We start from the raw sequence: 56638 nt of genomic DNA, 5'->3' as shown, positions 1-56638 counted from the left end.
TTGTCCGCATTCAGCAGCAACTGGTCGTCGCTCATGAAGGAGTTGTTGGCGAAATAATGCGCCTCCATGAACGGCGTCGCCGGCAGCGTGCGCCAGACGTTCAATGACGCAAGGTCGATGCGCGTCTTGGCCGCCTTGTGCTCGGACAACGCGCGCTCTGTGTCGTGCCAGGCGCGCGAGGCGGGACCATGCACGGCGGGATCGGCATCGAGGATGCGGCGATAATAGGCCTGCACCGGTTGCGCGCGCTCCTCCGCCGGCAGCACGCTCAAGAAATCCTCGTGCAGCGCTGGATAGAATTGCGCCAGGCGCGAGGTGAAGGCGGTCTCGACTTCGCCCTGCGTGCCCAGGAACGTCGCCCGCAGCGCAATGCCGCAGACGCGCTCGGGATGGCTTTCTGCATAGGCCAGCGCGAGGGTCGCGCCCCAGGAGCCGCCGACCACTATCCAGCGCGTGATGCCGAATTTCTCGCGGATCTTCTCCATGTCAGCAATCAGGTGCGCCGTGGTGTTATGCTCGCGCGATGCCTTCGGCCGGCTGCGGCCGCAGCCGCGCTGGTCGAACAGCACGGCATGCATGCGCTCGGGATCAAACAGCCGGCGATGATCGGGCTGGCAGCCGGAGCCCGGGCCGCCATGCAGATAGATCGCGGGAATGCCATCGGTGCGGCCGATGCTCTCGACATAGAGCTCATGGCCGTCGCCGACATCGAGCATCTCCGATGTCAGCGGCGCAAAGGGATCGGCGCGCCTGGCGGATGCGGCAGCGTCGGCGTCAGGCGCCATTCTCGGATTCCAGGGTGCCGCCGGCGAAATTGCGGTAGAGGAAGCGGTTGGTCTCGCCCTCGGCCTCGGCTTCCGCCTGCTTGAAGATGGTCTCGTGCAGCGGCGACAGCGCGCAGGCCGGATCGGTGTTGGCGGCATCGCCCGTCAGCGCGAAGGCCTGGCAGCGGCAGCCGCCGAAATCGATTTCGCGGAATTCGCAAGACTTGCACGGCTCCTTCATCCAGCCGGTGCCGCGATAGCGGTTGAAGGCGTCGGAGTTCTGCCAGATCCAGGCGATCGAATGGTTGGAGCGCACGGACAGGAAATCGAGCCCGGTGATGCTCTCGGCGGCATGGCAGGGCAGCACCTTGCCGGCCGGCGAGATGTTGAAGAACTGCCGGCCCCACCCGCCCATGCATTTCTTCGGCCGCAGCGCGTAATAATCAGGGACGACGTAGTCGATCGTCAGCCGGCCCTTCAGCCGTTCGCGCGCGTCCTCGACGGTGCGGGTGCACTCGTCGAGTTGCGCCACCGTCGGCATCAAGGCGGCGCGGTTCTTCAGTGCCCAGCCGTAATATTGCACATTGGCGACCTCGAGCCGGTCGGCGTCGAGATCGAGGGACATCTGGATGATCTCGGGGAGCTGGTGCAGGTTCTGCCGATGCATCACCGCGTTCACGGTGAGCGGCAAATCCAGCTCGCGCGTCCATTTCGCGACCTCGAGCTTCTTGCGATGGCCGCCCTTGTAGCCGGCGACGCGGTCGGCGAGACCTTCCTCGATGCCCTGGAACGAGATCTGCACATGGCAGAGCCCGGCATCGGCCAGCTCGCCGAGCTTCTCGCGCGTCAGCAGCACGGCTGAGGTGATGAGGTTGGTGTAGAGCCCGACATCGCTGGCATGCTGGACCAGCTCGACCAGGTCCTTCCGCGCGGTCGGCTCGCCGCCGGAGAAATGCACTTGCAGCACGCCGATCTCGGCGAGCTCGCTCAGCACCTTCTTCCACTCGTCGGTGGTCAGCTCCTTGGCCGAGCGATCCAGCTCGATCGGATTGGAACAGTACGGGCATTGCAGCGGGCAGCGATGGGTGATCTCCAGCAGCACGGCGAGCGGAATACCGAAGGTCTCCGCCGTCGAGCGGCTCTTCTCCAGCACCGCGAGGCTGTCGCTGGCGTCGGGCGGGATGACCAGGGGTACATCGCTCATGGCGTCTTCTCCCGGGCTTCGGCCAAAAAGCCCTTGTCGGCGAGATCCTGCAGCATGGCGATGACATCGGTCAGGATCGCCTCGCGGGGCGCGGCGTATTTCGCCGCCAACTGATCGGCGACGTCCCCGACATTGCGCTCGCCATTGCAGAGCTGCAAGACCTCGACGGCAATTTCGTCCGGCGCCAGCACGCGTTCCGGCGCCAGGATCACCCAGACCTTTCGCGTCTCGTCATATCTCAGCTTGGCATGCCGCGGCAGGACGGGGCGGCTTGCCTCGCTGACGTTGATATTCCGCAGCCCGGCCATCTGTTGTCCTTAGCTCGCTTTGGGCACGAACGCGCCCGGCGGAATGTTGCCCTCGACATAGGCATGATAGAGCGCGTCGAGTTGCACCCACAGCACGTTGGTCTTGAAGATCAGCGCATTGCAGACCGAAGCCCGCTCTTCCGGGGTCCGCGCATGCGTCCTGACATAATCGAGCGCGAAATTGGCATCGCGCGGCGCCTGCGTCAGCCGGCGCTTGAAGTAGCTCATGATGTCAGGATTGACGAAATCATAATGCTGCAACATGCCGGCGATGCGTTCTTCGTGGATGCTCGGCGCGAACAGCTCGGTGAGCGAGGAGGCGATCGCCTCCAGCGGGCTCTTCTCGCGACAGAAATGCACGTAAGCCTCGACCGCGAAGCGCGTCGCCGGCAGGATACCTTCGGTTGATTCCACATAGGCCGTGTCGAGGCCGAGGCCTTCGGTCAGCTTCAGCCAGCGCTCGATGCCGCCCTCGGAGCCGACATCGCCGTCATGGTCCTCGATGCGGTGACGCCATTCCAGCCGCGTGGCGCGGTCGCGGAAGCGCGAGATCACCACCGCGTCCTTGATCGGGATCGTGCTCTGGTAATAGTACCGGTTCAGCGCCCAGGCCTGCACCTGGCCCTTGTTCAGCTTGCCGCCATGCAGCAGCTTATGGAACGGATGCAGGCTGTGATAGCGCGTCGCGCCGATATGGCGCAGCGTCGCCTCCAGCTCCTCGGCGCTAGTGAGCCTGATGTCCTTGCCGATCGAGAGCGCGGTCATTCCCGTCATGGATGCAGCATTCACAGCACGATCTCCGTTCCGTCGGCGGGTATCTGCCAGCCCGCGCCCTCGGCCGTCTTGCGTTCAGGCGTGGCAGGCAGCAGTGCCGGGTTCGAGTTGTTGATGTGTAGAAATATCTTTCTGCCGATCGAGAGATCGGCCAGCCGCGCAATGGCGCCGTCGGCGCCGGACATCGCGACATGGCCCATGCTCTTGCCGGTCTTGTGGCCGAGACCGGCCTTGATCATCTCGTCGTCCTGCCAGACCGTGCCGTCGAAGAACACCAGCGCGGCGCCATCGATCTCGGCCTTCAGCGCATCGGTCACCTCGGCGCAGGCGGCGATGAAATAGAAGCACTTGCCTGATGATTTGTCTGATATCTTCAGGCCCAGCGTATCGCCATCGCCGCTCTCGCCGCCGGGATGTACTTTGCCCTCGAGATACCAGGCCGATTTGCCTGGCACCGCGAAGGGCAGCACCTCCAGGCCCGAGCGCGCACCATCAGGCAATCGCGGCTCGAAGGGCTCACCGATTCCGATCGGCTGGCGCTTGACGTTCTTCTCGTTCAGCACGTTGAAGATGCTGTTGCTGGCGAGGATCGCCAGCACCTTCTCATGCGCATAGACCGTGAAGGGCGAACCCTCGCGCATCGAGAGCAGGCCGGCGACGGCATCGACTTCGCTGTTGGTCAGGATCACGCCGGCGACAGGCGTATGGCGCAGCGCGCCCGCCTTGGGATGCAGCCGCGGCGTGGCATTCAATTGCTGGCGCAGATCAGGGGAGGCATTGATCAGGAACCAATGCTCGTCGTCGCCGCTGAAGGCGACCGAGGCCTGGGTTCGACAAAGCTCTTGACCGTTTTCACGGGCCGCCCGGCAGCCCTCACACCCGCAATTCCATTGCGGGACTCCGCCGCCAGCCCCGGCGCCCAGGACGACGACGCGAAGCATGATCCGTCTCCTGGAGGCAACGCCGCCAGGTGGATCCTCAGGATCATGGACGACACAGTTTCCACCAGTCGGAAACCGATCGTGACCGGGAGACCCACCTGCGCAGAACGCTGGACTGCCGACCGCTTATTTGCGGGTGGCGCTCACATACATGTTGATTTCCATGCCGCAGGGCACTTCGACGATCTTGGGGGCTTTCCAGGCCATTTCGGCTCTCCATTTTTGCGATTTCGGACGTGTCCGCCCGGGGTTAAATTACTGCGGGCACAAAAGTTCGCCAGTGAAATTTTCCCGAGCCCAGCCATATTGCGCCGCGAGACATACGCAGGGAACAGTACTTTCTGGTGATACGGCCTTGCGTTTGGCGCATTCGGTCGTGAACCCTGTCCTGATAAAGCAGTTGTGAGTGCAGTGCAGCTTTCAATCCGGTACAGGCCGCTTTAGCTGGATCTCGTGATGCCAAAATATTTCTTCAACACCCGTATCGGGGATGAACTGATCGTGGACCCCGACGGTGAGGATCTGCGCAATCCCGATCGCGCCTGGGAGGTCGCCCGCCAGATGATCCTGGAGGTGGTGAAATCCGAAGGCGCCCAGCCGGCCTTGCTCGAGGCGGTCATCGAGGTGACCGACGACGACGGCGAGATCGTGCTCGAATTCCCCTTCACCGAGGCGCTGCTGGACATCCCGGACGAATCCGCGACGAGGCATTAGGGGAGATCCGCCGCTCCCTCCACGTCATTGCGAGGAGCTCGCGACAAAATTGCGTAGCAATTTTGCGCAGATGCGACGAAGCAATCCAGACTGCCTCCGCGGAGGGATTCTGGATTGCTTCGCTTCGCTCGCAATGACGGAGGATGAGGCACGACCCGGGACCAAACCCGCCTTTCCTCCCTGCGAATTCCGCATGGCTTTGCCGCGATCCCGGCGCTAAAAGACGCCGGTCATACGGAGCATGTCATGCAAGATCTATGGCGCCTGTCGGCCGCCGACCTCGCTGCCCTCGTCAAATCCAGGAAAGTGTCTGCGCGGGAGGCGGCCAAGGCCGGCCTCGACCGCCTGGATGCCGTCAATCCCAAGCTCAACGCCGTGATCGACCACCGGCCCGAGGCCGTGCTCGAGCAGGCCGACGCCGTCGATGCCGCCATCGCCAGGGGCGAGGATCCCGGCTTGCTGGCGGGGGTGCCCGTCACCATCAAGGCCAATGTCGACCAGGAAGGCTTTGCCACCACCAACGGTTTGAAACTCCAGCGCGACCTGATCGCGCGCGAGGACAATCCTGTCGTCGCCAATTTCCGCAAAGCCGGGGCGGTTCTCCTCGGGCGCACCAATTGCCCGGCCTTCTCCTATCGCTGGTTCACCACCAATCTCGTCCATGGCGACACCAAGAACCCGCGCGATGCCGCGCTGACCCCGGGTGGGTCGTCCGGCGGTGCCGGCTCGGCGGTGGCGGCCGGCATCGGCGCCATCGCCCACGGCACCGACATCGCCGGCTCGATCCGCTATCCCGCCTATGCCTGCGGCGTGCACGGCCTGCGCCCGACCTTGGGCCGCATCCCCGCCTTCAACCCGGCGCTGCCGGAGCGACCGATCGGTCCGCAGATCATGGCCGTCTCGGGCCCCTTGGCGCGCACTGTGAATGACCTCAGGATTTCCCTCGCCGCCATGTCGGCGCGCGACGCGCGAGACCCCTGGTACGTGCCCGTGCCATTGGAAGGCCCCGCGCGCGAGAAGCGCGCGGCGCTCTGCCTCAATCCGGATGGCCTTGCCACCACGCCTGAGGTCAAGGCCGCCGTGACCGACGCCGGCAAGCGCCTCGAGCGCGCCGGCTGGACCGTCGATGTGATCGAGAACACGCCGCCGATGCGCGAAGCGGTCGAGTGGCAAATCAAGCTCTGGCTCGGCGATGCTTTCGAGGCACAGCTCGAGATGGCCGAACGTGAGGGCGATCCCGGCGCGCTGGCCTGCCTGCGCGGCGTCCGCGCCAGGGTCACGCCGATGGACCAGGCGACTTACGGCAAGGCGCTGACCCGAAGAGCCACGCTGACGCGCGAATGGATGCAGTTCTTCGAAAAATATGCGGTGCTGCTGACGCCGGTCTCGGGCGAATTGCCGTTCCCGGATCATCTCGACCGCAAGGACGACGAATCCTTCAAGCGGGTCTGGGAAGCGCAGCTGCCGCAGATCGCCATTCCCTTCATGGGCCTGCCGGGCCTCGTGGTCTCCACCGGCCTCGTCGGCAAGACGCCCGTCGGCGTGCACATCGTCTCCGGCCGCTACCGCGAGGATCTCTGCCTGCTCGCCGGCGAAGCGATCGAGGCGGGCGGCGTGCCGGCCTCGCCGATCGATCCCGTGGGTTAGCGATGCCTGGGATTTACGACTTCAAGGCCAATTCGCTTGATGGCGAGGAGGTGTCGATGCGCGCCTTCGAGGGACAGGTGCTGCTGATCGTCAACACCGCGAGCAAATGCGGCTTCACGCCGCAATATCGTGGTCTGGAAGATCTGCATCGAGACCTGTCGCCGCGCGGCTTCTCGGTGCTCGGCTTTCCCTGCAACCAGTTCGGCGCGCAGGAGCCGGGGCAGGCGAGCGAGATCCAGGAATTCTGTTCGACTCATTACGACGTCACCTTTCCGTTGTTCGCGAAGATCGACGTCAACGGCGCCAATGCGCATCCCCTGTATGAGTACCTGAAACGCCAGCAATCCGGTCTGCTCGGTTCCTCCATCAAATGGAATTTCACCAAATTCCTGGTGGACCGTGCCGGCAAGGTGATCGCGCGCCATGCGCCGACCGCGCGGCCAGAAGGGCTGCGCAAGCAAATCGAAACCCTGTTATGATGGATACATCCATGAGCGACGAATTTCCTGATCGATTGTCGGTCGACCCCAACAGCCCCTATTACAACGCCGACATCCTCTCGCGCGACGTCGGCATCCGCTTCAAGGGCATCGAGAAGACCAATGTGGAGGAATACTGCATCAGCGAGGGCTGGGTCCGCGTCACCGCCGGCAACGCCAAGGACCGCTACGGCAACCCGCTGACCATCAAGGTGCATGGGCCCGTGGAGCCGTATTTCCGGGATAAGAAGTAAGCGCGGCGTGCCTAAATGTTTCCCCGTCACCCTGAGGTGCTCGCCTCTTCGGCGAGCCTCGAAGGGCGACGGCCCGGCTGCATCTCGGCCGTTCATCCTTCGAGGCTCCCGGCGCGATGCTTTGCATCGCGCCACTCGCACCTCAGGATGACGGGAAGACAGTCGGCGAAGTCCCTCTCGATCACGAAGGCCGCCCCATGTCCGTCCGCATCGTCGACGTCCGCGAAATTACAAAGCCGATCTCCTCCCCGATCCGCAACGCCTATATCGACTTCACGAAGATGACGACGAGCCTCGTCGCCGTCGTCACCGATGCGGTGCGCGAGGGAAAACGCGTCGTCGGCTACGGCTTCAATTCCAACGGCCGTTACGGGCAGGGCGGGCTGATCCGCGAGCGCTTTGCCTCGCGCATTCTCGAAGCCGATCCGAAGTCGCTGCTCGATGCGGCCGGCGACAATCTCGACCCCGACAAGGTCTGGGGCGCGATGATGACCAATGAGAAGCCGGGCGGCCATGGCGAGCGCTCGGTCGCGGTCGGCACCATCGACATGGCGGTATGGGACGCGGTGGCCAAGATCGCGGGCAAGCCGCTGTTCCGCCTGCTCGCCGAACGTCACGGCGTCACCGCCGATCCGCGCGTGTTTGTCTACGCCGCGGGCGGCTATTACTATCCCGGCAAGGATCTCTCGATGCTGCGCGGTGAGATGCGCGGCTATCTCGACCGCGGCTACAACGTCGTGAAGATGAAGATCGGAGGTGCGCCGATTGAGGAAGACCGCATCCGCATCGAGGCGGTGCTGAAGGAGATCGGCACGGACGCCCAGCTCGCCGTCGACGCCAACGGCCGCTTCAATCTCGAGACCGGCATCGCCTATGCCAAGATGCTGCGCGACTATCCGCTGTTCTGGTACGAGGAAGCCGGCGATCCGCTCGACTACGCGCTGCAAGCCGCGCTCGCCGAATTCTACCCGGGTGCGATGGCGACTGGCGAGAATCTCTTCAGCCACCAGGACGCACGCAATCTGATCCGCTATGGCGGCATGCGCCCCGACCGCGACTGGCTGCAATTCGACTGCGCGCTGTCCTATGGCCTGTGCGAATACCAGCGCACACTGGACGTGCTGAAGACCCACGGCTGGTCACCCAGCCGCTGCATCCCGCATGGCGGCCACCAGATGTCGCTCAACATCGCCGCCGGCCTTGGCCTCGGGGGCAACGAAAGCTACCCTGATCTGTTCCAGCCCTATGGCGGCTTCCCGGATGGTACCAGCGTCGAGAACGGCCACATCACCATGCCCGACCTTCCGGGCATCGGTTTCGAAGGCAAGTCCGATCTCTACAAGGAGATGAAGGCGCTGGCGGAGTAAGCCCGTCTGCGTCCACACCCCTCCGTCATTGCGAGCGCAGCTCTCTCCACACGTCATTGCGAGGAGCACTTGCGACGAAGCAATCCAGAGTCTCTCCACAGGAAGATTCTGGATTGCTTCGCTGCGCTCGCAATGACGGGGAGAGAGCTAAGTCACACCTCCGCCACCACCATCGGCTGCCGCACCCCATACATCAACGACCGCCACAGCCATTCCAGCGGTCCGTAGCGGTAGCGGCGCAGCCACCAGGCGCTGAACAGCACCTGTGCGAGGTAGACGGCGATGCCGATGGCGAGGGCCTCGGTGATGCCGAGCCGGCCGAACAGGCCGAGGCCGTAGCCGTAGAAGATCCAGCCGAAGATGATGGATTGCGCGATGTAGTTGGTGAACGCCATCCGTCCCAGCGGCGCGGCCCAGCCAAGCAACTGCTTGCCGCGCTCAAAGCTGGCAAAACCAAGGATGGCGGCACCATAGCCCAGCGCCAGCAGGATGGTGCCGAGCGGCTCCATGCCGCCATAGAGCAACGCCGCACCGAGAGCGATCGCGGGAATCGCGATGACGAACAGGGCGCGCGTATTCCGCACGAGGCCGCTGCGCCAGGCCAGCGCCCCCAGCAGAAACAGCCCGATCGTGCGCAGGAAGACGAACGCGTGGAGCGAGGCGATCAGGGGAAGTTCGCGCAGGCGAAACGCCAGCACGTCGAGGAAGCCGCCGGTCGCATAGATGCGGTTGGCATCCATGACATCGCGCCAGATCAGGGTCCGGCTCGGAAACAACCCCTCCGGCGGAAAGTCCTGTATCGCCAGATACAGCGCCAGAAACACCAGTGCAGCGAGAGCGATCAGCCAGCGCGGACCAAACAGCAGCGGCAGCACAATGAACCCGGCCAGAGCATATTCGGTGAGGATGTCGCCGTTCCAGATCAGGCACAAATGGATGACGCCGAACACCAGCAGCACGGCGAGCCGGCGCGCCAGCAGCCTGGTGCGGTGCTCGCTCTTGGCGAGCCGGTCGAATTGAATGGCAAGGCCGGCGCCGAACAGCAGCGAAAACAGCGCAAATGCCTTGAGCTCGACGGCCTGCGTCAAGATCGTCTCGACGGCGCGATCGATTGGCGAGGCGAGCGTCTTCGGCCCCAGAAACTGCTCGAAGATCGAAACGCGAAATTCCATCACGACGTTGATGGCCATGACGCCGAACAGGGCGATGCCCCTGAGCACGTCGATGGCGTCGATGCGGTCCGCAGGGTTCGTCGGTCGGGCTGATGCTGTGCTATCGGACGTCATGCATGCATTCCAAATGAGTCTCGGCGAATTTTACCGCAAGTCCTGGGACACCAGGGCGAGCTGCCGCCACACCCTCCGTCATTGCGAGCGCAGCGAAGCAATCCAGAATCTTTGCCGCGGAGGGACGCTGGATTGCTTCGCGGAGCCTGTCATCGGGCCGCGCTTCGCGCGAACCCGGTGGCTCGCAATGACGGTGTGGCGACAGTCTCGCGATTCACCGCATTCAGTGGGGGTGCTTGCTCGCAATCACCTCTTGGTTGTGGTATGCTCTAGACTCGCTTGAAGTGAGGGTAATCATGAAGCAACCCTGCGTCTACATGTTCGCCAATTGTCGCAACGGGACGATCTACACCGGCGTCACCTCAAACCCGCCGCGCCGCGCGTTCGAGCACCGGGAAGGCCTCGTGAAAGGCTTCTCCGCGAAATACGGCTGCAAGGTCCTCGTCTGGTACGAACTGCATGCGACCATGACCGACGCGATCACGCGCGAGAAGCAGATCAAAGGCGGTAGTCGGGCCAAGAAGCTCGCGCTGATCGAAAGCGTCAATCCGGACTGGCGAGATTTGTACGAGACGCTGATCTGACCTTGCAATGCGCGAAGGCGCCGCCACGCTTTTTGTCATTGCGAGCGTGGCGAAGCAATCCAGTCTGCCTCTGCGGGAATAGTCTGGATTGCGTCGTCGCAAGGGCTCCTCGCAATGACGGGGATAGAGCGGCGATATCTATCGGAGATCTTGCTTGCTGGGAGCGAATTGCTGAATTGCGCGAGGTGCCGCCACACACTCCTTCATTGCGAGCGTAGCGAAGCAATCCAGAGTCTTTCCGCGGTTCTGGATTGCTTCGCTGCGCTCGCAATGACGGCGGAGAGAACGCGCTCCCTACGACAGTCGCATATCCAGCAGCCGTCGCCCTTCGCCCTTCAAGAGCTTCTTCACCGCGCTCGACGCCACCACCTCGCCGTCATTGGCATAGGCCTCGTGGTTCTTCTCGATGTCGTCGAGACGGTAGAGATAGTTGACCATCACGCCGGCGGATTCGCGCAGGCCCTTGGGCGAGAGGTCGCCGAGCCAGTTGATGCGCTCGAGCCGCGCGCCGTTGCCAAGGTGGAAGCGGGCCACGGAATCGATCAGGCGGCCTTTCGGCGTGCGTGCCTTCAGGAAGTAATAGGCGGCGAGCGGCTCGATCACGGCGCGCAGCTGCGTGGTCGTCTCTGGATTCTCATACCATTTGGGATCGTCGAGGCGCTTGAGGATCTCGCGGTCCTCGTCCGGCAGCGGCAGATACTTGTCCTGCTTGATCCATGACATGAAGCCCGGCACCGGCGACAGCGTCACGAAAGTGTCGAGCTTTGGCAGCTCGCGGCGCAGCTCCTCGACCACCTGCTTGATCAGGAAGCTGCCGAAGGAGATGCCGCCAAGCCCGCGCTGGGTATTGGAGATCGAATAGAACACGGCGGTGCGCGCCTTCTCGATTCCCAGATGCTGGCGATCGACCGCCAGCAGCGGCGCGATCGCGCCGGGAATCGTCTCGGTCAGGGCCACCTCGACGAAGATCAGGGGCTCGTCGACCATCGCCGGATGAAAGAAGGCGTAGCAGCGGCGGTCGACCGGATCGATGCGGCGGCGCAGATCGTCCCAGTCAGAGATCTCGTGCACGGCTTCATAGCGGATGATCTTTTCGAGGATGTTGGCCGGGGTCGACCAGTCAATCCGGCGCAGCACGAGAAACCCCCTGTTGAACCACGAAGAGAGAAGATGCGAGACGTCGCGGTCGAGCGCGGCGAGGTCGGTGTGTCCGTTCATCATGCCGAGCAGGTCGGCCCGCATGGCGACGAGATCGCCGGTGCCGCCGGGCGCGCGGTTGAGCCGGCGGATCAGCTCCTGTCGCCGCGGCTCCGAGGCGAAATGCAGCGCGCTGGCGTCCTCGTCATCAGGTTGACTGCGCCACTTTTCGATCGCCTTGCTCAGGCGCTCCCGGTCCGGTCCGAAATCGCGCACCAACCCTTCGAAGAAGGCGCGTCGTCCCGCCGCATCCAACTCCTGGTAGATGTCGAGCACCTCACGCGCCATCGCGGTGCCGGAGGCTTCGCCCCGGCCCGACAGCAGCGCGTTGCAAAGCGCGATCAGCCCGTCGGCATCCTGCTTGGTGTCAGCGGAATCCCCCCGGCGCAGCAGCGTACGGCCGCGCTCGGAAATTGTGGCGAGCAGGTCGGAGAAGAAGGCATTGGCCATCAGGACTTTCGAATCCGGGTTTGTGCGATGCGCAAGCTTACACGGGATTTAGACGGAAGCCGATCACAATCAAGCAGGGGAATGCGACAACTTTGGTGGTGCCATGTATCCCCGATGACACTGTCATGCCCCGGCTTGACCGGGGCATCCAGTACGCCGTGGCTTCTCCATTCTAGTTGCGCTGTCTCGGAGTACTGGATCGCCCGGTCAAGCCGGGCGATGACGCCGAGTGTGTGGCAAACTCCGTCGGCGTGCGTCCCGTCACCTGGCGGAACGCGGCCGAGAACGCCGGCACGCTGGCGTAACCGAGCTGGGTCGCGAGCTGCTTTACCGACACGTTCGTATCCGTCGATAGTCTGCGGATCGCCGCCGCGATCCTCGCACGCTGGCACCAGCTCTTGAAGCTGAGCTGCGTCTCCGCCGAGAACAGCCGTGACAGCGTGCGCGCGGAGGTGCCGACCTCGCGCGCCAGCGTGTCGATATCGTGCAGGGCGGTGGGATCGTCGAGCACGATCATCGCCGCGCGGCGGCAGCGCACCTCGTGCGGCAGCGGCACGAAGGTCGCGGAATCCTCGGCCTGGTGCAATTCCAGCATCACGAGGCGCACCAGAAGTTCCGTGCGCTCTTCGGTGTTGCGCCGGTCGAACAAAGCCAGGATCGCCTGGTTGAGCAGCGGCGACACCCGCACCACGAATTCCCGCGTCAATCCTTCATGGCGCTGTTCGCGCTTGAGCCAGGCGAGGTCGAAATACAGCGTGCGCATCTCGGTGTCGGCGAGCAGGTCGATGGCGTGCTCGAGCCCGGCCGGCACCCAGACCGCGCGGTCCGGCGGCACCAGCCAGCGTCCGCCGGGCGTATTCACCTGCATCGTACCCTTCACCGCGTAGATCAGCTGCGCTTCGCGATGCATGTGCAGATCGATCCGCATCCCCCTCGGATAGTCGCGCGCAACCAGGTGCACGCCCGCGGGCGAGCGATGGTTGCTCCGGACCTCCCGCAGGATTGGCGTTTCCAAGATTGGCGTTTCCAAGACAGTCATTGGCAGCACCCCGTCATGTAACGGACATATAACTCATTTCGGAGCAGGAGAGGATTCGGGAATGAACCGCCCCGTCAGGGTCATCAGTTTCGTCAACGCCGGCCATTTCATCGATCACTATTCGATGCTCATTTTCGCCGCCGCCGTGATCATCATGGGGCCGGCGCTCGGCATGGCCTATTCGGATCTGCTGCCTTACGCGACGCCGGGTTTCATCGCCTTCGGCGCCGGCTCGCTGCTGACCGGCTGGCTCGGGGACCGCTGGAGCCGTCGCCACATGATGCTGATCTTCTTCGTCGGCATCGGCGCTTCCATGATCTCGGTCGGCTTGGTGCAGACGCCCGTGCAGCTCGGCGCCGCGCTGCTCGCGATCGGCGTGTTCGCCTCGATCTATCACCCTGTCGGGACCGCGATGATCGTGTCCTATGCCGACAGGCTCGGCCGCGAGATGGGCATCAACGGCGTCTGGGGCAATCTCGGCGTCGCCTCCTCCGCGCTGGTAACAGGCGTGATCGGCCAATATCTCGGCTGGCGTGCTGCCTTCATCATCCCTGGAATCGTCACCATCCTGATCGGCCTCGCCTTTGCGATGCTGGTGGTGCACGAGGACCGCAAGGGTGTGAGGCAGGCCGCAGCCCAGGCGCGCGTGGCCAAGCAGGACATGTGGCGCGTGGTGCTGTCGCTGCTGATCGTGGTGATCGCGATCTCCACCACGTTCAACGCCGTCACGGTTGCGCTGCCGAAGCTGTTCGCCGAGCGGCTTGCCGATCTCACCAAAAGTCCGGCGCTGCTCGGGGTTATCGCCGCCTGCGTCTACGTGTTCGGCGCGATGACGCAGTACACGATCGGCCGGCTGCTCGATCGCTACTCGCTGAAGACGGTGGCGTTGCCGCTGTCTTTCATGCTGGCCCCGTTCCTGTATCTGGCCGCGAGCCTGAGCAATTTGCCGCTGATTGTGGTCTCGATCGGCATTGTCATGGGCGCGTTCGGCCAGGTCACGGTGAACGATGCCATGGTCGGCAAATACACCAGCGAGGAATGGCGCTCGCGGGCCTATGCCGTGCGCTACTTCATCGGCTTCACCGCGGCTGGCGCGTCAGTGGGGCTCGTCGCCTGGCTCTACGAGCACGGCGGCTTCGTCACCATGCTGCACGCGTTTGCGGGCCTCTGCCTGCTCGCGATCGCCGCGGCGATCATCCTGCCGCGCGAGATCCGCATGCCGCCGGCGGCGTGAGGCTAAGCGACTTCCCGCACCGTCTCCCGCGGCGCGGCCAGGCATGATCTGACGCAGGCCTGCGCCAGCAGGTCGGTGGGATCGAGCAGCGCCGCGCCGACATCGCCGTCGAGCGCGGCCAGGGCCAGGGGGATCTCGGTACAGGCCATCGCGATGTGCGAACAGCCTCTGGCGGCGAGCGCTTCTGCTTCCCGGCCGAGGATGCCGGCCGCTTCGTCCCTAAGTCCTGCCTTGACGAGACGGATCGCGCGCATCACCTCGGCTTGCGCCGTCGCGGCGGGCACCACGCAGACATAGCCGCGTTCGGCAAGACGCTGCTGGTAGATCCCGGCGTGCACCGTGCCGTCGGTCGCAAGCACGCCGAGGGCCGGGCTTGTCCGCTGCTGCGCAAGCGCCTCAGCGACGGCATCGACGATGTGGATGATCGGCACCGACGTCTCGGCCTGCAGCGCGCCGTACCAATGATGCGCCGTGTTGCAGGGGATGGCCATGCGGGTCACGCCTGACAGCTCGAGCCGGCGCAAGGCATTCAGCATGGCGGGAAAGGGATCGGCGCCGTGCCCGAGAATGGCAGCGGTGCGGTCGGGCACGTCGGTTGCCGAACACACCACCATCTGGATGTGGTCCTGATCGCAGGACGCGGGTGTATTCCTGACGATCTTGCCCATGAAATCCACGGTCGCCATCGGCCCCATGCCGCCCAGAACGCCAAGCATCGAACTCTCCTTGTTGGAGCCACGATGCATGGCCACTTCAAGCAAATCCAATGCCTGTTCAGAACGGCATATGCGGCTTCTACATAGTTTTGGGGGCACCTGCCTGCGCCGCGTTCCAGACCTTTTCCACGATGGGGCGGGTCCGGCGTGCGCTGCGATAGAGCCGAACCTCCAGCGGGATCTCCGGCCCCACGATGGTGAGGGTGCCCTCGTCGAGCTCCCGGGCCACCAGGCTGCGCGGCAGCCACGCCAGGCCGTAGCCCTCCAGCGCCATGAATTTCAGCCCCTCGGCCATGGCATTCTCGTTGGTGTGGCTCACATGCGCCGGCGGCGAGCCGGCCTGGGCCTGGGCGAAGGTGGCGACCCGTCCCAGGAACGAGTTCGCGGCGTAGCTGAGCAGGGGCAGCGAAGCGGTATCGTCTCCCGCTGACTCCGTGCTGCGGACGGCGACGAAGCTGTCCATGCCGACGACGATATGCGGGTAGAGCTCCGGCTCCAGCAGGATCGGCACATTGGCGTGATGGAAGGTGAGCAGGAAGTCGTAGCTGCCTTCGACGAGCGCCTGCAGGCAGCTGTGAAAATCATCGGGCAGCAGGCGGCTGCCGATCGGCCCGACCTCTTTCTCGATGGTCCGGAACCAGCGCGGAAAGAAATGCAGCGACAGGGTGTGCAGAGCGGCGATGGAGATCACTTGCGTGCTCGGCCGCTTGCTCGCCTGAAGCGCGAGACGGCTTGCATGGAGCATGCGAACGGTTTCTTCCGCGGTCTCCAGGAACTCACGGCCCTCGGCGGTCAGCGTCGTCGGGTAGCTGCTGCGGTCGACGAGGGACACGCCGAGCCAAAGCTCCAGCGCCTGGATCCTGCGGCTGAACGCAGATTGCGTCACGTGCCGCTCGTCGGCCGCGCGTGAGAAGCTGCGCGTTCGCGCCAGGCTGAGAAAATCCTCCAGCCATTTCAATTCCATCGTGTCTGCTCCGGGCGAGGCTCGCCTTGCGAAGATGCCCTGATCCTAGCGGGAAATCTATGCAAAATCGGAATAGAGCTTGCCGGCATAACATTGGACGGCCCGCCGTCCTCAGGCGCATGCATCGCCCCGCGGCGGGAAGCTCAGCGCGAGGTTCACTGTCGCGAAGAACATGCGGACCAGGCGCTCAAGGGAGGTCACAGGCAAATGACAGTGAATGCCGACAATTCACCCGCGCGATCCAACCGCCTGACCAATGCTCTCGTGGTCAGCCTGCTGCTCGGCATCCTCGCCGGCTACGCCTGTCATGAGCTGGCGCCGACGCCGGAGATGGCGAAGACCATCGCCGGCTATTTCTCGATCGTGACTGACGTGTTCCTGCGCATGATCAAGATGATCATCGCGCCGCTCGTCTTCGCCACCATCGTGTCAGGGATTACCAGCCTCGGCTCCGAAGGCGGGGCGGTCGGCCGCATTGCCGCCAGATCCATGGGCTGGTTCGTCTCGGCCTCGCTCGTCTCCCTCGGCCTCGGCATGATCTTCGCGAACCTGTTCGCGCCGGGGCGGGGCTTGCAGCTGCCGCTTCCCAATGCCGATGCCGCCAACACCTTGCAGACCGCCAGCTTCAACCTGAAGGACTTCATCACCCACGTCTTTCCGACCAGCATCGCCCAGGCGATGTCGACGAACGAGATCTTGCAGATCCTGGTCTTCGCCGTGTTCTTCGGGCTCGCCCTCAGCAGGCTGAAGACGAGCCATGCCAGGACTATCGCCGCCTCGATCGACGAGCTGGTCCACATCATGCTGCAGATCACGAACTTCGTGATGAAGTTCGCCCCGCTCGGGGTGTTCGCGGCCATTGCGGCCGTCGTCACCACGCAGGGCCTTGGCGTGCTCGTGACCTACGGCAAATTCATCGCGACCTTCTATTTCAGTCTCGCCGTGCTCTGGAGCGTCCTCGTTCTCGTTGGCCTCGTGGCCCTCGGTCGGCCGGTGCTTCATCTCATCGGCCTGTTGCGTCAGCCGATGCTGCTGGCCTTCTCGACCGCGAGCAGCGAGGCCGCGTACCCCAAGATGATCGAGCAATTGACCAAGTTCGGCGTCAGCGAGCGCATCTCGGGCTTCGTGCTGCCGCTGGGCTATTCGTTCAACCTCGACGGCTCGATGATGTACCAGGCCTTTGCGGCCCTGTTCATCGCCCAGGCCTACGGCATCGAGCTCAGCTTCACGCAACAGCTCGTCATGCTCTTGGTGATGATGGTTACCAGCAAGGGCATCGCAGGCGTGCCGCGCGCGGGGCTCGTGGTCGTCGCCGCGACGCTGCCGATGTTCAACCTGCCGGTGGGCGGCATGCTTCTCGTCATGGGCATCGACCAGTTCCTGGACATGGGCCGGACCATGACCAACGTCATCGGCAACGGCATTGCGACGGCCGCCGTGGCGAAGTGGGAAGACGAGCGTGGTCTGATCGAAGAGCCATCCGTCGAGACCGCCACGCCGGCCGTTGCCGTAGCTGGCGCGGCGGGCGGATAGAAGGCCGGTCCGGCCCATTCGAAAACATGCTGCGCTTGATTCAAAGGCCCCGGCGGTAGCCAGGGCTTTTGTCTTTGCCGGACACGTTTGCCGCGCTTCGATGCGAGACACGACTGGCCGATGCAAATTTCGCATAAGATTTTTGCGGAAGGCGCCGCGTTCGGCGCCGTCAGTGAAAGTCCTCGTCAAGCTTTCGATCGCAAGGTTCGGCCATGATTGCAACGACAAGGGATTTCGCATGAAGAAGATCAAGATCGCGTGGCGATTGGGCATGCTCACGCTCGGCAGCGTGCTCGCGATGATGGTGCTCGTTGGCGTGTCCCTGGTCCAGCTGCGCGATCAGATGGAGGCCGAGAGGACGCGGGCGCTGCGCGGTGCCGTGGACGTGGTCGCATCGCAGATCGCGGCCTGTCAGCAGGATGTGCTTTCAGGCCGCTTGAGCCGCGACGAGATGATTGCGAGGGTCAGGGAGATCGTCGCGAAGTCGCGATATGACGGCAACAACTACTTCTTTGTCTATGATTGGGACGGGCTCAATCTCGCCGATGGCGGCACGCCCGAGAACGTCGGGAAGAATTTGATCGACAAGGGCGATGTCAATGGACGCCTGTTCCGGCGCGAGATCGTCGATCTCGCCCATGGCGCAGGCAGCGGGACCGTCACCTATTATTTCCCCCGCAATGGCCAGCCGCAGCCGCTGCGCAAGCAAGCCTTCGTCAGGGCGATTCCGGACCTGAAGCTGATGGTCATCAGCGGCATGTATGTCGACGATCTCGACGCATCGTTCAATGCTGCTGCGCTGCGGCTCGGCGGTCTTGCCCTGCTGGTGGTGCTCATGAGCGTGGCGTTTGCGGTGGTGATCGCAGCAACGATCTCCCGGCCGCTGCGGCGCCTCGAGGAGCGGCTGCGCAAGATCGTGTCGGGCGAGATCGAAGGCGACATTCCGGGGCTGGACCGGCGCGACGAGATTGGCACCATGGCTGCAGCCGTCGCCGTCTTGCGTGACCATTCCGCCGATCGATTGGCGCTCCAGGCTTCGCAGGCAAAGCTCAAGCTGCAGGCGGAGAGCGAGCTGAAAGACGTGCTGGCGCGTGCGACTTCGTCCTTTGAGGAATCGGTTGTCGGTTCGGTGGATGAGGTCGTGGAGGCGGCCGGACACATCGCCGATGCGATCCAGGAATTGGAGCGGTTCAACGCCGACAACATGCTGTGCAGCCGCACGGCATCGGCGTCCGCAGGAGAGATCGCCGGCAGCGTGCAGACCATGGCCGCCGGGGTCGAGCAGCTCGATGCCTCCACCCGGAACATCAATGGCCGCGCCCAGGAAGCGAGCCAGGTGGCGGATGTCGCCAGCGGTCGCGCAACCCAGGCCGGACTGATGGTGGAAAGCATGGTGCAGGCCGCGACAAAGATCGGCAGCGTCGTGGAATTGATCAGCGATATCGCCGGCCAGACCAATCTGCTGGCGCTCAACGCGACCATCGAGGCGGCGCGGGCGGGCGAAGCGGGCCGCGGCTTTGCGGTGGTTGCGGCGGAGGTCAAGACGCTGGCGACGCAAACGGCGCGCGCGACGGAGGACATCTCGTCCCAGGTGCTCGGCATCCAGTCGGCGACACAGGCGGCGGCAAGCGAGATCGCGGCGATCGTCGATGTGATCCGTGAAATTCGTGAACAGAGCGCGACGATTGCCAGGGAGGTTCAGGAGCAGAGCGGCGCCACCAGCGACATCAACCGCGCGGCGAGGTGCGCCGCGCAAGGTGCCGAGCATCTGCAGAAATCGGTCGAGGATGTCTGTTCGAAGGCCGTCATGGGCCAGTCGATTGCGCAAGGCGCGGGCTCGCGCGCAGAGGCGCTGCGAAGCAGATTTGGCGATTTGAACGAAGCGGCGCTGGGCTTTGTCCGCAAGCTCCAGGCGCTGCAGTCGGCGGCGTAGGACTCTCGCCAGCCGCGCCTGCGCCCCTTTGATCATCACCGGGGCACAGGCCGCAGCTATGCGCTGACTGCCGCCATCCGCTCAGCCATATAGTCCACGAACACCCTGACCTTGGGCGGAATTGCGCGGTTGTCCGGCAGCACGACCCATGTGGCCATTTCATCGCGGCCTTCAATCTTCCAGTCCGGCAATATCTGCACCACCGCCCCGGATGCGAGTTCGGGACCGACGGCCAGGCGGTTCAGCATCCCGATGCCGTAGCCGCCCAGGACAAGTGCGCGGTACACCGGGCCGTTGTCGGTGCTGACAAAGGCGCGTGGCTCGTGAACGACCCGCTCACCCTGCCGGAACACCCATGGCACCTGGTTGCGGAAGGGCAGGCAGACGTGCCCGGCAAGATCACCGGGACTGCGCGGCGCACCGTGTGTCGCGACATAGGAGGCTGAAGCCACGAGAATGTAGTCGATCCCGCCGATCCGGCGGGCGACCCAGTCCGGACGGTCGACCGTGCCGAACCGGATCGAGACGTCGGCGCCAACATGGGCGGGATGGACGACGGCATCGTCGGCGATGATGTGAAGGTCGATGTGGCGATAGCGTGCACGAAACTCGGCGAGCGCGGGGACCACGAACAAGGTGGCCCCGTTGATCGTGGTCGCCACGGTCAGGCGGCCGCGCGGTTCCTGACGCAGATCCTGGAGCGCGCCTTCGGCGCTGCGGAGTTCGTCGCGAATGCGGTTGACGTGCTCGAGGTAGACGGCGCCGGCCTCTGTGAGCCGGACGCGTCGCGTGCTGCGGTCGAACAGCCGGCAGCCTAGGCGCGTCTCCAGCGCCCGGACGCGTTCGGAAACCACGGATTTCGTCAGCTTCAGCCGGGCCGCCGCAGCGGTGAAGGAGCCGGCCTGCGCAACCGTGGCAAATTCCTCCATGCCCGTGAGATCGCCATGACGACCCATGTGACCACCCCCTCGCACGGGGCCTGACGTCGTTCCGGCCCTGATTGTCGTCCTATGTCGAACAGATGTTCCGCCGATGGCTTCTTATCACGGGAGCAGCGCCGGACTATACCCCCGACGGATTGAACCGGAGGCTCCGCAATGACCATTCCCAAGTCCGATGAGACCGTCGCGCCGGATCTCCCGGTACCCGTGGCGCGGCTTGCCGACAGTCTTGTCGCTGCCTGGAATGCGGCAGATGCCGCCGCCTGGGCGGCGCATTTTGCCGATGATGCGGACTTTATCCACGTGCTTGGCGGTCATGGCGCGGGTCGGACCGGAATCGGGGCGGCGCACCGTCGGCTCTTTGACACGATCTACCGCGGCAGCCGGCTCAGCCTCGGCGTGGAGGGTATCCGCCATCTCGAGGCGGATCTTGCAATTGTTCGTCTTTACCAAACGCTCGACTATCGGACGCCGGAGGGTCCAGCGCGTTTGACCGGGCGCCCGAGCCTGGTTGCCCAGCGCCGCGGCGGTGCCTGGCAGATCCTGTTCTTCCAGAACACACTGGAAAGCGCGGCGATTGCCGGCCATCCCTTCGCGCCGCAAGCTCTCGGAGGCCGTGCATGACCGACTTCAGCAATGCGCGCGAGATGACGGCTCTCGGCGTGCGGATCCGTGTGCTCTCCTCATGCGGTGCGCACACCGTGCTCGACTACACTGCGCCGCCGGGATTCGATGGCGTGCGGCCGCACTACCATGCCGTGTCGACCGAGTGGTTCCGCGTCCTCGACGGGCGAATGGCATTCGAATTTCCCGACGGAGTCCGTCTCGCTGGCGCAGGTGATTTTGTCGAGGTCGCGCCGCGGCGCGTGCACAAATGGCGCAACGCCGATCCGGATCGGGCGCTCGCATTTCTGTTCGGCTTCGATCGTGCCGGCATGGAAGGCTATTTCCAGAATCTTCTCACCCTGGCAACCGAATCCCCCGTATGGCCTCCGTCCGATCCGAGTGTTCTGGCGAGGCTTGGCGCGGCCTACGACACGTTCAGCGCTTGACGAGCAGGAGCGCCATCCTTGAACGCTTGATCCGAAGATGACGGCTTTCGAAATTCTGGCGCGATCTCGTTCTCACCTGGAATCTGATGGGCGAGCGGCAATTGAGACGTTCGTCGCCGGTTGCTTCACAATGGCGCGCCTGTCTTTCACATAGGCAATGGGAACACCCAGCCTTTCCACGCGGCCGATGATGGCGCCATCAAGGTCGCGATCGCAGTTCATGTGCGTCGGCGCGATGAAGAACTCCGATTCGTCCCATTCGGACCGGAAGTCCCAACGCAATTGCGGAAGCGTGACCGTGTGATCGAACGCCGGACGTTCCCCGCATACCGCGACCGAATAGACAGCCGGCGATTTGACATTGTCGAGCGGTGTCGTTTCGCGGACGAATGCCTCGAGCATGCGGATCGCTTCCGGCATGCTGTTGAACCAGTAGTCCAGGTCATAGCGGCGGAAGGCTCCTGGAAGACCTCCGACCACGGCGTTGTAGGATAGATTCTCGTAAGGATGAAGCCTTGCCAGCATGATCCCCTCCGACAGGAAAGCCGCGCACATCATCGCAAGTGCCGTTGAGGACAGTCGCCGGCTGCGCACGGCCATCGTATTGAGAACGTCGTTCAACCCCACGCCGGCCAGCATGGCCAGAGGAGGAAGCACAAAGAGAAAATGGCGCATGCCGCTGAACGCAGGGCCATGAATGAGGGCTTGGCTTGCCAGGGGAAGCAGAACCATGGTCGAGAGCAATGCGAGTTCGCGGCACCGGACCGAGCCTCGCCTGAGGGGACGCCAAAGAAGCGAAACCATCGCCAGCGCGGCGCCCGCCTGTGTCATCAGTGGCAAGCGGATCAAGAGGTAGAAGGGAACATAGAGGCGCGGTACGCTGGCCATCTCGTACACGCGTCCGTCAAAAAGGGTGCGGATTGCATACTGAAATTCCGAGAAGGCAAACAGGCCACGAATGGGATTGAGGGGCGACAGGGCCGCCCACGGCCAGGCCAGGATCATCAGCAGATAGGCGACTGCCACCGCGGGACATATCGCCAACAGGGAGTTGGCCGCAAAGGCCAGGCGTGCCCCGCGGCTTTCCGGCCAGGGCAGATAGATCAGGATTGCAACGCCGAGATAGACGAACAGCAGTAAACCATAGCTGCGCTGCCCGAGCGCTGCCCCGGCAAGACAGCCGAAGACGACAACATCGAGGGCGCGTGGCGCCGGAAGTTGGCGCGCCAGGCGGAGAAGGAACAGCGTCGCTTCGGCCATGGCCGCCGCAAATGGAATGTCCTTGGTATGGTTGAACATGGCGCCGTACCAGGCGCCGCAGAGTGCAAGCGCGACCATCGCAATCAGGCCCGCGCGCGGTCCGGCGATCAATCGCGCGGCAGCGCCACTGGCAGCGATGCCGGCAAGGCCCGTAACAGCACAGAGGATGTGCCGCAATTCGTAGATGTCGATAGGGATAACCCGGCCGAGCGCGATGGCTATGACGTCGAACAGACCTCCGTAGAGATACAAATTATCGAAGGTGAAGAGATCGCGGACCCGCAGTCCGCTCTGATAATAAGCAATGATCAATTCGCCGTAGCGATGCTGGACGCCCTCGTCATTTGAGATCGCGTAATCCTTCGCTGTGGAGAACACGAGGAATGCCAGGACTGCAAGAAAGGCCAAGGCCAGGAAATCGAAAGCCTTCGAAGGGATGATGCTGCGCGGAGTGCCCTCGACATCATGCTTTGCTGCGTGATGAACGGAAACCCGGTTCGCCGCCCTTTCTTCAACTCTCCAAAGTGCATTGTCGGATATCACGTTCGGCCCGCTCACTTGCAAAGCGAGCCGAGGCCGCTTCTCGGAGCCGGCAACTGGTGCGCTGTCTCCCGCTTCGTCCCTCATGACCGGTGGTCCTAGAGCTTATGGTCCTCATGCATGCCTGTCTCCTCCCCGAATCAGGTCACGCGGCGCTCGGCTGAGTGCGAGCCGCGGGCGTGGCCTCCGCTTGGAGCGTGGTGTCCAGGCGCTCGTCGCCGCCGGCGTCCACGAAGAGATTTGGCACCCGCTGTGCACGATCCAGAAGCCAGGCGACAGCGGTCATGATGACCATTCCACCGATGCTGAGCAGAATTTGCTCGATCACCTGGTGCTTCCACTGAACCAGCATCCAATGCACTCCGAACGACAGGAAGACGCCGAGGCAGAACAGCGGCAGCGAATGCCGGCCGCACAACACCAGTGGTCGCAGCCATTTCGACTTCAGTCCTTCCCAATCTTTGTTGAGATAACGCGAGACGATGACAGCCAGCGCGAGAAAGTGCGTGAACCGGAGCATGTCGAGGTCGGTCTTGTCGATCGGATAGATCAGCTTGATCATCCATTTCGGGATCAACGACTCCAGAAAAGCGCTGTGCCAGCTCATCACGATCACCAGCGCAAAGGCGATCCAGCCGATCGCGACCGCGAAGACGATGCGCGACTGAAGGATTTTGCTGATTTGAGCGACCGCGCCGCATCCGCACCAGGCACCGAAAAAGAACATCAATTGCCAGGCGAACGGATTGAAGTACCATGTCGCCCCTTTTGGATAGGACGGCAGGTTCCAGTCGAAATAGCGAGCGAGCAGGTACAGCACGATCGAACCTGCCAAGGTCAGATTAGGGCGTCGCACCAGGCACCACACCACGAACGGCGAAACCAGCACCAGGGAGATGTAAAGCGGCAGGACGTCCAGATCGACGGGTTTGTATTGCAGCGTGAGCGCCTTGCCGATCAACTCGTCGGGATGCGCGAGGAAGTTGGCGACGTTGAACTCGTCCTTGTACATGGGGTTGTCCCACTTCCTCGCTGCGCGGGCGATCTGTGCCGTGAAGGCAAGGAACAGCAGGAGGTGGGCAACGTACATCTGCCAGGCGCGCAGCCACAATCGCTTCAACGCTGGAAGAAACTGGCCCGCAGCCACGATGGGCACGTAAATGAATCCGAGGAGATAACCGGAGATGAAAACGAAGAACTCGGCTGCGTCGCTGAAGCCGTAATTGCGCAGCGTGAGCCAGGCCACGACGTCGTCCGGAATGTGGTCGAGAAAGATCATCCAGAGGCCGAGGCCGCGCAGCAGATCGAGCCTCAAGTCCCGTTCTACGACAAAAAGATCCGTGCTCTCCTTTGCCATGTCAGCCTGCCCCGTCGGTTGAGTGTGTCATCATCAAGAACCTTGCGCGATCAGTTTGGACGGATCCGCTTTGGCGCGCTCGCGCCCGGACATCGCCCATTTGTACCAGGTGAATACCCTTGCTGTGCCGTACAGGATCACGATGCCGCCGGCGCCCACCACCATGTGCAGCGGGACGCCCGCATCAAGCTCGGTGAGCAGCGCGTAGCCTGCGAATGACAGGGCGACGCCGAGCGCAAAAATCTGAAGAGAATATTGTCCGCAAAGAATGAGTGGGCGCGCCCAGGCCGATCGTAACCCCGCCCAGTCGCCCGGCACGAAGCGTAGCGCGACGACGGCCAGCGCCAGGAAATGCGCAAACCTCAGGATGTCGAAATCGGTCTTGTTGATCGGATAGATCAGCCGCGCCACCCAGCCGGGGATCGCCCGCTCCAGTGACGGAAAATACCACGTCATGGTCACGAAGAAAGCCGCGCAGAGATAGGCAACGGCCAGCCACAACACGGATCGGGAATTGAGGATCGGCGACAGTCGCTTGCCTCCTCCAAGCGCGCACCAGGAACCGAACACGAACAGCAGCTGCCATGCATAAGGATTGAACGACCAGAAGCCGTCTGGATAGGTCGACAGATGCAGGTCGTATCGAAGCATGAGCACATAGAGTCCGGCGGACAGGGCAAGCGGCAGATCCCTGTGCAATCTGGCGAGCAGCAGCACCAACGGCAGAAAAGCCATCAGAACGACATAGAGCGGCAGGACATCCATGTTCAGGGGACGGAATCGCAACAGCAGCGCCTGGATCATTTCGGAACCGGGTTGCTTGAAGAATTCTCCGACCTCCATCTCCTGGATGTAGAACGCCGGCTTCTCCGAAACCGTGGTGACGAAAGCGATTTCGGCCATCAGGACCAGGAAGAGCAGAAGATGCGCGGTATAGATTTGCCAGACCCGCCGCAGCACGCGCGCTGTCCCGACCACGAAGCCAGCCTCGAAGGTGGCGCGACCGTAGACCAGAGCTGCGGTGAAGCCGGAGATGAAGATGAACACTTCGGCTGCGTCGCTGAACCCGTAGTTGCGTATCGTGACCCAGGTCAGGACGTCGGGTGAAACGTGATCGATATAAATGAGCCAGAGGGCCAGGCCGCGGAAGAAGTCGAGCCGCAGTTCTCGCTCGCCTTTGGCGACGGCGAAGCTGGGCGTTGCGAGGGGCGGCGACGACGCCGGTGCAACACGATGCCGTTTTGATTTGGGGTAGGCTCTGGCGAACCAGGCGGCGAGCCGGATCAATCGGCGGTCCTGAGGGCGACCAGTCACCCCACTCCCGGCCCGCGCGCCATGGATACCAAGAATCGGCGAACGCCCCATTGGTCCCCCTCCCTGTTCCGACAGCAGTTTAACCTCCGCTCTGGAACAAGAACATCGAAAATGCGATGCCTCCATGTGCAAGTCGACCCTGCCAAATACCTCACGCAACGAATGCCGTGCGTGGAGGCTGCATAGTCGGTACGGGGGGACCGATCCAATGCCTTGGCCCTATGGCTTCGTTAGCCGGTCGGCATTGGAAGTGACCGAGAAGGGCTGCCAGAGCCAACGATCGAGGGGTGCACCGGTTGGCCGTTCATGGCACCTGGCTTCGCTGCGCGCCAATGTCGGGAATCCAGAATCGTTCCGGTGGGGGATTCTGGATTGCTGCGCTCCGCTCGCAATGACGGAGGATGCGGCAATGATGCAGGATGCGGCGGCGACGGAGCCTGTGCGGCCCCTGCGTAACTTCCTCCCCGTCATTGCGAGGAGCCCTTGCGACGAAGCAATCCAGACTGTCTCCGCAGCGAAACTCTGGATTGCTTCGCTACGCTCGCAATGGCGGGAGAGGCGACGCGCCACCTCGCGCACATCCCGATGATGCCATTATGCCGGTGTTTTGCCCGACGGCGCAAGTGATTTTCGGTATAAGCGAAAATCCTCGGGCCTTTTCAGCCCCATCCCTACTGTGCATGGGGTTGTTTTAAGACTTCGCCTCCGCGACTGGCTTTGCCTTCGGCGCCTTGCGCTGCTCCAGCCAGTTCTCGAACCGTTGCACCACCACGAAGAAGGCCGGCACGAACAGCACCGCGAGGCAGGTCGAGGCCAGCATGCCGGAGAAGACCGTGATGCCGATCGACTTGCGCGCGCTGGCGCCGGCGCCGGTCGCGAGCACCAGCGGCACCACGCCGAGGATGAAGGCGAACGAGGTCATCAGGATCGGACGGAAGCGGGCGCGTGCCGCCTCGATCGCGGATTCGATGACCGGCTTGCCGTCGCGCCCGTGCAACTCGAGCCCGACCTCGACGATCAGGATCGCGTTCTTGGCCGACAGCGCGATCAGGAGGATCAGGCCGATCTGGCAATAGAGGTTGTTGTCGATCTTGAGGCCGGAGAGGATCAGCATCGGCCCGAGCAGCGACAGCGGCACGGCGAGGATCACCGAGATCGGCGCGTACCAGCTCTCATACTGGCCGGCGAGCACGAGATAGACCAGCAGCATGGCAAGGCCGAACACCCAGTAGATCTGGTTGGAGACCGCCTTCTCCTGGTAGGACATCGCGGTCCATTCGAAACCGGTGCCCGGCGGCAGCGTCTTGTCCGCGATCTCCTCCATCAGCTGCAGCGCCTGGCCGGACGAATAGCCCTGCGCCGGCAGGCCGACGATGGTGGAGGACGGATAGAGATTGTAGAGGCTGATCAGCGACGGGCCGGTCACCGGCGTGATGGTGGCGATCGTGCCGATCGGGATCATGTCGCCGTTCTGGTTGCGCACCTGCATGTTGGCGATGTCGCGCTCGGTGACGCGGAATGCGGGATCGGCCTGCGTGTAGACCTGGAACACGCGGCCGAACTTGTTGAACTGGTTGACATAGGACGAGCCGAGATAGGTCGACAGCGCCGAGAACACCGCGTCCGTCGTCACATGCAGCGTCTGGGTCTTGACGCGGTCGATCTCGACATTGAATTGCGGCACCGCCGAGCGGAACGAGGACGAGACCCGCTGCAGCGCGCTCTGGCTCTGGGCGTTGGAGACCATGGCGCCGGTGATGGCCTGCAGCTTGGCGAAATCGCTGTTGCCGTCGCGCAGCTCGACCTGCATCGAGAAGCCGGCGGCATTGCCGATGCCCTGGATCGGCGGCGGCGGCAGCACCAGCGTGCGCGCCTCCATGATGGTCGAGACCCGGTCGTTGAGGCCGTAGACCAGCGAGCGCAGATCCTCGCCTTTGCCGCGCGCGGACCAGTCCTTCAGGATGATGTAGGCAACGCCGGCATTGGCAAGGCTCGCGCTGTTGTCGAGCGCGGAGATGCCGGCGATGGTGATGACCTGCTGGACGCCGGGCGTGTCCTTGATGATGTCCGCGGCGCGGTCGAGCACCTTCTGGGTTCGCTCCAGCGAGGCGCCGTCGGGCAGCTGCACGGCCGCGATCAAATAGCCCTGGTCCTCGATCGGCAGGAAGCCGGTCGGCACCCGTGACAGGCCGTAGCCGCTGAGCCCGATCACGAGAAGCGCGCATGCGACCGAGACGGTCGCGTGCTTCACCAGGAACGTGATCAGCCGCGTGTAGCCCCGCTCGACCCTGTCATAGATCGCGTTGAAGCCGCGGTAGAAGAAATTGCGTTGCTCCGGCGGCACCGCCGGCCGCAGCCACAGCGCGCATTGCGTCGGCTTCAGGGTTGCCGCGTTGATGGCGGACAGGAGCGCGGTCGCCGCGATCACCAGCGCGAATTGCGAATAGATGCGGCCGGTGAGGCCGGCGAGGAACGAGGCGGGCAGGAACACCGAGATCAGCACCAGGGTGATGCCGACGATCGGCGCGAACAGCTGGTCCATCGCCCTGATCGCGGCGTCGTGCCCGTTCATGCCCTGCTCGATATTATGCGCAGCGCCTTCCACCACGACGATGGCGTCGTCGACGACGATGCCGATCGCGAGCACGATCGCAAACAGCGTCGACATGTTGATGGTGAAGCCGAGCGCCGCCATCGCGGCGAAGGCGCCGATGATGGTGACGGGCACCGTGGTCGCCGGCACCAGCATCGCGCGCCAGTCCTGCAGGAACACCAGGATCACGACCAGCACGAGCAGGCCGGCCTCGATCAGGGTCATATAGACCTCGTGCACCGAGGCGTTGACGAATTTCGTGGTGTCGAACGGCGTGTCGTACTTGATGCCTTCCGGAAAGCGCTTGGCGAGCTCGACCATCTTCTTCTCGACGGCCTGCTCGACCTGAAGCGCGTTGGCGCCGGGCGACTGGAACACGCCGATGCCGGTCGCGGGCTGCTTGTTGAGGGAGAAGATCTGGCTGTAGGTCTGCGCGCCGAGCTCGACCCAGCCGACGTCGCGCACGCGCGTGACGTCGCCGCTGGTCCCGGTCTTGACGATGATGTTCTCGAACTGGCTGGTGTCTTCGAGCCGGCCGTTGACGTTGAGCGTGTACTGGAACGCCTGTCCCGGCGGTGTCGGCGGCGCGCCGACCTGTCCGGCCGAGACCTGCTGGCTCTGCTGCTGGATCGCCTGGATGACGTCCTGCGGCACGAGTCCACGCGCCTGCAGCTTGTTCGGATCGAGCCAGATGCGCATCGAATACTGGCCGGCGCCGAACACCGTGACGTTGCCGACGCCGGGCAGGCGGGACAGCTCGTCGCGGATATTGATGGTGGCGTAGTTGCTCAGGAAAAGACTGTCGAAACGGGAGTCCGGCGAGGTCAGCGTCACGAACAAGAGGATCGAGGTCGATTTCTTCTGAACGGTAACGCCCTGGTTCTGCACCGATTGCGGCAGCTGCGACAGCGCGCTGGAAACGCGGTTCTGCACCAGCACCTGCGCGAAGTTCAGATCCGTTCCGATCTTGAAGGTCACCGTCAGGGTGTAGGTGCCGTCAGAGCCGCTGTAGGACTGCATGTAGAGCATGTCCTCGACGCCGTTGACCTGCTGCTCGATCGGCAGCGCGACGGTGTCGATCACGGTCTTGGCGCTGGCGCCCGGATAGCGCGTCGTCACCTGCACCGTCGGCGGCACCACGTCCGGATATTGCGCGATCGCGAGGTTGAACAGCGCCACGCCACCGATCAGGATCATCAGCAGCGCAATGACGTTCGAGAGGACCGGCCGCTCGATGAAGAATTTTGAGATCATGGCTGGCGGCCCCTCACTTGGCAGACGCCTGCGGCTGCTCGATCTTGGTCTCTTGCGGATCGATCTTCTGGCCCGGGATCACGCGCAGCAGCCCCGAAATGACCACGCGGTCGTCAGGCCGCAGGCCGCTCTCGATCACGCGCAGGCCATTGTCGGTTGGGCCGATCTGCACCTTGCGCTGTTCGACGACGTTGTCCTTGTTGGCCACCAGCAGATAGCGGCCGCCCTGGTCGCTGCCGAGGGCCGTATCAGGAACGAGCAGGGCGTCCTTGTCCTGGTCGAAGGGCACGCGGACGCGGACGAAATAGCCTGGGAGCAGCACCCGCTTGTCGTTGGGGATGACGCCGCGCACGGCGAGCGTGCCGGTTGATGTATTGAGGGTCGGCGAGACGTAGTCGAGGTGGCCTTCATGCGGATAGCCGGTCTCGGTCTGGAGGCCCACCTCGACCGGCAACTGTCTGAGCTCGGCCACCGTCAGTCCGCGGCGTTGCGCCTCGGCCCGGATGCGCAGCACGTCCTGCTCGTTGACGGTGAAGTTGACCCAGATCGGGTCCATGGCAACAATGGTCGCAAGCTGCGTCGGGGAGGAGGCGCCGACCAGCTCGCCGACCGAGACCAAATGCGCGCTGACGATGCCGTCGAACGGCGCGCTCACCTTGGTGTAGCTGTAGTTGAGCTCCGCGATCCTGGTGTTGACCTGGGCCTGCTGGAGATTGGCCTGGGCGTTGTCGCGGGTCGACGTCGACGTGTCCAGCGTCGCCTGCGAGACCGCCTGCCGCTGCACGAGCTCCGCCTGTCGTTTGAAATCAGCTTCCGCCTGCCTGAGCGAGGCCTGCGCGCCGGCCTCGGCGGCCTGCGCCTGCTCGAGCTTCAGCTTGTAGGTCTCGGGCTCGATCGTGAACAGCTGGGTGCCCTGCTTGACGAAGGTGCCGTCGGTGTAGTCGATCGTTTGCAGAAAACCCTGCACGCGCGCGACGAGATCGACGCTCTTGATCGGTGCGGTGTTGCCGGTAGCCTCGACGTAGCGCGTGACCGGGCGCTGTATGGGTGTGGCGACATCGACTTTCGGGGGCGGCGGCGCCACGTAGGCGTTCTTGTCCTCGCAGCCGGCGAGCGCAACCACCGCCACCGCGGCGGCCAGCCCCCGCCCGATATGTTTCCGCGCGCCGTGAAACGGTCCGGGATGGACGGAATTCGCTGAGGTCATTCGGTGGCCCCCGATGGTGGTCTGTCGGTGCGGCAGGCTACCAACAATTGCCGGGCCGTGGAACACCATAGCCGTGGCAGTCGTGGGCCTTGCACCGTGCGAATGCCGGCCGCGGCGCGGCCAAGGTCCCGCAGCTCTGGCTCTATGCCGACAACGACCGCCTCTACAAGGAAGACCTCATCCGCGAATATCACGACGCGCTCGCAGCCGCAGGCGGCAACGCGCGCTTCGAGCTGCTTCACGGCGTCCCCGGTGACGGCCATTTGCAGCGGCTCTCTCCCGAGCGATGGCGTGCGATCGCAGATCAGTTCCTGGCTTCGTTAGATCGCGAATGATTTCTTTGCGGGAAACGGATGGCTACAAGGTGGAGAACGAACGCTTCCTCCCATGAAGTTCCCTACAATCCGGGTGATCTCGCCGCCCAAGCCTTGGTGGCCTGGCAGCTTTCCATCGCTCGGGCGTAGGCAGGACGTGCCGTCGTGCGCACGAGATAATCCCGCTCGGTCGGACCAGGGACGTAGTTGCCCGTTCGCAGGCCGAGCAGGAGGGCGTAGCTCACCGAGATATCGGCGGCAGTGAATCGGTCGCCGACGAGATAGGGGCAATCCGCGAGGCGACGGATGACCAACCCCAGCCGGCTCTCGAAGGTCTCGGCTGCCCAGCGCGTCACCCGGGCGCCTCGCTCGGCTTCCGGCGCCAGCTGGCGACCGATAAGGACTGCATTCATCGGCCCGGCAAGCCCGGCCTCGCCCAAGTGGAGAAATTGCAGATAGGGTGCGAAGGCAGGATCATCGGGGGCGACGGCAAGCGAATTCGGGCCGTGACGGGCGAGCAGATACTCAAGAATCGCGATCGACTCGACCATGATCGTGTCGCCGTCCTGCAGCACCGGAATGAAGCCGCCGGGGTTGACCGCAAGGAAATCTAAATCTTTCTCGGCTGCGAGCAGATCGACCGGGCGCAGCCGATAAGCCAATCCGAGTTCCTCAAGCAGCCAAACAACACGGAAGCCGCGGCCTTCGCCATAGACGGTGAGCATGGTTGAACATTCCTGGATTGGACTGGATATACTGACTCGCAGACGCTCTAGCGCGGTCTGATCTCCGCATATTTCACCATCGCCTTGTCGAACTTCCGCTTGAACAGCCACATCGCGCCCAAAATCTCGCGGAAGCTCGCCGAGCTTCGCGCCCGGTCGACCTTGCCGAAGGCGAAGATGCTGTTGTTGCGCAAGTGCTTCATGATGGTGGGATTGGACACCCTGTAGTTCAGGAGATCGCCGGACCTCAGCGCGGCTCGCGTCGGCGTCGGGATGATCTGGATCAGCTCGAACAGCTTCATCTGCTCGATCGGATCGGGCAGCGTCTTCACGATCGCGGGGATTTCGGCAAACAGCTCCGCATGCGCGTTCATGAGGCCGTCGCGGACGTTGGTCCAGTGATTGAAACGGCGGTCGGTGCCGCGGGACCGCGCCTCTTCCTTGTCGTCGCGCGCGTTCAAAGCCGGATCGATGGCCGCGATCGTGCCCTTGATCGCTTCCCATTTGCGCTGGCCGTTGCGGTCCTCGGATGGGCCGGTCTGCAGGCTGCCCATATAGGTATTCGAGCGTGCGTTGCGGACGTTCTGCTTGCCGTTCGTCTCGGCGTAGAAGAGACCGAGGCTGATGCGGCCCGCGGCCTCGGCGTCAGCAGGCGCAAGCCCTTTGGCGCGCGCAATCGCGGTGCCAAGATCGACGACGTCCTTGAACGGTGTCGGCGAATTCTGAGCGCTCGCGGGCGGCGCCTCCATGATCTCGAAGATATCGGCATATTCGTCGACCAGCGGCTCGATCGCGGCGTCGAAATAGGGCGGAGGGATCCCGAACTTGTTCGGCTGGCCGATCCGCGACGGCATGGCATCGGTCAGATCCTTGTAGGTGCTGATGACAGCGACGCGGGCGAGATAAAGCGCCTGGCCCGGCAGGTTCGGCAGCGGCTGCTTGGTCTCGATCTGGCGGCGCCGCTCGGCAAGGATCGACTTGAACTCACCGAGCGCGTGCTCGTAAGCGGCTGATGCCTGCGACTGCGCCGGCGTCGGCGCGCCTTGTCCCGAGGCGGGCGTTATGAGGAACAGGGCCATCGCCGCAGCGGCGGCATAACATCGTGTTCGCATCGCGAGGTTCCCGGGCCTGCCGATTCGGCTTCCGGGGAGATCGTAAGCCCCAAAGATGCGGGTTGGCGAGGGGTGGTCGGGAGGAGGGATGGGCCCACTTTTCACCGGACAACTTTACGATTCGGTAGCGCCCGACCTGCACAATGTACCGTCATGTCCCGGGGGCTACGCGAGGCCTTTTACGCGAAGTTTATCATCTTCGTTAACCAAGCGCTGGTCCCGGCGACTGTTTCGTCTCATGACCCTTTTGACTCCTGTCAATCATTTTTCCGCGAACCGTCGAGAAGGCTTGGCAATGCCGGATTTTGGAATGGTACAGCGCCTTGGCCGGCTCCTGTCGCGATGGCAGCGCGACTCCCGTGCGAATGTCGCCGCCATCTTTGCAATCGCGCTCGTGCCGCTCATTGCGTCGATTGGATGTGCCATCGACTACAGCATGGCGACGCGCATCAAGGCGAAGCTGCAAAGTTCGGCGGATGCGGCGAGCGTGGCCTCGATCTCGGTCAACTCGGCCGGGTACAACGCCGCGATGGCGATGACGTCGAACGGATCGGTTGCCGCCGGCGTTACGGAAGCGAACAACATCTTCAACGGAAACGTCACCGGGTTCGCCAACAGCTACACCAATCTGGGTGTAACGAGCACCGTCACCAAATCGGGATCGAGATTGTCGGCGTCCGTGCAATTCAGTGCGGACGTCCCCGTCACCTTCATGCAGCTTCTCGGCTACCACAAGCTGACCGTGACCGGCAGTTCGTCCTCGTCCACGACGCTGCCGCTGTATCTCGATTTCTATCTGACGCTGGACGTCTCGGGCTCGATGGGCCTTCCCTCGACCACCGCGGAAGCGCAGCGCATGCAGTCGATCAATCCCGACAACTACCGGCAATATCCGACGGGCTGCACGTTGGCCTGCCATTTCTCGCCGCAGAACAGCGCCTGCACGGATTCCGGCACGCAAGGCTATCCCACCAACAATTATTGCCTCGGCTACGCGATCTCGCGCGTCAGTCAGAGCGGGTACAGGGGCCTGCTCAGCCCCAAGGCCACCAATCCCATGGGCGTTCAGCTGCCGTCCTCGATCGTCTCCGGACTGCCGAATTCGCTCTACTCAAATCTCGCGACGGTGGCGAATTGCCCGACCGACGGGACCGATTCCTGCATCCAGCTGCGGCTTGACGCCGTCGGCTATGCGGTGAACCAGCTGTTCGTCACGGCGAACAATACGGCGAGGGTGACGAACCAGTTCCGCATCGGCCTCTATCCTTTCATCCGCTATCTGTACTCGTATTTCCCGTTGACCAGCAGCATCAACGGTTCGACGACCAATCCGTCGACGATCAACTATGCGGCGGCCAATCTGGCGACGCTGCTCGATACCAACATGAATGCGAGCCTCGGCTCGGGCGGCACGCATATCGACACGGCATTGTCGAGCGTGAACACGCTGATCACGAGTGTGGGCGACGGCAGCGCGTGGAACAACACGCTGCCCTATGTCTTCCTCGTCACCGATGGCGCGCAGGATCCGCAGGTCAAGGGCGTTCCCAACGGCTCCTGGTCGGGCAGCAACCATGCCACTACCATAAACCCGGCCACGTCGTGCACGCCGCTGAAGAACCGCGGCATCATCATCTCCGTGCTGTACATTCCCTATCAGAAGATCAATCCGGTCAACACGTCCTTCGCCGGCGACGAGGACGATTACGCCAACTGGAACATCCCGAACATTCCGGCCAGCCTGCAGAACTGTGCCTCTCCGGGCTTTTTCTACACCGCGAACACGCCTGCCGACATCACGGCGGCATTGAACGCGATGTTCAATCACGCGGTCCAGGAGGCCCACATCACCAACTAATCCGCTGCCTGATACGCTGGTGCCGTCGTCAGGAATTTTGCATAGGCATCGGCGTCGGGCGGCAGGAAATGTCCTTTGAGCCCGCCGCGCTTCCGGGTCTTTGCGCCGATGTCGGCCATCAGCTCGTCGAAATGCCGGTAGTGATAAGGTGCGACACACAGGCCGCCATAGACGCCGGCGGCCGGTCGCTCCACGCGCTTGAAGTGCAGCATCATCTCGATGTTGTCGCGCATCTGGCGCTCCGTCGGCTGGTTCGCGAGCTGTCCATCGGCATAGCGCACCAGCCAGTTGGCGGCGAGATCGGCGCAGAGCACGGTGCAGAAGGACGAGTTGAAGCCGACGAAGCCGAGGTCGGGCAGGTCAGGATTGGCGATCAGGCGGTAGAGCCGATACTGCCCGTCCGCATCGACCAGCTTTTGCTGATAGGCCTGGGGAAGGAAGGGCACGCCGAGCTTGTAACCGATCGCGAGAACTGCGACGTCGGCACCGATGCGCTCGCCGCCGCTCATCACGATGCTGTCGCCTTCATAATGATCGAACGTGCCGAACACCGCCTTGATGCGACCGTCGGCGACCATCGGGTAGAAGCCGGGCGTCGCGATCGGCACCGAGCAGTTGACGCCATCCTCGATCCGCTCTTTCGGCACCATCTTGCACTTGCCAAGCTTGAGCTGCGCTTTCAACAGGCTCTCGAGGCCGCGCCAGTTCGCCCAGATCAGGGGCGCCGCGAGACGGTACGCGAGCCGTGACATCGCACCGAGGCCCCAGCCCGGAAACATCTCCTCCTGCGCGCGGATATAGAGGATGCGCTTGAAGTTCACGAGCCCGCCGATGAAATAGGGGATGCGCCAGACCGGCTCGCGCATCACGATGGTGACCTCGCGCGCTCCCGCTTTCACCGCGTTCACGGCAATGTCGGTCGCCGATTTCGATCCGCCGAGCACGACGATTCGGCGGCCTTTCGCAAGCGTGGAATCGCCGTATTTCGACGAATGCAGGATCTGGCCGCCCTCCGCCAGAAAGCCGTTCTCGCCCGGGCAATGCAGCTCCCGCGGCTCGTTGAACTGCCCGGTGCAAACAGCGACGAAATCGAAGTCCTCGTTGCTGGTCGCGCCATCCTTGCCCGACAGCGCGAGCGTCCAGCCCGGTCTGCCATCGGTGCGCCGCGCCATGCCGGAAACCGTCGTATTGAGGCGCAGCATGCGGTCGAGACCGAAGCTTTTCGCGTAGTCGGCAAGATAAGCATGGACCTGCGGCCCGGTCGGCCATTCCGGATAGGTCTCGGGCATGGCGCGGTCGGTGTAGCGGTAGAGATCCTTGGGGCTTTGGGTCTGCACCTCGGGGTAGGAGCGCGCCGGCTCCCAGACGCCGCCGAGATCGGCGCTGCGTTCGACGATGGTGACGTGGTGGCCGCGGGAGGAGAAGGCTTTCGCTGTGGCGAGGCCGGAGACGCCGGCGCCGATCACGCAGACATGCTTGGGGCTGACCATGGGATGGCTCGCAATCGTTGTGTTTTGCGTGCAAGCGGCCACTTTCGGCCGCAAGGTGCGGCCGGCGGGGCTGCAGGCAGGTGAATGTGGACGCGAGGAGGCGGTTGCCTAGTCGTTGGCCTCGGGCGGCAGGAAGTCGACCTCGTGCAGCGCCGAGATGCGCACGACCTCGGCCGGGTCGGTCAGATTGTGCAGCTGGTTGAACAGCGCTTCCAGCTTCTGCATCGGCGAGACCCAGAACAGCGCGCGGCACGGCTTGTCGGACTTGTTGAAATAGCCGTGCGGAATGCCGCGGGGCATGCGCACGAGGTCGCCGGCATGGGCCTTGACCCAGACGCCGTCGAGCTTGAGGTCGAGCGTGCCTTCCTGCACCAGGATGAATTCGTCCTGGGTCGGATGAATATGCACCGGCACGAACTGGCCGGGATCGCTATTGGTCTCGAACGCGAAGGTGGAGTCGGTGACGGCCTTGGGGAAGTAGACCTGCCCGAGGATATTCCAGCTCTTGCCGCCGTAGCCTGTGCCGTTTGCGGTAATGCCCTTTTCGAGTGCAGTCATGGCTCGCCTCCTGTTGGATACCGGCGAGGATGGAGCTTCAGCCAGACGCGAGCGGCTGTCTATCCGCTAAACGAATCCGGCCGTGGCTATTGCCCTGCAGCACGGCGAATTTGCAACACGGCCCTTTTCGCATCCCCGGAACTATTATAGGCTTAAAGCAATTCCGCGACGCGAAGCGTGGTCGATCATGTCCGCAGCCGTGCAGGAAATGACCGCAAGGGCGCCCGCAGCCGAACGGCTTGCGGAGTTCGCTCGCGTCACCACCGATGATGTCGACGAAGCGGCCGAACAGATCGGTCGCATTTTCTGCCCGCACGATCTCAAGCCGGCGCAGGCCCGTGCGTCCGGATTTTCGGCCCGGCACAATTGCGCAGCCTTCGACGGCTTTTCCATCAACTATGTCGGCTATGGCGGGATCGTCAGCATCGATCCGGGCTGCCTCGATCGCTTCTTTCTTGTCCAGGTCCCGCTCACAGGCAGTGCCCATATTCACGCAGGTGCCAACGGATTCGACGTCGCGCCTGGCAAGATTGCTTCGCTGTTGTCGCCGACGATCGCGACGCAGATGACGTGGCGTGACTGTGCGCAAGCGATCTTGCTGCTCGATCGCCGCATGGTCGAGCAGCGTGCCGCGGCGCTGTCGGGCAGGGCGGCGGGCGCGGTCGAGTTCGATCCCGTGATCGACCTGAGCGCGCCGTCGGGCCGGCATCTGCAAGCCAGCCTTGCCGAGCTGATGACGCTTGCCGAACGGCTGGGACCGTGCGGCAGGTTTTCGCCGACGGCGATGGCTGATTGGCGCGAGGTGCTGCTCGATCATCTGCTTAATGGCCAGCGGCACGGCCTGTCGGATGCGATCACCACGTTCTCGGGTCAAGCCGAGCGCCTGCCGCGCGCGCTCCGCGCTGCGCGGGACTATCTTGCTGATAATGCCGATGAGCCGCTCGATCTCGCGCAGCTCGCCTGCGCCTCCGGCATCGGCGTCCGTGCGCTTCAGCTCGGCTTCCGCCGTCACTTCGGGATGTCGATCTCGGAGATGCTGCTCGATATCAGGCTTGCCAGTCTCCACGCCCGGCTCGCGAAGGCGTCATTCGACGTCTCGATCACCGATCTCGCATTCGATCTCGGCTTCACGCATTTGAGCCGCATGGCCGGAGCCTATCGCGAAAAATTCGGCGAGACACCGTCGGCCACGCTGCGACGGCGGATGAGCTAAAGCATGATCTGGAAAAGTGTGAAGCGGTTTTCCCTCGCGACATCAGCGGAACGCGTTTGCGCGGAGATCATGCTCAAACAAAGAGCTAAAGCGCGATGACCAATCTCATCGCGCTTTAGCGAGAGGCAGACCTATTTTCGGGATCGCGTGGCGCTGTCCTCGGCCGCCTGCCTGCGCAGGAAGCCCTCGAGATCGGCCTGCACCGAATAGGGCGTCGGGATCGCATCCCCCGCGGCATCGACAGCGGTATCGAGCGAGCGGCGCAGCATGCGTGCGAGTTCGGCCTTGCGGTAGGGTTTTGCCAGCAGCGGCGCGCCCGTGGTCGCGCTTCCCGGCGCGTGCTGGGAATCGTGAGCGTAGCCCGAGGTGAACAGCACCCGCAGCGACGGACGCGCGGCCACCATCCGGTCCGCAAGCTCGCGGCCGTTGATGCCGCCGGCCATCACGATGTCGGTGAACAGCAGGTCGAACGGCGTGCCGCTGGCCGCGATCGCAAGCGCTTCGGTCGCATTGGCGGCGGGGACGACCTTGTAGCCGAGGCTCTCGAGCTGGACCGTGACGTATCGGCGGACGTCGCGGTCGTCCTCGACGCAGAGGATGGTCTCGGTGCCGCCCACGATCTTGCGCGCATCATAGCTTGCGGGGCGCAACGCGCTGGTCTCTGCCTTTGGCAGATAGATCGTGAAGGTGGTGCCGCGGCCTTCCTCGGATTTGACCTTGATGCCGCCGCCGGACTGCTTGACGAAGCCGAACACCATGCTGAGCCCGAGGCCGGTGCCTTTGCCGACCTCCTTGGTCGAGAAGAACGGATCGAAGATCCGTTCGACGTGCGCTTGCGGAATGCCCGTGCCGGTATCGATGATCTCGATCTCGACATAGTCGCCGGCGTAGCCGGCGCCGACCGCAACGGCCTCGCGCACGCCGAACACCACATTGCGCGTCGTCAGCGTCAGGCGGCCGCCCTCCGGCATCGCGTCGCGGGCGTTGATGGCGAGATTGAGCAGCGCCGCGCTGAGCTGCCCGCGGTCGGCGTAGGCGAGCCAGACATTGCCGTCGAGCTTCCGCACGATCTCGATCTTCTTGTCGAACGTTGCCAGCAGCAGCTTTGAAAGCTCCTCGAGCAAATCGTTGACGTCGATCTCGGCCGGCTGCAGCGCCTGCTTGCGCGCAAACGACAGCAGGCTCGAGGTCAGCGCGGCGCCGCGGTCGGCAGCCTCGCTGATCAGCTTGGTGATGGAGACGAGCGGCGGATTGTCCTTCACGGCCTCGGCCAGGATCTCGATCGTGCCCGTGATGACCGTGAGCATGTTGTTGAACTCGTGCGCGATGCCGCCGGTGAGCTGGCCGACCGCCTCCATCTTCTGGGACTGGATCAGCTGCTCCTCCGCCGCGCGCTTTTGCGTCACGTCCTTGACGAAGACGTTGATGACGGAGCGGTCACCGATGCGCAGCGCGGTGCTCGACGCCTCGATCAGGATGTCGTCGCCGGTTCGGTGCAGGATGTTTGCCTCGAAGCGAATGCCGATCGGCGTATCGCGGAGTTCCGGCAGGATGCGCATCATGCGCTGCCTGAAACCTGGGCGCAGCGGCTCGGCGACGAGCAACTCGACCACGTCGGCACCCAGAGCTTCCAGCCGCGACCAGCCGGTCAGGGCCTCGGCCTGCAGGCTCCACTCCAGGACAATGCCGGTGTCATCGGTCTGGATGAAGGCGTCGAGCGCGGTCCTGATGATGGCTTGCGTCATCTGCGCGCTGCCCGTGCGCGCCTGCGCCTGCTCCGCCAGTTCGGCGGTGTGGCGTTGGCGCTGTGACGTCGCGATGCTGCGTGCGCAAATGCGGGCGAGCAGCACCGCAACTGCGCCGCTTGCGAGCAGGGCAACGATCTGGGCAGCGCCGAAACCGCTGCCGGCCACGGCATAGGAGGCAAAGAGAGCCGCGGCGGTCACGACGGACTGCGCGGCCATCGCAAATGTCAGAAGCCCCCTGAGTTTCATGCTCTCACACCAAAGACGACAACCGCACCGGCCACCCGGTCCCGGCTGCCCTTGATGTGAGCTACAGACTCCGCGCGTCGGCGTCGAGGGGCAATTTGAGGTAGTGTCGTCCTCCTGCCTTTCCTTTGGGTTCAACCCCCCGGGGCGAATCGGTCTGGCGCGAAGGGCGTGCATACAAGCAATGCGATTGACAGCTGTATTGAGGTGTGATCGTTCAAACTAACCTCCAGGAGTGCATCATGTCCCCGCCGCTCAACCGAATAAACAGCGACGAGCGTCTGCCGACGCAGACTGACGTCGTCGTCATCGGCGGCGGCGTCATCGGCGTCTCTGCGGCCTATCATCTGGCGAAGAAGGGGCTCTCCGTTGCCCTCGTCGAGAAGGGCCATGTCGGCGGCGAGCAATCGAGCCGCAATTGGGGCTGGTGCCGTCAGCAGGGCCGTGCGCGCGAGGAGATTCCGCTCGCGCGCGAAGCTTTGCGGCTGTGGGAAGACATGCAGACCGATGCCGGCGTCGATGCCGGCTTCCGCCGCACCGGCGTGCTGTTCCTGACCAAGAACAAGGACGAGCTCGCCGGCTGGGAGCGCTGGGCCGCCGTCGCGCGCGAGATGCAGGTGCACTCGACCGTGCTGACTCCGGCCGAGGTTGCCGAGCGCATGCCGGGAAATACCGACACATGGGTCGGCGGCCTGCACACGCCGAGCGACGGACGCGCCGAGCCGTCGATGGCGGTGCCGGCGCTTGCGACGGCTGCGCGCAAGCACGGCGTCACCATCCATCAAGGCTGCGCCGCGCGCGGGCTGGAGACGACAGGCGGGCGCGTCAGCGCCGTCGTCACCGAGAAGGGCACCATTCGCACCCAGGCCGCGCTGCTGTCGGGCGGCGCATGGTCGTCGCTGTTCTGCCGCCGCCATGGCATCGAGCTTCCGATCGGTCTCGTCAATGCCACGGCGTGCCGGACCACGCCGGCGCCGGAGATCACCTCGGGCGCGCTCGGCACCGATCTCTACTGCATCCGCCGCCGCCTCGACGGCGGCTTCACGCTGGCGCTGCGCAACCGCGGCACGGTCGAACTGTCGCCCGATTTATTCCGCTACGCGCGCACTTTCTGGCCGACCTATCAGCATCGCAAGGGTGGCCTGAAGCTGTCATTCGGCAAGTCGTTCTTCGACCAGATCATGCGCGGCACCAGCTGGAGCTTTGACAAGCCGTCGCCGTTCGAGACCGAGCGCGTGCGCGATCCCGCGCCTGACATGTCGCTGGTTAATGCGGCATTGGCCTCGCTGATCAAGGCGAACCCCGAGCTGAAAGACATCGAGATCGCGGAGGCTTGGGGCGGCACCATCGACTGCACGCCGGATACGATCCCGGTGATCTCGCCGGTTGATGCGCTGCCGGGCTTCTTCCTCGCCACCGGCTTCTCCGGCCACGGCTTCGGCATCGGCCCCGCCGCCGGCAAGCTCGCCGCAGACCTCGTCACGGGTGCGACGCCGCTGGTCGATCCCGGCGCCTATAGCCACAAGCGCATGATCGACGGCCGGCGGCTCGCGCCGGTCAGCCCGTTCTAAAGGCGCGGCATGACGGTTCTCTACAAGGCTAATCTGGTGCGCGGCGCGGAGTGGGCGCGCTTGTTCGCGGAGCGCGCGCCCGACGTGCCGTTCCGGCTCTGGCCCGACATCGGCGATCCGGCCGATGTGCGCTATCTCGTGGCATGGGTGCCGCCGGACGATATCGCACGGAGCTTTCCGAATCTCGAGCTGGTGTTCTCGGTTGGCGCCGGCGTCGACCAGTTCGACCTCACAAAATTGCCGCCGCATGTGCCGCTGGTTCGCATGATGGAGCCTGGCATCACCGATCGCATGGTCGAATATGCCTGCATGTCGGTGCTCGCATTGCACCGGGACCTCGTGCAGTTTATCGGCCAGCAGCGCGAGCAGGTCTGGCGCGAGCTCCCCGCGATCTACGCGGGCGAGCGGCGAGTCGGTGTGATGGGGCTCGGTCTGCTCGGTCAGGCCGTGCTCGATCGGCTCAAATCGTTCGGCTTCTCACTGCTCGGCTGGAACCGTTCACCGCGCAGCATCGACGGCGTCACGTGTTATGCGGGCGCGAACGCCTTGGCGGATTTCCTCGGGCAGACCGACATTCTGGTCTGCCTGCTGCCGCTGACATCGGAGACGCGCGGCATCCTCGACGCAAATCTGTTCGCGCGTCTGCCGCGTGGTGCGCGGCTGCTCAATGTCGGCCGGGGCGGCCATCTGGTCGAGGCCGATCTCTTCGCGGCGCTCGACAGCGGGGTGTTGTCGGCCGCCGTGCTCGATGTCGCCGAGCAGGAGCCGCTGCCTGCGGGCCATCCATTCTGGAGCCATCCGCGCATTCTGCTGACGCCACACATCGCCAGCACGACGAAGCCGGAAACGGCCGTCGACTACGTGCTCGACACCATCGCGCGTCACCGTCGCGGCGAAGCACTGCCGGGCTTGGTCGATCGTCGTCGCGGTTACTGAGGGTGCGGTGCTGAAAGGAGCATCGGCGCGGGTCTCGATGAATCTCGAGTGCCATATCAAGCAGCACGCTCGAACCATTCGATCGGCTTGCTCTTGGCGAAGTCGTTGACCTTGGTCGTGCGTCGCCAGGCGCGAGGGATGATTGCCCTCGCACCGCCGCCATTCGGTCGGTACAAGCGCCGCGCCGACTTCGAGCCGGAATAGATCGGCATCTTGTTCTTCGATTCGGGAGCCGTAGTTCTCCGGTTTTGACACGTATTAACCTGTTGTGGTGAAACCTAGATATGCTTCTCGTGGTTGCGAGGGCGAATCTGCTGCGGCGGCGCGTTCTGATTTCGGCCAGCGGCAATGTTGTCGGATTGCTCCTTGCCTCAAGGCGCTGACTTCATGCCAACGCCCAGGCCATGCGGCGATTGTCGTCTTCGCAGGGGCAGTCGGAGCGACCAAAGCCCATTGGAGATCCAGTCGTGGTTCGCTTGCATGTCGAACGTTTCATTCGCAGCCGGATCGTTCGCCGATCCCTGGCGCTTGGGATTATCGCTCTCAGCGGATGGGCCCTGTTGCCTTATGTGACCTACCGAATCGCTCCCTCCGCCTATGTCAATGCCGAGCTCATGCGGGTGACTGCGCCGATGGCGGGTCAGCTCTCGTCAGATCTTCCACGCAAGGGTGAATATTTCGAGCGCACCCGGATGGTGCCGCTGGTCGAGGCGCGTTCGCCGGATCGCCGGCACTTCATGGACCTTGACCAGCAGCTTGCCGTGTCCACCAAACGCGCCGAGCTCGCACGTCGGCAACTCGAGGAAATCGCCGAGCTCGATCGTAAGCTCCGCGAGCGCAGCGACGACTATCGTTCTGGGATGGTGGCGCGCCTGAGCCACGAGATCGGTGAAACGGAAGTTGAAAAAGGCGGCTGTCTCGCCGAAGCGCGACAGCGGAACGATGTCGCGGGCCGGATGGAGAGGCTCGTGAAGCTCGGCATCAGTTCGCAGATCCGCTCCGGTGAGGCCCAGGCCTCGCAGGAGGCAACTGCAGCGCGGTGCCAGATGGCCGATCAACGCCTGCAGCGCCTCAGGACGGAACTGGGGGCGGCCGAGAAGGGCATCTATCTTCGTGGCGATGCCAATGACGTGCCCTATTCTCAGCAGCAGCGCGAGCGGCTTGTCCTCCGCCGACAGGAGCTCGAGACGGACCTGTTGCAGAACAGCTCACGTGCCGCGCAGCTGGCGGCGGAAATCGCAGAGGAACGCACTCGACTTGATCGTCTCGATCACTACGATCTGTCCTTGCCCGCGGCCCATGTGGTCTGGTCGGTCGCGGCCAGCCCGGGCTCGATGGTCACGGAAGGACAGTCGGTCTTCGACTTCGCAGATTGCGAACGGCGGTTTATCGTTGTTGAACTACCCGAGCGCGATTTCGAGAAGATCAAGGCCGGAGATGCGGCTACCGTCCGCCTGATTGGGAGCCGCGAATGGAAGACCGGCCAGATCCGGCAGGTCCGCGGATCGGCAGCGTACGGCGATGATCGGCTGCTTGCGGCTCGGGTGCCGCGGCCTGATCCCGGCAACATTACCATCGAGATATCGCTTCCGCCCAATGAGACGTCGGCCGACCGCAACGGCTCCTGCGATATCGGACGGTTGGCTGAGGTGCGCTTCGAGCGCAGAGCCGACGGCCTGCTACGATTGGTCAGCTCGAAGTTGAAATGGCTGACCGCTCGCCTGGAACTCGACCAATCGTCCCTGTGAGCGAGCTGTTCCATGCAGGCCATGACTCTGCCTTTCTCTCAGCTGTTCGCGCCGATGCTGGCCATCTTTGCTGTGATGTACCTGTTGGCGCCGACCTTCCCGGTCGCGCGCCCTTGGGCGCGTGTCGCGGTCTTCGTCGTGGTTTGGCTTGTGGTCGCCCGCTATCTCGAATGGCGTATTTTCACCACCGTGCTGCCGGCAGGCGGGACCTGGTATCAGGTCGGCTGGATCTGGTTCTGCCTGGTCGTCGAGCTTCTGACCTTCACAGATCAGTTCATTCTCTATCTGACGTTCCTTCGCAGGACCGATCGTCGAAGCGAAGCAGATCAGTACGAGCGTCGGCTTCGCAGCCTGCCGGATGACGAGCTGCCCTCGGTGGACGTCCTTATTCCGACCTATGACGAGCCATTCGAGGTGCTGGAAAAGACGATCACCGGCGCGCTGTGTCTGGACTATCCAAACATCCAGGTCTGGGTCTTGGATGATGGTCGCAGGCCTTGGCTCAAGGCACTCTGCACGCAAAAGGGCGCCGGCTATCTCACGCGCGCCGACAACTTGAATGCCAAGGCCGGCAATATCAATCATGCCCTGACCAAGACGAGCGGCGAGTTCTTCGCGATCTTCGATGCGGACTTCGTGCCGCAGCGCAATTTCCTGATGCGCACGATGGGCTTCTTCGCTGATTCAAAGGTCGGAATCGTTCAGATCCCGCACGCCTTCTACAATGAGGACCCGATGCAGGCGAATCTCGGCCTGCACAGGGGACTGCCGGACGAACAACGGTTCTTCTTCGATTCCATCATGCCCGCGCGTGATGGCTGGGATGGTGCCTTCTGTTGTGGTTCCAACTCCGTCACGCGTCGCGCAGCACTCCGCGCGGTGGGCGATGCCTTGCCGACCCAGTCCATTACGGAAGACATCCTGTTGACGCTCGTCCTGCTGCGCAAGGGATACGTCACCCGCTATCTCTCCGAACCGCTGGCGATTGGATTGGCGCCGGAAAGCCTTGATGCCTTTTTCGTGCAGCGGCAACGCTGGGCGCGTGGCGCGATCCAGACGCTGTACCTCGCCGCCGGCCCGCTCGGCCCGGGACTGGGCTTGATGCATCGGCTACTCTTCTTTCCGATGCATTGGCTCTCATTGGGCTTGCGGGCGCTCGCGGTTGTGGTGGTTCCGATCGTGTTCATGTGGACCGGCCTGGCGCCTGTCGTCGAGGTCACCCCGGAATCGGTGTTCTACTACTTGTTTCCCGCGATCCTGGCGCTCAACGGCGGCATCTCCTGGTTTGCGCCGCATGTGCATTTTCCGCTCGCCGCTCAGGTGTCGGCGACGATCCAGAGCTTCAAGCTCCTGCCGACGGTGCTGGGGACTCTCGTCAAGCCGACGGGACATGCGTTCAGGGTGACGCCCAAGGGCGCTGCGGCGCGGCGCGCAAGTTACGCTGCGGAGATATTCTGGCCGTCGGCGATCCTGATGGCGTTGACGGTTGTCGGTGTGGTTCTGAACACGATCCCGGAATGGCGGGTCATCGATCATCCGGCGGCTCTACCGATGGTCGCCTTCTGGTCGGTCGTGAACATCATCGTGCTTTTCTTCGTCTGCATGACCTCGCTGCAGGCGCGGATGGGACGCACCGAGGAGCGTTTCGACATCGACGAAACGGTCTTGATCCAGACCGGGACCGGCGAGCAGCTCTCCGGGCGCGTGAGCAACATCTCCCTCTCCGGCGCCGGCGTTACGCTTGGCTCCGACATTGACTGTCCTCGCGCCGGAGAGCCGCTGCGCGTGCATATCATGCAAGTGGGTTGGGTCGATGCGGTGATTGCGCAACAAAGAAGCCGGCTCATCGGGGTGCAGTTCAAATTGCCGCAGTCGCTTGAACGAGACCTGTTGATCCGCAAGCTCTTTACCGTCGCCCGTCTGAAGCGGAACGATGTCGTCGCGTGCTCGGTGAACAGGGCGATGCTTAAGAACATCTGGTCAATGGTCGCGCCGTTGCCCCATATTGTTGCAGGCGGCGCGAAGCCCGCGCCGACCGAGCGTCTGCCGGCAGAGAGCATGGTCATTCGGCCTCAACCGCGGACAGACGATTTTGCACATCTTGCCGGAGTTCGAAGCCTGCATCCGACGAGCTTCACTGAACCTGGCTTTGGCCGAGTGGCCGGCACAGTGATCGAGGCCGTCGCGCCGAGCTGATTGCTGTGTTGTCCTTCTCGTCGGACCAGCCCACGGGCCATCGATCGACGGTCAAGCCGCTCGTCGATGGCGTCAGTCTCCTTCCGGTGCTCTGTCAAAAATCTCAACCGGAACGAGCAACCATCCCTTGGCCCAAGGCGTTTACGGGTTAAGGGTGCAGGGAGCATCTCTTGATCGATCACCGCAGCGATCTTCGCAAAGGGCGTCCGACGCTCTGGGCCTCCGCATTCGTGGCGGTCGCTTGCCTGGCGATTGTCGCGCTCAGCGGCTGGCGGGAGTGGTCCTCGCGACAGACGCTGCTGAAGGGCTCCGAAACAGACATGGCCAATCTTGCCCGGTCGGTGTCGCAACACGCGGACGATACGTTCGAACTCGCGGACACCGTTCTCAATGTGTTGGTCGGCCAACTCGAACTCGAGGGAACCAGCCCGGCGGCGATCGCCAGGATTCAGACTTTTCTTTCCCGGCGCAAAGCCGCGAACCGGATCCGCGCTGTGTTCATCTATGACGAGGCCGGGCGCAGGCTCGCCACCAGCGAGCCCGTGGATTTCGCCGGACTCAACGACAGCGACCGCGAGTATTTCCAGCATCATCGCGCCGTGGCTGAGCGGGGAACTTTCATCGGGCCTCCAGTGAGGAGCAGGTCGGGCGGGCAATGGATCATCACGGCGTCAAGACGCTTCAATCATCCTGACGGCAGTTTTGCCGGAGTGTCTCTCACCACGATCGATGTCGACTATTTTTTACAATTCTATCGCGGATTCGACGTTGGCCAGAACGGTTCAATTGCACTGGCGACCGCAAACGGCATTGTCCTCGCGCGTAGCCCGGACAACGGATATACGGGCCGCGATCTGTCGAGTGCTCCGCTCCTCAAGATTATCCACGAGCGGCCGGCTGCGGACGTCTACTACTTCACGTCGCCTCTCGACGGCGTTCGGCGTCTAAGCTTTTATCAACTCAGCAGTCGCTACCCTGTTCTCGTGGTTGCGACGGAATCGGAAGACGACGTCTTGGCCCCCTGGCGCAGAGCGGCGCTGACGCGCATGGCTGCGGTGCTGGGACTGATAGGGGGGCTCGCTGTTGCGGGGCTTTTGCTGGTGCGCCAGTTGCACCTGCGGCAAAAGATGGCCGCTGCTCTGATGGCCAAGGAGGCGGATTTTCGTCTTCTCGCGGAGCAGTCGGGAGACATGGTCATGCGCATAGCGGTTGATGGGCGGATCCTCTACGCGTCACCCTCCAGCGCGCGAGTTCTCGGCTGGGCTCCGAACGAATTGGTGGATACGTCGGCCCTCGCCGGCATAAATCCGGCGGATCTGGCGCGGGTTGGGGAGACGATCTCCGCGTTGATGAACGGCGAAGCCGAGGAGGCTAGAATCACTTATCGTACTCGGCATCGCGAGAAAGGCGAGGTCTGGATCGAAACCGCGCTGCGCATCGCCAGGGATGCGCAGAGTGGGGACATTAACGGCGTGGTGGCGATCTCGCGCGACATGACCGAACGTAAAGACCTGGAAGATAGGCTGGCGGCTCTCGCCAGCTCGGATGGCCTGACGGCCTTGGCCAACCGCAGACACTTCGACGAGCGGCTAGAGGCGGAATGGGACCGGGCCAGGCGCGAAGGAAGGCCTCTGTCACTGTTGCTGATCGACGCCGATCATTTCAAGAGTTTCAATGATCAGTATGGGCATCAGGCGGGCGATGCTTGTCTTCGCTCGATCGCCGGGGTCCTGGCGGAGCAGGCCAGGCGGCCGGCAGACTTAGCCGCTCGGTATGGTGGAGAGGAATTCGCCTTGCTGCTACCAAATACCGACATGGGAGGATGCGAGCAGGTCGGCGAGCGAATCCGGCAGGCGATTCAGGACCTCGGCATCCTGCATGCGCTCAACGCGCCATCCAAGCAGGTCACCCTCAGTATTGGTGGCGCCACACATATGTCGTTCGACGACAAGGCGGATTGCACCTCGTTGATAGCGGCTGCGGATAAGGCGCTCTACGCCGCCAAGGAGAGCGGACGCAACCGCCTTGTGATGTCAGGACAAGTCATCGCTTGGCCCGGCTCGATACGGGCTTGAAGAGCAGCTGTCGTGCGCCGCCGCATCCGCCTCACGAATTCACGTGCACGAAGTCCCGCAGCAGCGGATAGATCTCGTTGTTCCAGCGCTTGCCGGAGAACACGCCGTAATGGCCGACGCCGGCCTGCATGTGGTGGACGCGGCGATAGGCGCGCACGCCGGTGCAGAGGTCCTGAGCGGCGAGCGTCTGGCCGATCGAGCAGATGTCGTCCTTCTCGCCTTCCACCGTCATCAGCCCCATGCGGCTGACGGCCCTGGTGTCGACGGGGCGGCCGCGATGCATCAGCTTGCCCAGCGGCAGGAGATGCTCCTGAAACACGTCGCGCACGGTCTCGATGTAGAACTCGGCCGGCAGATCCATCACCGCGAAATATTCGTCGTAGAAGGTCTTGATGGTCGCCGCCTTCTCCTTCTCGCCCTTGGCGATGTGGTTGGCGAGATCCATGTGCTGCTTGATGTGCCGCTCGAGATTCATCGACACGAAGGCGGCGAGCTGCACGAAGCCGGGATAGACTTTCCGGAATGCGCCGCGGCATTGCACCGGCACGAAGTTGATCAGGTTCCGCTCGAACCATTCGATCGGCTTGCTCTTGGCGAACTCGTTGACCTTGGTCGGCTGGATCCGCGTGTCGATCGGGCCCGCCATCAGCGTCAGCGTTGCGGGGCGCGAGGGATGGTTGCCCTCGCACATGATGGCGGCGGCCGCGAGCGCCGAGACTGACGGCTGGCAGATCGCCACCATATGTGGGCGCGGGCCGAGCTGTCCCAGGAAGTCGATCAGGTGCTCGGTGTAATCGTCGAGCCCGAAGCGGCCCTCGCTGCGCGGAATGTCGCGCGGATTGTGCCAGTCGGTGATGTAGACATCGTGGTCCTGCAGCAGTGTCTTCACGGTGCCGCGCAGCAGCGTGGCGAAATGGCCGGACATCGGCGCCACCAGCAGCATACGCGGCTGCTCGCTCGCGCCGTCTTTTTTGAAATGCAGCAGCGAGCCGAATGGCGTGGCGTAAGCGATCTCCTCGGTCACGCCGACCTCGCGATTGCCCACCCTGACACTGTTGATGCCATAGGCTGGGCGGTCATAGGTGAGGGTCGAGCGCGAGATCAGCTCCAGCGCCGCCGAGAGCCGGCCGACGGCCTGGTCCGACATCCCCTGCGGTACCAGATTGAGGAATTTCAGCGCCGACGAGGCTCCCGCCCGCAACGGCGCCGTCAAATCCATCTGGTTCTGAAAAGCCTGATAATACATCGACATCATACTGAAGCGCCCACTCATCCGCTGCTTCCATGCAATATCGAAGCCAGACGAGACGTCGCCGCCCTCCTGGAATTGGCACGTCGCTTGCTGCGCGTTGGGTTGGAAACGTGAGGGAAGGGCCCTATGGCGAAGGCGACACTGACCATCAGCAGCAAGAACTATTCATCCTGGTCGCTGCGTGGCTGGCTGCTGACGAAATTTTCCGGGCTCGATTTCGAGGAGATCATCACCGCGCCTGATGACGCATCGGCGCGTGCCGAAATCCTGTTGCTGTCGTCCTCGATCCTGGTGCCCTGCCTGCGGCACGAGGGCGCGACGGTCTGGGATACGCTCGCGATCGCCGAATATCTCAACGAGGTGATGCCGTCAGCCGGGCTACTGCCCGATGATCGCGTTCAGCGTGCGCATTGCCGCTCCATCTGCGGCGAAATCCATTCCGGTTTCACCACGCTGCGCGCCTCGTTGCCGGTGAACCTGAAGGGGCACTTCCCCGGCTTCAAGATCTGGTCGCGCGCGCAGGCCGACATCGACCGCGTCTGGTCCATCTGGCGCGACTGCCTGGCGAAATCAGGCGGCCCGTTCCTGTTCGGCGAGAAGCGCACCATGGCGGATGCGATGTACGCGCCCGTGGTGACGCGCTTCATCACCTACGACGTCAAGCTCGAGCCGCTTCTGAAGACCTATGCCGACACCATCATGGGCATGCCCGAGATGCAGGAATGGATCGCGGCGGCCAAGGATGAGCCGGCCGAGATCGAGGAGCTCGAGGTCGAATATTAGGCAGGCCGCGCGGCGCCTTGCCTGTTTCCGGAGCGGACGCGGCCAGCGTCCGCGCCTGCCTCTATGTCCTTGCGAATATTAACTTTTGCGGACGGTCCTTGGCGGCGGCCAGCTCGCGCGCTGGGCAGATATTGTGCGTGCCATCAGTACTTTGTCGACATCTAGCCGTGAACAGCCGCGTACGGAACCATCAGGCTGATTCGGACGTGATTCGTTCGGGCCGCGTTCCGTTCGTTAAGGTGGAGCGCGGCGCCCGTTGCATTTTGAGACAGGCGCGCCGTCAAGCCGCGCCGGAATGCTTCACGCGCGGCACGCGCCAGCCGATGACGGTGGCTTCCACGGGGACGCCGGCCACGTGGTTCTGCCAGCGGCCCTCGACATAGCGGCAGGCGAACGGCAGTTGATACGTTCCACTGTGGTCCTCACACAGCACTTCGACCGGCAGACCGGGTGGCGGTTCGCCGGCGCCATCGAATTCCGCCAGACGTCTATCACGCGTTGCCATTCCAAAAATCTCCCCTAATCAAAGCCGCGGAAAGAGCGCCCACCTCTTCCGCGCGCGGTTTCCTGCTCCCCATCCAAAGGATCATCCGAGGGAACGTGCCAAGCTCAACGCGAGAATGCGGTGCGAGTGTGGTAGCCTCACGCGGCTCAGCGCAATCGGCGCACATTGCCGTGATCGATGATGAGGAACCTGAATGCCGCGCCGGATCGCCGCTGTTTGTTTAACCATGTTACCGATCGTCGCGCATACAGAGGTCGCGGCGCAGGACGTTCCCGGCATCGAGATCTGCACGGTCGAGAAGACCATGGAGCGGCGTACCAGCTGCCTGCAGAGCAATGTCGATTTCCTCCAGAAGACCATCACCAAGCTCAATCTCGATCACCAGCAGAAACTGGATGCCGCCATGAGGCAGATCGATACGCTGAAGGTGACGCTGGCCGGTTTGCAGAAAACCATCGGCGATCTCCAGGCCGCGCAGGCGAAGCAGGCGGAGGATCTGAAGAAGAAACAGGATGCGCCGCCGCCGAAGGATGCGAAGTAGGTGCCGTAGGATGGGCAAAGGCGCTCTTGCGCCGTGCCCACCATCTGTTGGTGATGGAGGTGCCATAGGGTGGGCAAAGCGAAGCGTGCCCACGGCCGCGGGCAATGAAGCAACGGATCGTGGGCATGGCGCTAATGTGCCTTTGCTCACCCTACCGGTTCCCCGCTAGCGGCACGACAGCAATCCCGATCAAGCGATGCGCGCGGTGAGGGCGCATCATCACCCCGCTTCGAACGAGAGCCTTGAGCCATGAACCCAGCCCAGCGCGCGCTCTGGTACATCGAAAGCCATCTGGCCGAGCCGATGACGCTCGATGAGATCGCTGCGATCGGAGGCGTCTCGCGGTTCCACATGGTGCGTGCGTTTGCCGCAGCCACCGGCTTCCCGGTGATGCGCTACGTGCGGGCGCGGCGGCTGAGTGAGGCGGCGCGTCGTCTCGCCAACGGTGCGCCGGACATTCTCAGCGTCGCGCTGGAGGCGGATTACGGCTCGCACGAAGCGTTCACCCGCGCGTTCCGCGACCAGTTCGGCACCACGCCCGAAACGGTAAAAGCGGCGACGTGCACAAGCCAGCTCAAGCTTCAGGAGCCGATCCTCATGGACTCCACGATCTCGGACACTCTCAAAGCCCCCCGTTTCGAAACCGCAAAGGCCTTCCTCGTCGCCGGCCTCGCCGAGCGCATCACCTGCGACAATGGCGCCATCATCCCCGGGATGTGGGCCCGCTTCCACCAGCAGGTCGCCGACATTCCCGGGCGCATCGGCAAATTGGCTTACGGCGTCTGCTGCAACGGCGATGATTCCGGCAATTTCGATTACATCGCCGGTGTCGAGGTCGCCGACTTCTCCGATCTGCCACGCGGGCTCAGTCGCATCCGTATCCCCGAGCAGCGCTACGCGGTGTTCACCCACAGCGACCACGTCGCCTCGATCCGCCGCACCGTCAACGCGATCTGGAATCAATGGCTGCCGGCTTCCAGCTACAAGGCCGCGGACGCCCCCAATTTCGAGCGCTACGACGAGAAGTTCGATCCGGTCAGCGGCAATGGCGGCTTCGAGATCTGGGTGCCCATCAAAGGATAAGGCTGCAACGCAGCATTGCGCCCGTTTGCTTGGCAAGGGAGATCGACTTTGTCATAACCGCTGGCAAAACTTGCCAGCGGGGCCCGTGCCGGACATCCCGAGCAAGCCATAACAAGCAGCCCGGAGGGTCCCGCCAATGTCCACTGCCATGTCTGACATCCGCGTTCTCGCCACCGACCTCGAATTTCCGGAAGGCCCCGTGGTGATGCCTGACGGTTCGGTCGTGCTGGTGGAAATCCGGGGACAGCGCCTGACCCGGGTCTATCCCGATGGCCGCAAGGAGATCGTCGCGAAGGTGCCGGGCGGCCCGAACGGCGCCGCACTCGGCCCCGACGGAAAAATCTACATCTGCAACAATGGCGGCTTCTCCTGGATTCCGACCGGCAAGATGATCATGCCGGGCCCGCAGCCGGAGGATTATCTCGGCGGGTCGATCCAGCGCGTCGATCTGCAAACAGGCAAGGTCGAGACCGTCGTGACCAAATGCGGCGCGCACGATCTGCGCGGGCCGAACGATCTCGTCTTCGACAAGCATGGCGGCCTCTGGTTCTCCGATCTCGGCAAGCGCCGTCCCCGCGAGATGGATGTCGGCGGCATGTACTATCTCAAGCCCGGCTTGACCGAGATCGTCGAAATCGTGCACGGCGTGCTGCCGGCCAACGGCATTGGCCTGTCGCCGGACGAGAACACCGTCTACATCGCGGAGACGCCGACGGCCCGGCTCTGGGCCTACGAGCTCTCCGCGCCAGGCGTACTCAAGCCGCGCGAGGCGATCTATCGCGGCGAACGGGGCAAGCCGATCTGCGGCCTCGGCGGCTACCAGATGTTCGACTCGCTCGCGGTGGAAGCGAACGGCAATGTCTGCGTCGCCACGCTCGTCTCCGGCTGCATCTCGGTGGTCGCGCCCGACGGCGTCCTGGTCGAGCAGGTCCCGACCGGCGACCGCGTCACCACCAACATCGCCTTCGGCGGCCCCGAGCTGAAGACCGCCTACATCACGCTGTCAGGCAAGGGCGAGCTGATCGCCATGGACTGGCCGCGCAGCGGTTTGCCTCTCAATTTCCTAAACAAATAAACGGTGCTAGTTACCGTCATTGCGAGCGTTGCGCAGCAATCCAGGAATGCCTCCGCGGAGATAGTCTGGATTGCTTCGCTTCGCTCGCAATGACAACGGAGAGAGACCTCAATGCCCTGGCCCGATCCCATCACCCTGCGTGGACAGCACGCCCGTCTCGAGCCGCTGTCGAAAGAGCACCTTGCGGGGCTGACCGAGGCCGTGAAGGACGGCGAGCTGTCAAAGCTCTGGTACACCGCGATCCCGCTGCCCGAGAACATGGGCAAGGAGATCGACCGCCGCCTCGGCCTTCAGGCCGCTGGCTCGATGCTGCCATTCACGGTGTTCGACGCCGGCGGCAATATCGTCGGCATGACGACCTACATGAACATCGACGCCAACAACCGCCGCGTCGAGATCGGCTCGACCTGGTATGGCAAGAGCGTGCAGCGCGGCCCGCTCAACACGCAATGCAAGCTCCTGCTGCTCACCCACGCCTTCGAGGCGCTGAACTGCATCGCGGTGGAATTCCGCACCCATTTCTTCAACCACCAGAGCCGCCGCGCCATCGAGCGTCTCGGCGCCAAGCAGGACGGCATTTTGCGCAGCCACCAGGTCGCGCCCAACGGCACGCTGCGCGACACCGTCGTGTACAGCATCACCGCCGCCGAATGGCCGACGGTGAAGGCGCATCTGGAATATCAACTCAACGACAAGCCGCGCTAGGGGCGGCCGAGGCACCATGGATAGATTTGACTATGTGATTGTCGGCGCGGGTTCGGCCGGTTGCGTCCTCACCTCCAGGCTCAGCGAAGATCCCAACACCAGCGTCTGCGTGCTCGAAGCGGGGCCGAACGACTGGCACCCCTACATCCATCTGCCGGCGGGTTTCATCAAGACCTTCCACATGAAGAGCATCAACTGGGCCTATCAGCAGGAGCCCGGGCCCTACACCAATGGGCGCAGCATCTACGCGCCGCGCGGCAAGACGCTCGGCGGCTCGTCCTCGATCAACGGCCACATCTACAACCGCGGCCAGCGCATGGATTTCGACACCTGGGCGCAGATGGGCAATCGCGGCTGGGGCTATGCCGACGTGCTGCCCTATTTCCGCCGGCTGGAGAAGCGGGTCGGCGAAGGCGAGGACATCTATCGCGGCCGCGACGGCAACCTCATCGTCACCACGATGGACTGGCGCGATCCGCTCTGCGAGGCCTTCATGGAAGGCGCGGTCTCGCTCGGCATTCCGCGTAACCCCGACTACAACGGCAAGACCCAGGAAGGCGTCTCCTACTGCCAGCGCACCATCAACAACGGCCTGCGTGTCTCGGGCGCGACCGCTTTCCTGAAGCCGGCGATGAAGCGGCCGAACGTGCATGTGCACACGCATGCCCATGCGACCGAGATCATCTTCGAGGGCAAGCGCGCCGTCGGCGTACGCTACAGCAAGGGCGGCCGCGGCGGCACGCCGGTGGAGGTGCGCGCCAACAAGGAGGTGATCCTCTCCGGCGGCACCTATAATTCGCCGCAGCTGTTGCAGCTCTCCGGCATCGGCTCGCCCGATCTGTTGCAGCAGCACGGCATCGCCGTGCGCCACGCCCTGCCGGTCGGCGAGGGCCTGCAGGACCACTACGCCCCGCGCACGGTGGCGCGGGTCAAGGACATCAAGACCATCAACGAGCTCCGCCGCGGCTGGCGGCTCTGGGTCGAGGCGATGAAATGGGCCACCGCACGTCGCGGCCTGCTCTCGCTGTCCCCGACCATGGTCTATTGCTTCTGGCACTCCGGCGAGAGCGCGGAGTCGTCCGACCTCCAGCTCACCTTCACGCCGGCAAGCTACAAGGAAGGCGTGCAGGGCCAGCTCGAGGACGAGCCCGGCATGACGGTGGCGTCCTGGCAACAGCGCCCGGAGAGCCGCGGCTATGTCCGCATCCGCTCCAACGATCCGTTCGCGCCGCCGATCATCCAGACCAACTATCTCGATGCTGAGCTCGACCGCCGCGTCATCGTCGGCGGCATGAAGCTCGCGCGGCGCTTGCTGAAGAGTGCTCCGCTGTCGCCCTATTACGCCTATGAGGATTTCCCCGGCCCCAACGTCGTCACCGACGACGAATTCCTGCACGCCGCCACCGAGCGCGGCACCACCACCTTCCACCCCGGCTGCACCTGCCGCATGGGCCCGGCGGACTCGACCTGGGCCGTCGTCGACGACCAGCTCCGCGTCCACGGCCTCGAAGGCCTCCGCGTCATCGACGCCTCGGTCATGCCCCGCATGATCTCGGCCAACCTCAACGCATCGACGATGATGATCGCCGACCGCGCCTCCGATTTGATCCGCGGCAGGGCCCCGATGGAAGCCGCACGGATTCCGGAGGCGGCGGTGGGAACAGCAGCGTAGGGTGGGTTAGCTAGCGGGTTGCGCGAAGCGCAATCCGCTGGCGTAACCCACCACTCCCGTCGACGCGGAAACGAAGGGGGTGGGTTACGCCCAGCGAATTGCGCTTCGCGCAATCGCAAGGCTAACCTACCCTACGAGCTGTCCCGGATTACGCTCGCTCCATCCGGGCAACAAGCCCTTGGGTTGCCCGCCAGGCAAAACATCCCACAGCTCGGTCAACCACCTCACTTTAAAATATTCCACTTTACCGAAATTCGGATTTGTCGTATGTTGCCGCCCATCCTGATCCGGCGAAAAGGGGCGGTCGTACGTCGTCACGAGCCGCGGAT

General features: G+C 63.6%; 51 protein-coding genes (1 of these 51 cut by a window edge). 25 read left to right on the top strand and 26 right to left on the bottom strand.

Annotation, left to right across the window (positions count from 1 at the left end):
* From pip to pqqA, 6 genes are all read right to left on the bottom strand, one after another.
* A protein-coding gene (pip, locus tag HYH07_RS30025) for a prolyl aminopeptidase (RefSeq protein ID WP_220005853.1) crosses the window boundary here: on the bottom strand, positions 1–785 show its 5' portion. Its footprint begins 202 nt before the window's first position; 785 of the gene's 987 nt are visible here — the first part of the coding sequence; the start codon lies at positions 783–785; its stop codon lies beyond the left edge, outside the window.
* The gene (pqqE, locus tag HYH07_RS30020) at positions 775–1968 is read right to left on the bottom strand and encodes a pyrroloquinoline quinone biosynthesis protein PqqE (protein ID WP_220005852.1); all 1194 of its coding nucleotides are present in this window, start codon (positions 1966–1968) and stop codon (positions 775–777) included. Before pqqE ends, pip begins: the two co-directional genes overlap by 11 nt.
* Positions 1965–2276, bottom strand: coding sequence for a pyrroloquinoline quinone biosynthesis peptide chaperone PqqD (gene pqqD / locus HYH07_RS30015; protein WP_220005851.1), 312 nt, complete (start codon positions 2274–2276; stop codon positions 1965–1967). Before pqqD ends, pqqE begins: the two co-directional genes overlap by 4 nt.
* Positions 2277–2285: 9 nt before the next feature.
* Positions 2286–3065, bottom strand: a complete 780-nt coding sequence (gene pqqC / locus HYH07_RS30010) for a pyrroloquinoline-quinone synthase PqqC (protein WP_220005850.1) — start codon at positions 3063–3065, stop codon at positions 2286–2288.
* Positions 3062–3991, bottom strand: coding sequence for a pyrroloquinoline quinone biosynthesis protein PqqB (gene pqqB / locus HYH07_RS30005; RefSeq protein WP_220005849.1), 930 nt, complete (start codon positions 3989–3991; stop codon positions 3062–3064). The genes pqqC and pqqB overlap by 4 nt, the downstream gene beginning before the upstream one ends.
* A 126-nt stretch (positions 3992–4117) precedes the next feature.
* Positions 4118–4198 carry a pyrroloquinoline quinone precursor peptide PqqA gene (gene pqqA, locus HYH07_RS30000; protein WP_007595659.1) on the bottom strand — a complete coding sequence of 27 codons (81 nt, stop codon included), beginning with the start codon at positions 4196–4198 and terminating at the stop codon, positions 4118–4120.
* Between the two features lie 249 nt (positions 4199–4447).
* On the opposite strand from pqqA, the gene HYH07_RS29995 reads away from it, so the two are divergent.
* The 5 genes from HYH07_RS29995 (at position 4448) to tarD (ending at position 8452) form a co-directional block, all read left to right on the top strand.
* A complete protein-coding gene (locus HYH07_RS29995; protein ID WP_220005848.1) occupies positions 4448–4705 on the top strand; it encodes a DUF6894 family protein in 258 nt (85 codons plus the stop codon).
* A 246-nt stretch (positions 4706–4951) separates the two neighbouring features.
* The gene (locus tag HYH07_RS29990; RefSeq protein ID WP_220005847.1) at positions 4952–6352 is read left to right on the top strand and encodes an amidase family protein; all 1401 of its coding nucleotides are present in this window, start codon (positions 4952–4954) and stop codon (positions 6350–6352) included.
* A gap of 2 nt (positions 6353–6354) precedes the next feature.
* A complete protein-coding gene (locus tag HYH07_RS29985) occupies positions 6355–6831 on the top strand; it encodes a glutathione peroxidase (protein ID WP_220005846.1) in 477 nt (158 codons plus the stop codon).
* Entirely contained in the window at positions 6828–7085 is a 258-nt protein-coding gene (locus HYH07_RS29980) for a DUF3297 family protein (protein ID WP_220005845.1), read from the top strand. The genes HYH07_RS29985 and HYH07_RS29980 overlap by 4 nt, the downstream gene beginning before the upstream one ends.
* Positions 7086–7282: 197 nt before the next feature.
* Positions 7283–8452: a D(-)-tartrate dehydratase gene (gene tarD / locus HYH07_RS29975; RefSeq protein WP_220005844.1), complete on the top strand. Its 1170-nt coding sequence runs from the start codon at positions 7283–7285 to the stop codon at positions 8450–8452.
* Between the two features lie 152 nt (positions 8453–8604).
* Here tarD and HYH07_RS29970 read toward each other — a convergent pair whose 3' ends face one another.
* Positions 8605–9738 (bottom strand): DUF418 domain-containing protein, encoded by a 1134-nt coding sequence (locus HYH07_RS29970; protein WP_220005843.1) that lies wholly within the window; start codon positions 9736–9738, stop codon positions 8605–8607.
* 296 nt (positions 9739–10034) lie between these two features.
* On the opposite strand from HYH07_RS29970, the gene HYH07_RS29965 reads away from it, so the two are divergent.
* Positions 10035–10322, top strand: coding sequence for a GIY-YIG nuclease family protein (locus HYH07_RS29965; RefSeq protein ID WP_220005842.1), 288 nt, complete (start codon positions 10035–10037; stop codon positions 10320–10322).
* Between the two features lie 294 nt (positions 10323–10616).
* Here the strand turns inward: HYH07_RS29965 and HYH07_RS29960 are convergent, their stop codons facing one another.
* The gene (locus HYH07_RS29960; RefSeq protein ID WP_220005841.1) at positions 10617–11969 is read right to left on the bottom strand and encodes a malonyl-CoA decarboxylase; all 1353 of its coding nucleotides are present in this window, start codon (positions 11967–11969) and stop codon (positions 10617–10619) included.
* A gap of 172 nt (positions 11970–12141) precedes the next feature.
* Complete coding sequence (locus HYH07_RS29955; RefSeq protein ID WP_220005840.1) at positions 12142–13008, bottom strand: helix-turn-helix transcriptional regulator; 867 nt, start codon at positions 13006–13008, stop codon at positions 12142–12144.
* 61 nt (positions 13009–13069) lie between these two features.
* Between HYH07_RS29955 and HYH07_RS29950 the strand changes: the two genes are divergently transcribed.
* A complete protein-coding gene (locus HYH07_RS29950) occupies positions 13070–14242 on the top strand; it encodes an MFS transporter (protein ID WP_220005839.1) in 1173 nt (390 codons plus the stop codon).
* A gap of 2 nt (positions 14243–14244) precedes the next feature.
* Here HYH07_RS29950 and HYH07_RS29945 read toward each other — a convergent pair whose 3' ends face one another.
* Both HYH07_RS29945 and HYH07_RS29940 read right to left on the bottom strand, forming a co-directional pair.
* Entirely contained in the window at positions 14245–14958 is a 714-nt protein-coding gene (locus tag HYH07_RS29945) for an aspartate/glutamate racemase family protein (RefSeq protein ID WP_220005838.1), read from the bottom strand.
* A 79-nt stretch (positions 14959–15037) separates the two neighbouring features.
* Positions 15038–15922, bottom strand: a complete 885-nt coding sequence (locus HYH07_RS29940) for a LysR family transcriptional regulator (RefSeq protein WP_220005837.1) — start codon at positions 15920–15922, stop codon at positions 15038–15040.
* 207 nt (positions 15923–16129) lie between these two features.
* On the opposite strand from HYH07_RS29940, the gene HYH07_RS29935 reads away from it, so the two are divergent.
* Positions 16130–17455, top strand: coding sequence for a dicarboxylate/amino acid:cation symporter (locus HYH07_RS29935; protein ID WP_220005836.1), 1326 nt, complete (start codon positions 16130–16132; stop codon positions 17453–17455).
* 172 nt (positions 17456–17627) lie between these two features.
* Positions 17628–19388, top strand: coding sequence for a methyl-accepting chemotaxis protein (locus tag HYH07_RS29930; RefSeq protein ID WP_220005835.1), 1761 nt, complete (start codon positions 17628–17630; stop codon positions 19386–19388).
* A gap of 56 nt (positions 19389–19444) precedes the next feature.
* Here HYH07_RS29930 and HYH07_RS29925 read toward each other — a convergent pair whose 3' ends face one another.
* The gene (locus tag HYH07_RS29925; RefSeq protein ID WP_220005834.1) at positions 19445–20344 is read right to left on the bottom strand and encodes a LysR family transcriptional regulator; all 900 of its coding nucleotides are present in this window, start codon (positions 20342–20344) and stop codon (positions 19445–19447) included.
* A gap of 141 nt (positions 20345–20485) precedes the next feature.
* On the opposite strand from HYH07_RS29925, the gene HYH07_RS29920 reads away from it, so the two are divergent.
* Together HYH07_RS29920 and HYH07_RS29915 are read left to right on the top strand one after the other, a co-directional pair.
* A complete protein-coding gene (locus HYH07_RS29920) occupies positions 20486–20953 on the top strand; it encodes an SgcJ/EcaC family oxidoreductase (RefSeq protein WP_220005833.1) in 468 nt (155 codons plus the stop codon).
* Entirely contained in the window at positions 20950–21381 is a 432-nt protein-coding gene (locus HYH07_RS29915; protein WP_220005832.1) for a cupin domain-containing protein, read from the top strand. Before HYH07_RS29920 ends, HYH07_RS29915 begins: the two co-directional genes overlap by 4 nt.
* A 72-nt stretch (positions 21382–21453) precedes the next feature.
* Here HYH07_RS29915 and HYH07_RS29910 read toward each other — a convergent pair whose 3' ends face one another.
* The 5 genes from HYH07_RS29910 to HYH07_RS29890 form a co-directional block, all read right to left on the bottom strand.
* A complete protein-coding gene (locus tag HYH07_RS29910) occupies positions 21454–23268 on the bottom strand; it encodes a glycosyltransferase family 39 protein (RefSeq protein WP_220005831.1) in 1815 nt (604 codons plus the stop codon).
* Positions 23269–23326: 58 nt separating this feature from the next.
* Positions 23327–24538 carry an OpgC domain-containing protein gene (locus HYH07_RS29905; RefSeq protein ID WP_220005830.1) on the bottom strand — a complete coding sequence of 404 codons (1212 nt, stop codon included), beginning with the start codon at positions 24536–24538 and terminating at the stop codon, positions 23327–23329.
* A 33-nt stretch (positions 24539–24571) separates the two neighbouring features.
* Positions 24572–25978: an OpgC domain-containing protein gene (locus HYH07_RS29900; RefSeq protein WP_228749838.1), complete on the bottom strand. Its 1407-nt coding sequence runs from the start codon at positions 25976–25978 to the stop codon at positions 24572–24574.
* A 565-nt stretch (positions 25979–26543) separates the two neighbouring features.
* Entirely contained in the window at positions 26544–29699 is a 3156-nt protein-coding gene (locus tag HYH07_RS29895) for an efflux RND transporter permease subunit (protein ID WP_220005829.1), read from the bottom strand.
* A gap of 13 nt (positions 29700–29712) precedes the next feature.
* A complete protein-coding gene (locus HYH07_RS29890) occupies positions 29713–30906 on the bottom strand; it encodes an efflux RND transporter periplasmic adaptor subunit (protein WP_228749837.1) in 1194 nt (397 codons plus the stop codon).
* Positions 30907–30995: 89 nt separating this feature from the next.
* Between HYH07_RS29890 and HYH07_RS29885 the strand changes: the two genes are divergently transcribed.
* Complete coding sequence (locus HYH07_RS29885) at positions 30996–31241, top strand: hypothetical protein (RefSeq protein ID WP_228749836.1); 246 nt, start codon at positions 30996–30998, stop codon at positions 31239–31241.
* Between the two features lie 62 nt (positions 31242–31303).
* Here the strand turns inward: HYH07_RS29885 and HYH07_RS29880 are convergent, their stop codons facing one another.
* Positions 31304–31945, bottom strand: a complete 642-nt coding sequence (locus tag HYH07_RS29880; RefSeq protein WP_220005827.1) for a glutathione S-transferase family protein — start codon at positions 31943–31945, stop codon at positions 31304–31306.
* Positions 31946–31992: 47 nt separating this feature from the next.
* Positions 31993–33057, bottom strand: a complete 1065-nt coding sequence (locus HYH07_RS29875) for a hypothetical protein (protein ID WP_220005826.1) — start codon at positions 33055–33057, stop codon at positions 31993–31995.
* A gap of 310 nt (positions 33058–33367) precedes the next feature.
* Between HYH07_RS29875 and HYH07_RS29870 the strand changes: the two genes are divergently transcribed.
* Positions 33368–34915 (top strand): TadE/TadG family type IV pilus assembly protein, encoded by a 1548-nt coding sequence (locus tag HYH07_RS29870; protein ID WP_228749835.1) that lies wholly within the window; start codon positions 33368–33370, stop codon positions 34913–34915.
* On the opposite strand, the gene HYH07_RS29865 is transcribed toward HYH07_RS29870, so the two are convergent.
* Positions 34912–36405 (bottom strand): NAD(P)/FAD-dependent oxidoreductase, encoded by a 1494-nt coding sequence (locus HYH07_RS29865; protein ID WP_220005824.1) that lies wholly within the window; start codon positions 36403–36405, stop codon positions 34912–34914. The genes HYH07_RS29870 and HYH07_RS29865 overlap by 4 nt on opposite strands.
* Positions 36406–36513: 108 nt before the next feature.
* A complete protein-coding gene (locus HYH07_RS29860; RefSeq protein ID WP_057743125.1) occupies positions 36514–36963 on the bottom strand; it encodes a cupin domain-containing protein in 450 nt (149 codons plus the stop codon).
* 187 nt (positions 36964–37150) lie between these two features.
* On the opposite strand from HYH07_RS29860, the gene HYH07_RS29855 reads away from it, so the two are divergent.
* Positions 37151–38176 (top strand): AraC family transcriptional regulator, encoded by a 1026-nt coding sequence (locus HYH07_RS29855; protein ID WP_220005823.1) that lies wholly within the window; start codon positions 37151–37153, stop codon positions 38174–38176.
* A 131-nt stretch (positions 38177–38307) separates the two neighbouring features.
* Here HYH07_RS29855 and HYH07_RS29850 read toward each other — a convergent pair whose 3' ends face one another.
* Entirely contained in the window at positions 38308–40170 is a 1863-nt protein-coding gene (locus HYH07_RS29850; RefSeq protein WP_220005822.1) for an ATP-binding protein, read from the bottom strand.
* 239 nt (positions 40171–40409) lie between these two features.
* Here HYH07_RS29850 and HYH07_RS29845 point away from each other — a divergent pair, with 239 nt between their 5' ends.
* Positions 40410–41738 carry an FAD-binding oxidoreductase gene (locus tag HYH07_RS29845; protein ID WP_220005821.1) on the top strand — a complete coding sequence of 443 codons (1329 nt, stop codon included), beginning with the start codon at positions 40410–40412 and terminating at the stop codon, positions 41736–41738.
* Between the two features lie 9 nt (positions 41739–41747).
* Entirely contained in the window at positions 41748–42674 is a 927-nt protein-coding gene (locus tag HYH07_RS29840) for a glyoxylate/hydroxypyruvate reductase A (protein WP_220005820.1), read from the top strand.
* 56 nt (positions 42675–42730) lie between these two features.
* Here the strand turns inward: HYH07_RS29840 and HYH07_RS29835 are convergent, their stop codons facing one another.
* Positions 42731–42886 (bottom strand): hypothetical protein, encoded by a 156-nt coding sequence (locus tag HYH07_RS29835; protein WP_220005819.1) that lies wholly within the window; start codon positions 42884–42886, stop codon positions 42731–42733.
* A 255-nt stretch (positions 42887–43141) separates the two neighbouring features.
* Between HYH07_RS29835 and HYH07_RS29830 the strand changes: the two genes are divergently transcribed.
* From HYH07_RS29830 to HYH07_RS29820, 3 genes are all read left to right on the top strand, one after another.
* Positions 43142–44422, top strand: coding sequence for an HlyD family efflux transporter periplasmic adaptor subunit (locus HYH07_RS29830; RefSeq protein WP_312016702.1), 1281 nt, complete (start codon positions 43142–43144; stop codon positions 44420–44422).
* 12 nt (positions 44423–44434) lie between these two features.
* Positions 44435–46618: a glycosyltransferase gene (locus HYH07_RS29825; RefSeq protein ID WP_220005818.1), complete on the top strand. Its 2184-nt coding sequence runs from the start codon at positions 44435–44437 to the stop codon at positions 46616–46618.
* 170 nt (positions 46619–46788) lie between these two features.
* Positions 46789–48693 carry a diguanylate cyclase domain-containing protein gene (locus HYH07_RS29820; RefSeq protein ID WP_220005817.1) on the top strand — a complete coding sequence of 635 codons (1905 nt, stop codon included), beginning with the start codon at positions 46789–46791 and terminating at the stop codon, positions 48691–48693.
* Positions 48694–48724: 31 nt separating this feature from the next.
* Here the strand turns inward: HYH07_RS29820 and HYH07_RS29815 are convergent, their stop codons facing one another.
* Positions 48725–49948 carry a polyhydroxyalkanoate depolymerase gene (locus tag HYH07_RS29815; protein WP_220005876.1) on the bottom strand — a complete coding sequence of 408 codons (1224 nt, stop codon included), beginning with the start codon at positions 49946–49948 and terminating at the stop codon, positions 48725–48727.
* Between the two features lie 123 nt (positions 49949–50071).
* On the opposite strand from HYH07_RS29815, the gene HYH07_RS29810 reads away from it, so the two are divergent.
* On the top strand, positions 50072–50728 hold the full coding sequence (locus tag HYH07_RS29810; RefSeq protein WP_220005816.1) for a glutathione S-transferase family protein: 657 nt from the start codon (positions 50072–50074) through the stop codon (positions 50726–50728).
* 280 nt (positions 50729–51008) lie between these two features.
* On the opposite strand, the gene HYH07_RS29805 is transcribed toward HYH07_RS29810, so the two are convergent.
* A complete protein-coding gene (locus tag HYH07_RS29805) occupies positions 51009–51233 on the bottom strand; it encodes a hypothetical protein (RefSeq protein ID WP_220005815.1) in 225 nt (74 codons plus the stop codon).
* Between the two features lie 226 nt (positions 51234–51459).
* Here HYH07_RS29805 and HYH07_RS29800 point away from each other — a divergent pair, with 226 nt between their 5' ends.
* The 5 genes from HYH07_RS29800 to HYH07_RS29780 all read left to right on the top strand — a co-directional run bounded on the left by HYH07_RS29800 (position 51460) and on the right by HYH07_RS29780 (position 56309).
* Complete coding sequence (locus HYH07_RS29800) at positions 51460–51774, top strand: hypothetical protein (protein WP_228749840.1); 315 nt, start codon at positions 51460–51462, stop codon at positions 51772–51774.
* A 249-nt stretch (positions 51775–52023) separates the two neighbouring features.
* Positions 52024–52857: an AraC family transcriptional regulator gene (locus HYH07_RS29795; protein ID WP_220005813.1), complete on the top strand. Its 834-nt coding sequence runs from the start codon at positions 52024–52026 to the stop codon at positions 52855–52857.
* Between the two features lie 148 nt (positions 52858–53005).
* Complete coding sequence (locus tag HYH07_RS29790; protein WP_220005875.1) at positions 53006–53932, top strand: SMP-30/gluconolactonase/LRE family protein; 927 nt, start codon at positions 53006–53008, stop codon at positions 53930–53932.
* A 111-nt stretch (positions 53933–54043) separates the two neighbouring features.
* Positions 54044–54637, top strand: coding sequence for a GNAT family N-acetyltransferase (locus HYH07_RS29785; RefSeq protein ID WP_220005812.1), 594 nt, complete (start codon positions 54044–54046; stop codon positions 54635–54637).
* 16 nt (positions 54638–54653) lie between these two features.
* Positions 54654–56309: a GMC family oxidoreductase gene (locus HYH07_RS29780; RefSeq protein WP_220005811.1), complete on the top strand. Its 1656-nt coding sequence runs from the start codon at positions 54654–54656 to the stop codon at positions 56307–56309.
* Positions 56310–56435: 126 nt separating this feature from the next.
* Here the strand turns inward: HYH07_RS29780 and HYH07_RS29775 are convergent.
* On the bottom strand, positions 56436–56638 hold a 203-nt coding region (locus tag HYH07_RS29775), incomplete at its 5' end, for a hypothetical protein (protein WP_220005810.1).

The organism is Bradyrhizobium sp. BR 10261, assembly GCF_019455395.1.
In the GTDB taxonomy this organism is placed as follows: Bacteria; Pseudomonadota; Alphaproteobacteria; order Rhizobiales; family Xanthobacteraceae; genus Bradyrhizobium; species Bradyrhizobium manausense.
This window is presented reverse-complemented; position numbering and strand designations above follow the sequence as displayed.

What these genes read in the sequence shown, in the direction of transcription:
- pqqE (WP_220005852.1), bottom strand. Translation starts at nt 1,968, where the DNA reads ATGAGCGATGTACCCCTGGTCATCCCGCCCGACGCCAGCGACAGCCTC.
- pqqD (WP_220005851.1), bottom strand. Translation starts at nt 2,276, where the DNA reads ATGGCCGGGCTGCGGAATATCAACGTCAGCGAGGCAAGCCGCCCCGTC.
- pqqB (WP_220005849.1), bottom strand. Translation starts at nt 3,991, where the DNA reads ATGCTTCGCGTCGTCGTCCTGGGCGCCGGGGCTGGCGGCGGAGTCCCG.
- pqqA (WP_007595659.1), bottom strand. Translation starts at nt 4,198, where the DNA reads ATGGCCTGGAAAGCCCCCAAGATCGTCGAAGTGCCCTGCGGCATGGAA.
- HYH07_RS29995 (WP_220005848.1), top strand. Translation starts at nt 4,448, where the DNA reads ATGCCAAAATATTTCTTCAACACCCGTATCGGGGATGAACTGATCGTG.
- HYH07_RS29990 (WP_220005847.1), top strand. Translation starts at nt 4,952, where the DNA reads ATGCAAGATCTATGGCGCCTGTCGGCCGCCGACCTCGCTGCCCTCGTC.
- HYH07_RS29985 (WP_220005846.1), top strand. Translation starts at nt 6,355, where the DNA reads ATGCCTGGGATTTACGACTTCAAGGCCAATTCGCTTGATGGCGAGGAG.
- HYH07_RS29980 (WP_220005845.1), top strand. Translation starts at nt 6,828, where the DNA reads ATGATGGATACATCCATGAGCGACGAATTTCCTGATCGATTGTCGGTC.
- tarD (WP_220005844.1), top strand. Translation starts at nt 7,283, where the DNA reads ATGTCCGTCCGCATCGTCGACGTCCGCGAAATTACAAAGCCGATCTCC.
- HYH07_RS29970 (WP_220005843.1), bottom strand. Translation starts at nt 9,738, where the DNA reads ATGACGTCCGATAGCACAGCATCAGCCCGACCGACGAACCCTGCGGAC.
- HYH07_RS29965 (WP_220005842.1), top strand. Translation starts at nt 10,035, where the DNA reads ATGAAGCAACCCTGCGTCTACATGTTCGCCAATTGTCGCAACGGGACG.
- HYH07_RS29960 (WP_220005841.1), bottom strand. Translation starts at nt 11,969, where the DNA reads ATGGCCAATGCCTTCTTCTCCGACCTGCTCGCCACAATTTCCGAGCGC.
- HYH07_RS29955 (WP_220005840.1), bottom strand. Translation starts at nt 13,008, where the DNA reads ATGACTGTCTTGGAAACGCCAATCTTGGAAACGCCAATCCTGCGGGAG.
- HYH07_RS29950 (WP_220005839.1), top strand. Translation starts at nt 13,070, where the DNA reads ATGAACCGCCCCGTCAGGGTCATCAGTTTCGTCAACGCCGGCCATTTC.
- HYH07_RS29945 (WP_220005838.1), bottom strand. Translation starts at nt 14,958, where the DNA reads ATGCTTGGCGTTCTGGGCGGCATGGGGCCGATGGCGACCGTGGATTTC.
- HYH07_RS29940 (WP_220005837.1), bottom strand. Translation starts at nt 15,922, where the DNA reads ATGGAATTGAAATGGCTGGAGGATTTTCTCAGCCTGGCGCGAACGCGC.
- HYH07_RS29935 (WP_220005836.1), top strand. Translation starts at nt 16,130, where the DNA reads ATGACAGTGAATGCCGACAATTCACCCGCGCGATCCAACCGCCTGACC.
- HYH07_RS29925 (WP_220005834.1), bottom strand. Translation starts at nt 20,344, where the DNA reads ATGGGTCGTCATGGCGATCTCACGGGCATGGAGGAATTTGCCACGGTT.
- HYH07_RS29920 (WP_220005833.1), top strand. Translation starts at nt 20,486, where the DNA reads ATGACCATTCCCAAGTCCGATGAGACCGTCGCGCCGGATCTCCCGGTA.
- HYH07_RS29915 (WP_220005832.1), top strand. Translation starts at nt 20,950, where the DNA reads ATGACCGACTTCAGCAATGCGCGCGAGATGACGGCTCTCGGCGTGCGG.
- HYH07_RS29910 (WP_220005831.1), bottom strand. Translation starts at nt 23,268, where the DNA reads ATGAGGGACGAAGCGGGAGACAGCGCACCAGTTGCCGGCTCCGAGAAG.
- HYH07_RS29905 (WP_220005830.1), bottom strand. Translation starts at nt 24,538, where the DNA reads ATGGCAAAGGAGAGCACGGATCTTTTTGTCGTAGAACGGGACTTGAGG.
- HYH07_RS29900 (WP_228749838.1), bottom strand. Translation starts at nt 25,978, where the DNA reads ATGGAGGCATCGCATTTTCGATGTTCTTGTTCCAGAGCGGAGGTTAAA.
- HYH07_RS29895 (WP_220005829.1), bottom strand. Translation starts at nt 29,699, where the DNA reads ATGATCTCAAAATTCTTCATCGAGCGGCCGGTCCTCTCGAACGTCATT.
- HYH07_RS29890 (WP_228749837.1), bottom strand. Translation starts at nt 30,906, where the DNA reads ATGACCTCAGCGAATTCCGTCCATCCCGGACCGTTTCACGGCGCGCGG.
- HYH07_RS29880 (WP_220005827.1), bottom strand. Translation starts at nt 31,945, where the DNA reads ATGCTCACCGTCTATGGCGAAGGCCGCGGCTTCCGTGTTGTTTGGCTG.
- HYH07_RS29875 (WP_220005826.1), bottom strand. Translation starts at nt 33,057, where the DNA reads ATGCGAACACGATGTTATGCCGCCGCTGCGGCGATGGCCCTGTTCCTC.
- HYH07_RS29870 (WP_228749835.1), top strand. Translation starts at nt 33,368, where the DNA reads ATGGTACAGCGCCTTGGCCGGCTCCTGTCGCGATGGCAGCGCGACTCC.
- HYH07_RS29865 (WP_220005824.1), bottom strand. Translation starts at nt 36,405, where the DNA reads ATGGTCAGCCCCAAGCATGTCTGCGTGATCGGCGCCGGCGTCTCCGGC.
- HYH07_RS29860 (WP_057743125.1), bottom strand. Translation starts at nt 36,963, where the DNA reads ATGACTGCACTCGAAAAGGGCATTACCGCAAACGGCACAGGCTACGGC.
- HYH07_RS29855 (WP_220005823.1), top strand. Translation starts at nt 37,151, where the DNA reads ATGTCCGCAGCCGTGCAGGAAATGACCGCAAGGGCGCCCGCAGCCGAA.
- HYH07_RS29850 (WP_220005822.1), bottom strand. Translation starts at nt 40,170, where the DNA reads ATGAAACTCAGGGGGCTTCTGACATTTGCGATGGCCGCGCAGTCCGTC.
- HYH07_RS29845 (WP_220005821.1), top strand. Translation starts at nt 40,410, where the DNA reads ATGTCCCCGCCGCTCAACCGAATAAACAGCGACGAGCGTCTGCCGACG.
- HYH07_RS29840 (WP_220005820.1), top strand. Translation starts at nt 41,748, where the DNA reads ATGACGGTTCTCTACAAGGCTAATCTGGTGCGCGGCGCGGAGTGGGCG.
- HYH07_RS29835 (WP_220005819.1), bottom strand. Translation starts at nt 42,886, where the DNA reads ATGCCGATCTATTCCGGCTCGAAGTCGGCGCGGCGCTTGTACCGACCG.
- HYH07_RS29825 (WP_220005818.1), top strand. Translation starts at nt 44,435, where the DNA reads ATGCAGGCCATGACTCTGCCTTTCTCTCAGCTGTTCGCGCCGATGCTG.
- HYH07_RS29815 (WP_220005876.1), bottom strand. Translation starts at nt 49,948, where the DNA reads ATGATGTCGATGTATTATCAGGCTTTTCAGAACCAGATGGATTTGACG.
- HYH07_RS29810 (WP_220005816.1), top strand. Translation starts at nt 50,072, where the DNA reads ATGGCGAAGGCGACACTGACCATCAGCAGCAAGAACTATTCATCCTGG.
- HYH07_RS29805 (WP_220005815.1), bottom strand. Translation starts at nt 51,233, where the DNA reads ATGGCAACGCGTGATAGACGTCTGGCGGAATTCGATGGCGCCGGCGAA.
- HYH07_RS29800 (WP_228749840.1), top strand. Translation starts at nt 51,460, where the DNA reads ATGTTACCGATCGTCGCGCATACAGAGGTCGCGGCGCAGGACGTTCCC.
- HYH07_RS29795 (WP_220005813.1), top strand. Translation starts at nt 52,024, where the DNA reads ATGAACCCAGCCCAGCGCGCGCTCTGGTACATCGAAAGCCATCTGGCC.
- HYH07_RS29790 (WP_220005875.1), top strand. Translation starts at nt 53,006, where the DNA reads ATGTCTGACATCCGCGTTCTCGCCACCGACCTCGAATTTCCGGAAGGC.
- HYH07_RS29785 (WP_220005812.1), top strand. Translation starts at nt 54,044, where the DNA reads ATGCCCTGGCCCGATCCCATCACCCTGCGTGGACAGCACGCCCGTCTC.
- HYH07_RS29780 (WP_220005811.1), top strand. Translation starts at nt 54,654, where the DNA reads ATGGATAGATTTGACTATGTGATTGTCGGCGCGGGTTCGGCCGGTTGC.